General features: G+C 74.3%; 52 protein-coding genes, 1 pseudogene and 1 riboswitch (1 of these 54 running past the window's edge). Of the genes and pseudogenes, 27 read left to right on the top strand and 26 right to left on the bottom strand.

Going from position 1 to position 56,279, the window contains the following annotated elements; all coding sequences use genetic code 11:
- Window positions 1-1,121, bottom strand: the 5' portion of a protein-coding gene (locus QOZ88_RS18075; protein WP_306001109.1) for a flavin-containing monooxygenase. It extends 427 nt beyond the left edge of the window; only the first 1,121 of its 1,548 coding nucleotides appear in the window; its start codon is at window positions 1,119-1,121; its stop codon lies off the left edge, out of view.
- A gap of 102 nt (window positions 1,122-1,223) precedes the next feature.
- Between QOZ88_RS18075 and QOZ88_RS18070 the strand changes: the two genes are divergently transcribed.
- The 3 genes from QOZ88_RS18070 to QOZ88_RS18060 all read left to right on the top strand — a co-directional run bounded on the left by QOZ88_RS18070 (window position 1,224) and on the right by QOZ88_RS18060 (window position 4,062).
- Entirely contained in the window at window positions 1,224-2,138 is a 915-nt protein-coding gene (locus tag QOZ88_RS18070) for an SDR family oxidoreductase (RefSeq protein WP_306001108.1), read from the top strand.
- A gap of 95 nt (window positions 2,139-2,233) precedes the next feature.
- Window positions 2,234-3,520 (top strand): cation:proton antiporter domain-containing protein, encoded by a 1,287-nt coding sequence (locus tag QOZ88_RS18065; protein ID WP_306001107.1) that lies wholly within the window; start codon window positions 2,234-2,236, stop codon window positions 3,518-3,520.
- A gap of 56 nt (window positions 3,521-3,576) precedes the next feature.
- Window positions 3,577-4,062, top strand: coding sequence for a polyadenylate-specific 3'-exoribonuclease AS (locus QOZ88_RS18060; protein ID WP_306001106.1), 486 nt, complete (start codon window positions 3,577-3,579; stop codon window positions 4,060-4,062).
- Between the two features lie 64 nt (window positions 4,063-4,126).
- Here the strand turns inward: QOZ88_RS18060 and QOZ88_RS18055 are convergent, their stop codons facing one another.
- Entirely contained in the window at window positions 4,127-6,277 is a 2,151-nt protein-coding gene (locus QOZ88_RS18055; RefSeq protein WP_306001105.1) for a methyl-accepting chemotaxis protein, read from the bottom strand.
- 265 nt (window positions 6,278-6,542) lie between these two features.
- On the opposite strand from QOZ88_RS18055, the gene QOZ88_RS18050 reads away from it, so the two are divergent.
- The 4 genes from QOZ88_RS18050 to QOZ88_RS18035 all read left to right on the top strand — a co-directional run bounded on the left by QOZ88_RS18050 (window position 6,543) and on the right by QOZ88_RS18035 (window position 11,114).
- Complete coding sequence (locus tag QOZ88_RS18050; protein WP_306001104.1) at window positions 6,543-7,568, top strand: ATP-dependent 6-phosphofructokinase; 1,026 nt, start codon at window positions 6,543-6,545, stop codon at window positions 7,566-7,568.
- A gap of 143 nt (window positions 7,569-7,711) precedes the next feature.
- Window positions 7,712-9,049 carry a class II 3-deoxy-7-phosphoheptulonate synthase gene (locus tag QOZ88_RS18045; protein WP_306001103.1) on the top strand — a complete coding sequence of 446 codons (1,338 nt, stop codon included), beginning with the start codon at window positions 7,712-7,714 and terminating at the stop codon, window positions 9,047-9,049.
- Window positions 9,042-10,052, top strand: coding sequence for a threonine aldolase family protein (locus QOZ88_RS18040; protein WP_306001102.1), 1,011 nt, complete (start codon window positions 9,042-9,044; stop codon window positions 10,050-10,052). Before QOZ88_RS18045 ends, QOZ88_RS18040 begins: the two co-directional genes overlap by 8 nt.
- A 141-nt stretch (window positions 10,053-10,193) precedes the next feature.
- Window positions 10,194-11,114 carry a DUF559 domain-containing protein gene (locus tag QOZ88_RS18035; protein WP_306001101.1) on the top strand — a complete coding sequence of 307 codons (921 nt, stop codon included), beginning with the start codon at window positions 10,194-10,196 and terminating at the stop codon, window positions 11,112-11,114.
- Between the two features lie 60 nt (window positions 11,115-11,174).
- Here QOZ88_RS18035 and QOZ88_RS18030 read toward each other — a convergent pair whose 3' ends face one another.
- From QOZ88_RS18030 to QOZ88_RS18015, 4 genes are all read right to left on the bottom strand, one after another.
- On the bottom strand, window positions 11,175-12,083 hold the full coding sequence (locus QOZ88_RS18030; protein ID WP_306001100.1) for a deoxyribonuclease IV: 909 nt from the start codon (window positions 12,081-12,083) through the stop codon (window positions 11,175-11,177).
- Between the two features lie 4 nt (window positions 12,084-12,087).
- Window positions 12,088-14,070: a Stk1 family PASTA domain-containing Ser/Thr kinase gene (gene pknB / locus QOZ88_RS18025; protein WP_306001099.1), complete on the bottom strand. Its 1,983-nt coding sequence runs from the start codon at window positions 14,068-14,070 to the stop codon at window positions 12,088-12,090.
- A 156-nt stretch (window positions 14,071-14,226) separates the two neighbouring features.
- Window positions 14,227-15,690 carry a glycine hydroxymethyltransferase gene (locus tag QOZ88_RS18020; protein WP_306001098.1) on the bottom strand — a complete coding sequence of 488 codons (1,464 nt, stop codon included), beginning with the start codon at window positions 15,688-15,690 and terminating at the stop codon, window positions 14,227-14,229.
- 23 nt (window positions 15,691-15,713) lie between these two features.
- A riboswitch (ZMP/ZTP riboswitch) is annotated at window positions 15,714-15,798 on the bottom strand.
- A gap of 4 nt (window positions 15,799-15,802) precedes the next feature.
- Entirely contained in the window at window positions 15,803-16,939 is a 1,137-nt protein-coding gene (locus tag QOZ88_RS18015; RefSeq protein ID WP_306001097.1) for an alpha-hydroxy acid oxidase, read from the bottom strand.
- A gap of 13 nt (window positions 16,940-16,952) precedes the next feature.
- On the opposite strand from QOZ88_RS18015, the gene QOZ88_RS18010 reads away from it, so the two are divergent.
- The 3 genes and pseudogenes from QOZ88_RS18010 to QOZ88_RS23115 all read left to right on the top strand — a co-directional run.
- Window positions 16,953-17,276: an Rv2175c family DNA-binding protein gene (locus QOZ88_RS18010; RefSeq protein ID WP_306001096.1), complete on the top strand. Its 324-nt coding sequence runs from the start codon at window positions 16,953-16,955 to the stop codon at window positions 17,274-17,276.
- Window positions 17,277-17,319: 43 nt separating this feature from the next.
- Window positions 17,320-17,667 carry a lycopene cyclase domain-containing protein gene (locus tag QOZ88_RS18005; protein ID WP_306001095.1) on the top strand — a complete coding sequence of 116 codons (348 nt, stop codon included), beginning with the start codon at window positions 17,320-17,322 and terminating at the stop codon, window positions 17,665-17,667.
- Window positions 17,583-17,873, top strand: a pseudogene (locus tag QOZ88_RS23115) (hypothetical protein); the annotation flags it as partial. The gene QOZ88_RS18005 and the pseudogene QOZ88_RS23115, both read left to right, overlap by 85 nt.
- Here QOZ88_RS23115 and QOZ88_RS17995 read toward each other — a convergent pair.
- The 3 genes from QOZ88_RS17995 to QOZ88_RS17985 are packed head-to-tail and all read right to left on the bottom strand — an operon-like array spanning window position 17,870 to window position 21,527.
- Window positions 17,870-18,823 (bottom strand): phytoene/squalene synthase family protein, encoded by a 954-nt coding sequence (locus tag QOZ88_RS17995; protein WP_306001094.1) that lies wholly within the window; start codon window positions 18,821-18,823, stop codon window positions 17,870-17,872. The pseudogene QOZ88_RS23115 and the gene QOZ88_RS17995 sit on opposite strands and share 4 nt — an antisense overlap.
- The gene (gene crtI, locus QOZ88_RS17990; protein WP_306001093.1) at window positions 18,820-20,331 is read right to left on the bottom strand and encodes a phytoene desaturase family protein; all 1,512 of its coding nucleotides are present in this window, start codon (window positions 20,329-20,331) and stop codon (window positions 18,820-18,822) included. The genes QOZ88_RS17995 and crtI overlap by 4 nt, the downstream gene beginning before the upstream one ends.
- On the bottom strand, window positions 20,331-21,527 hold the full coding sequence (locus tag QOZ88_RS17985) for a polyprenyl synthetase family protein (protein WP_306001092.1): 1,197 nt from the start codon (window positions 21,525-21,527) through the stop codon (window positions 20,331-20,333). Before QOZ88_RS17985 ends, crtI begins: the two co-directional genes overlap by 1 nt.
- A gap of 131 nt (window positions 21,528-21,658) precedes the next feature.
- Here QOZ88_RS17985 and metF point away from each other — a divergent pair, with 131 nt between their 5' ends.
- Window positions 21,659-22,564, top strand: a complete 906-nt coding sequence (gene metF / locus QOZ88_RS17980; RefSeq protein ID WP_306001091.1) for a methylenetetrahydrofolate reductase [NAD(P)H] — start codon at window positions 21,659-21,661, stop codon at window positions 22,562-22,564.
- Window positions 22,565-22,568: 4 nt separating this feature from the next.
- Here the strand turns inward: metF and QOZ88_RS17975 are convergent, their stop codons facing one another.
- Window positions 22,569-23,207, bottom strand: a complete 639-nt coding sequence (locus QOZ88_RS17975; RefSeq protein WP_306001090.1) for a hypothetical protein — start codon at window positions 23,205-23,207, stop codon at window positions 22,569-22,571.
- A gap of 243 nt (window positions 23,208-23,450) precedes the next feature.
- Between QOZ88_RS17975 and QOZ88_RS17970 the strand changes: the two genes are divergently transcribed.
- Window positions 23,451-23,717 (top strand): type II toxin-antitoxin system VapB family antitoxin, encoded by a 267-nt coding sequence (locus QOZ88_RS17970; protein WP_306001089.1) that lies wholly within the window; start codon window positions 23,451-23,453, stop codon window positions 23,715-23,717.
- Window positions 23,714-24,118 carry a type II toxin-antitoxin system VapC family toxin gene (locus tag QOZ88_RS17965; RefSeq protein ID WP_306001088.1) on the top strand — a complete coding sequence of 135 codons (405 nt, stop codon included), beginning with the start codon at window positions 23,714-23,716 and terminating at the stop codon, window positions 24,116-24,118. Before QOZ88_RS17970 ends, QOZ88_RS17965 begins: the two co-directional genes overlap by 4 nt.
- Before the next feature lie 25 nt (window positions 24,119-24,143).
- Here QOZ88_RS17965 and QOZ88_RS17960 read toward each other — a convergent pair whose 3' ends face one another.
- The 4 genes from QOZ88_RS17960 to QOZ88_RS17945 are packed head-to-tail and all read right to left on the bottom strand — an operon-like array spanning window position 24,144 to window position 31,360.
- Window positions 24,144-25,067 carry a DUF5655 domain-containing protein gene (locus QOZ88_RS17960; protein WP_306001087.1) on the bottom strand — a complete coding sequence of 308 codons (924 nt, stop codon included), beginning with the start codon at window positions 25,065-25,067 and terminating at the stop codon, window positions 24,144-24,146.
- Window positions 25,068-25,095: 28 nt separating this feature from the next.
- Window positions 25,096-28,182 (bottom strand): type I restriction endonuclease subunit R, encoded by a 3,087-nt coding sequence (locus QOZ88_RS17955; RefSeq protein WP_306001086.1) that lies wholly within the window; start codon window positions 28,180-28,182, stop codon window positions 25,096-25,098.
- Window positions 28,182-29,384: a restriction endonuclease subunit S gene (locus tag QOZ88_RS17950; protein WP_306001085.1), complete on the bottom strand. Its 1,203-nt coding sequence runs from the start codon at window positions 29,382-29,384 to the stop codon at window positions 28,182-28,184. The genes QOZ88_RS17955 and QOZ88_RS17950 overlap by 1 nt, the downstream gene beginning before the upstream one ends.
- A complete protein-coding gene (locus QOZ88_RS17945) occupies window positions 29,381-31,360 on the bottom strand; it encodes a type I restriction-modification system subunit M (protein ID WP_306001084.1) in 1,980 nt (659 codons plus the stop codon). Before QOZ88_RS17945 ends, QOZ88_RS17950 begins: the two co-directional genes overlap by 4 nt.
- A 204-nt stretch (window positions 31,361-31,564) precedes the next feature.
- On the opposite strand from QOZ88_RS17945, the gene QOZ88_RS17940 reads away from it, so the two are divergent.
- Complete coding sequence (locus tag QOZ88_RS17940; protein ID WP_306001083.1) at window positions 31,565-31,783, top strand: ribbon-helix-helix domain-containing protein; 219 nt, start codon at window positions 31,565-31,567, stop codon at window positions 31,781-31,783.
- Entirely contained in the window at window positions 31,783-32,130 is a 348-nt protein-coding gene (locus tag QOZ88_RS17935; protein ID WP_306001082.1) for a type II toxin-antitoxin system PemK/MazF family toxin, read from the top strand. The genes QOZ88_RS17940 and QOZ88_RS17935 overlap by 1 nt, the downstream gene beginning before the upstream one ends.
- Before the next feature lie 27 nt (window positions 32,131-32,157).
- On the opposite strand, the gene QOZ88_RS17930 is transcribed toward QOZ88_RS17935, so the two are convergent.
- Complete coding sequence (locus QOZ88_RS17930; RefSeq protein ID WP_306001081.1) at window positions 32,158-33,918, bottom strand: SpoIIE family protein phosphatase; 1,761 nt, start codon at window positions 33,916-33,918, stop codon at window positions 32,158-32,160.
- A 108-nt stretch (window positions 33,919-34,026) separates the two neighbouring features.
- On the opposite strand from QOZ88_RS17930, the gene QOZ88_RS17925 reads away from it, so the two are divergent.
- From QOZ88_RS17925 to QOZ88_RS17910, 4 genes are all read left to right on the top strand, one after another.
- Window positions 34,027-34,404: a hypothetical protein gene (locus tag QOZ88_RS17925; RefSeq protein ID WP_306001080.1), complete on the top strand. Its 378-nt coding sequence runs from the start codon at window positions 34,027-34,029 to the stop codon at window positions 34,402-34,404.
- 87 nt (window positions 34,405-34,491) lie between these two features.
- Window positions 34,492-35,601, top strand: coding sequence for a sigma-E factor regulatory protein RseB domain-containing protein (locus QOZ88_RS17920; protein ID WP_306001079.1), 1,110 nt, complete (start codon window positions 34,492-34,494; stop codon window positions 35,599-35,601).
- The gene (locus QOZ88_RS17915) at window positions 35,598-36,518 is read left to right on the top strand and encodes an ABC transporter ATP-binding protein (protein WP_306001078.1); all 921 of its coding nucleotides are present in this window, start codon (window positions 35,598-35,600) and stop codon (window positions 36,516-36,518) included. The genes QOZ88_RS17920 and QOZ88_RS17915 overlap by 4 nt, the downstream gene beginning before the upstream one ends.
- Window positions 36,515-37,324, top strand: coding sequence for an ABC transporter permease (locus QOZ88_RS17910; RefSeq protein WP_306001077.1), 810 nt, complete (start codon window positions 36,515-36,517; stop codon window positions 37,322-37,324). Before QOZ88_RS17915 ends, QOZ88_RS17910 begins: the two co-directional genes overlap by 4 nt.
- 45 nt (window positions 37,325-37,369) lie before the next feature.
- Here QOZ88_RS17910 and QOZ88_RS17905 read toward each other — a convergent pair whose 3' ends face one another.
- A complete protein-coding gene (locus QOZ88_RS17905; protein ID WP_306001076.1) occupies window positions 37,370-38,170 on the bottom strand; it encodes a lipase family alpha/beta hydrolase in 801 nt (266 codons plus the stop codon).
- 65 nt (window positions 38,171-38,235) lie between these two features.
- Between QOZ88_RS17905 and QOZ88_RS17900 the strand changes: the two genes are divergently transcribed.
- Window positions 38,236-38,934: a CDP-alcohol phosphatidyltransferase family protein gene (locus QOZ88_RS17900; RefSeq protein WP_306001075.1), complete on the top strand. Its 699-nt coding sequence runs from the start codon at window positions 38,236-38,238 to the stop codon at window positions 38,932-38,934.
- A 140-nt stretch (window positions 38,935-39,074) separates the two neighbouring features.
- Window positions 39,075-40,052, top strand: a complete 978-nt coding sequence (locus QOZ88_RS17895; protein ID WP_306001074.1) for a carbohydrate kinase family protein — start codon at window positions 39,075-39,077, stop codon at window positions 40,050-40,052.
- Window positions 40,053-40,127: 75 nt separating this feature from the next.
- On the opposite strand, the gene QOZ88_RS17890 is transcribed toward QOZ88_RS17895, so the two are convergent.
- From QOZ88_RS17890 to QOZ88_RS17865, 6 genes are read right to left on the bottom strand one after another with little or no spacing between them, the layout of a single operon-like run.
- Window positions 40,128-40,802, bottom strand: coding sequence for a flavin reductase family protein (locus tag QOZ88_RS17890; RefSeq protein WP_306001073.1), 675 nt, complete (start codon window positions 40,800-40,802; stop codon window positions 40,128-40,130).
- Window positions 40,799-41,941 (bottom strand): glycosyltransferase, encoded by a 1,143-nt coding sequence (locus QOZ88_RS17885; RefSeq protein WP_306001072.1) that lies wholly within the window; start codon window positions 41,939-41,941, stop codon window positions 40,799-40,801. Before QOZ88_RS17885 ends, QOZ88_RS17890 begins: the two co-directional genes overlap by 4 nt.
- Window positions 41,938-42,747, bottom strand: a complete 810-nt coding sequence (locus QOZ88_RS17880; protein WP_306001071.1) for a carotenoid biosynthesis protein — start codon at window positions 42,745-42,747, stop codon at window positions 41,938-41,940. Before QOZ88_RS17880 ends, QOZ88_RS17885 begins: the two co-directional genes overlap by 4 nt.
- Complete coding sequence (locus QOZ88_RS17875; RefSeq protein ID WP_306001070.1) at window positions 42,744-44,411, bottom strand: phytoene desaturase family protein; 1,668 nt, start codon at window positions 44,409-44,411, stop codon at window positions 42,744-42,746. The genes QOZ88_RS17880 and QOZ88_RS17875 overlap by 4 nt, the downstream gene beginning before the upstream one ends.
- Window positions 44,408-45,001, bottom strand: coding sequence for a GNAT family N-acetyltransferase (locus tag QOZ88_RS17870; protein WP_306001069.1), 594 nt, complete (start codon window positions 44,999-45,001; stop codon window positions 44,408-44,410). The genes QOZ88_RS17875 and QOZ88_RS17870 overlap by 4 nt, the downstream gene beginning before the upstream one ends.
- Complete coding sequence (locus tag QOZ88_RS17865) at window positions 44,998-45,564, bottom strand: YbaK/EbsC family protein (RefSeq protein WP_306001068.1); 567 nt, start codon at window positions 45,562-45,564, stop codon at window positions 44,998-45,000. Before QOZ88_RS17865 ends, QOZ88_RS17870 begins: the two co-directional genes overlap by 4 nt.
- A gap of 336 nt (window positions 45,565-45,900) precedes the next feature.
- On the opposite strand from QOZ88_RS17865, the gene QOZ88_RS17860 reads away from it, so the two are divergent.
- From QOZ88_RS17860 to QOZ88_RS17850, 3 genes are read left to right on the top strand one after another with little or no spacing between them, the layout of a single operon-like run.
- Window positions 45,901-46,224 carry a DUF6504 family protein gene (locus QOZ88_RS17860; RefSeq protein WP_306001067.1) on the top strand — a complete coding sequence of 108 codons (324 nt, stop codon included), beginning with the start codon at window positions 45,901-45,903 and terminating at the stop codon, window positions 46,222-46,224.
- Window positions 46,224-46,736 (top strand): SAV_6107 family HEPN domain-containing protein, encoded by a 513-nt coding sequence (locus tag QOZ88_RS17855; protein WP_306001066.1) that lies wholly within the window; start codon window positions 46,224-46,226, stop codon window positions 46,734-46,736. The genes QOZ88_RS17860 and QOZ88_RS17855 overlap by 1 nt, the downstream gene beginning before the upstream one ends.
- The gene (locus tag QOZ88_RS17850; RefSeq protein ID WP_306001065.1) at window positions 46,733-50,536 is read left to right on the top strand and encodes a DNA polymerase III subunit alpha; all 3,804 of its coding nucleotides are present in this window, start codon (window positions 46,733-46,735) and stop codon (window positions 50,534-50,536) included. The genes QOZ88_RS17855 and QOZ88_RS17850 overlap by 4 nt, the downstream gene beginning before the upstream one ends.
- An 85-nt stretch (window positions 50,537-50,621) precedes the next feature.
- Here the strand turns inward: QOZ88_RS17850 and QOZ88_RS17845 are convergent, their stop codons facing one another.
- Both QOZ88_RS17845 and QOZ88_RS17840 read right to left on the bottom strand, forming a co-directional pair.
- A complete protein-coding gene (locus tag QOZ88_RS17845) occupies window positions 50,622-50,906 on the bottom strand; it encodes a hypothetical protein (protein ID WP_306001064.1) in 285 nt (94 codons plus the stop codon).
- A 68-nt stretch (window positions 50,907-50,974) separates the two neighbouring features.
- Window positions 50,975-51,169: a hypothetical protein gene (locus QOZ88_RS17840; RefSeq protein ID WP_306001063.1), complete on the bottom strand. Its 195-nt coding sequence runs from the start codon at window positions 51,167-51,169 to the stop codon at window positions 50,975-50,977.
- A gap of 201 nt (window positions 51,170-51,370) precedes the next feature.
- On the opposite strand from QOZ88_RS17840, the gene QOZ88_RS17835 reads away from it, so the two are divergent.
- The 3 genes from QOZ88_RS17835 to QOZ88_RS17825 all read left to right on the top strand — a co-directional run bounded on the left by QOZ88_RS17835 (window position 51,371) and on the right by QOZ88_RS17825 (window position 54,027).
- Entirely contained in the window at window positions 51,371-51,856 is a 486-nt protein-coding gene (locus tag QOZ88_RS17835; RefSeq protein ID WP_306001062.1) for a VOC family protein, read from the top strand.
- A gap of 255 nt (window positions 51,857-52,111) precedes the next feature.
- On the top strand, window positions 52,112-52,843 hold the full coding sequence (locus tag QOZ88_RS17830; protein ID WP_306001061.1) for a class I SAM-dependent methyltransferase: 732 nt from the start codon (window positions 52,112-52,114) through the stop codon (window positions 52,841-52,843).
- Entirely contained in the window at window positions 52,840-54,027 is a 1,188-nt protein-coding gene (locus tag QOZ88_RS17825; protein WP_306001060.1) for an alkaline phosphatase family protein, read from the top strand. Before QOZ88_RS17830 ends, QOZ88_RS17825 begins: the two co-directional genes overlap by 4 nt.
- 4 nt (window positions 54,028-54,031) lie before the next feature.
- On the opposite strand, the gene QOZ88_RS17820 is transcribed toward QOZ88_RS17825, so the two are convergent.
- Entirely contained in the window at window positions 54,032-54,994 is a 963-nt protein-coding gene (locus tag QOZ88_RS17820; RefSeq protein ID WP_306001059.1) for a sucrase ferredoxin, read from the bottom strand.
- Window positions 54,995-55,007: 13 nt separating this feature from the next.
- Window positions 55,008-56,249: a cupin domain-containing protein gene (locus tag QOZ88_RS17815; RefSeq protein ID WP_306001130.1), complete on the bottom strand. Its 1,242-nt coding sequence runs from the start codon at window positions 56,247-56,249 to the stop codon at window positions 55,008-55,010.
- Window positions 56,250-56,279 lie beyond the last annotated feature (30 nt).

Raw genomic sequence — 56,279 nt, 5'->3', positions numbered from 1 at the left:
AGGGACCGGCCGTCGCGGCCGCGGATCCGCTCGGCGATCGGCAGGTCGGTCACGTGGAAGCCGGTGGCCAGCACCAGGGTGTCGGTGGGCCGCTCGACGCCGTCCCGGGTGACGATCGAGCGCGGCCGGATCTCGGCGATGCCGGCGGTCACGAGTTCGGCGTTGGGGGCGGATACGGCGGGGAACCAGTCGTTGCTGATGAGGATCCGCTTGCAGCCGATGGTGTAGTCCGGTGTCAGCGCCGCGCGGAGCCTCGGGTCCCGGACCTGCCGGTGCAGGTGGGCCCGCGCCAGCCGGCCGACGGGCTTCAGGAACGCCCGCCGCTTGGCCAGGCCGATCACGAGGAACTCGCGGGATGCGTAGAGCACGCCGCGGAGGGCGCGCTGCAGGCCGGGGACCAGGCGGTAGAGCCGGCGGGCCCACGGCTTCACCGGGTGGTCGGTGCGGGGGACCACCCAGGCGGGGGTGCGCTGGTAGACCGCGATGCTCTCCACCTGCGGCTGGATGGCCGGCACGATCTGGACGGCCGAGGCGCCGGTGCCGATGACGGCGACCTTCTCGCCGCTGACGTCGTGCGAGGAGTCCCAGCGGGCCGAGTGCATGACGGTGCCCTCGAAGGTCTCCAGGCCCGGGATGTCGGGGTAGGCCGGGTCGGCGAGCGCGCCCGCGGCGGAGACGAGCACCTGGGCCCGGAACTCGCCGGCCGTCGTCCGCACCTGCCAGCGGCGCGCGTCGTCGTCCCACCGGGCGGCGGTCACCTCGGCCCCGAAGGCGCAGTGCGCCCGCACGCCGTACCGGTCCGCGGTGGCCTGCAGGTAGGCCTGGATCTCCGGCTGCTCGGAGTACGACCTCGGCCAGTCGGGGTTCGGCGCGAAGGAGTAGGAGTACAGGTGCGACTGCACGTCGCACGCGGCGCCCGGGTACGTGTTGTCGCGCCAGGTCCCCCCGACGTCGTCGGCCCGCTCCAGGAGGACGAAGTCGGTCTCGCCGCGCTGCCGCAGCGTGATCCCCATGGCCAGGCCGGCGAAGCCGGACCCGATGACGGCCACCCGCACCTCGCGCGGGGCGGCTGCGCCCGCGCCGGGGGAGGTGGTGACGTGCGTCCGCGTCGTGCTGGTCACCTCGGTCGGCTCCTTCCCTCGGCTTGCTGAGCAACGGTCAACACGCTACAACAGGCGTTGAGCAGTGCTCAACACGAGCGCGACGAGCCGAGGAGCAGCCCCATGGCGTCTGGACACCGCACGCGCACCCCCCTGGCCGGGAAGTCGGTCCTGATCACCGGCGCCGCGCGGGGCATCGGCGCCGCGCTGGCCCGCAAGGCGGCCGCGCGCGGCGCACGGGTCGCCCTCGTCGGCCTGGAGCCGGAGGAGCTGGCGCGGATCGCCGACGAACTGGGGCCCGAGCACCTGTGGGTCGAGGCCGACGTCACCGACGCCGACGCGCTGGCCGCGGCCGTGCGGCGGACGGTGGACACCTTCGGCGGGCTGGACGTCGTCGTCGCCAATGCCGGGATCGCGCCGCTCACCACGGTGATGACGAGCTCCGCCCACGCGCTGGCCCGCACCATCGAGGTCAACCTCATCGGGACGATGCTGACCGCGCACGCCGCCCTGCCGGAGATCGCGCAGCGGCGGGGGCACGTGCTGCTGGTCAGCTCCGCGGCCGCGTTCACCGTCCTCCCCGGCATGAGCGCCTACTGCGCGTCGAAGGCCGGGGTCGAGCGCTTCGGCGACGCGCTGCGGCTGGAGGTCGCGCACCGGGGCGTCACCGTGGCCAGCGCCCACCCGACGTGGATCGACACCGACCTGGTGCGCGACACCGAGGCCGCGCTGCCGACCTTCGCCGCCACCCGCCGGCAGCTGCCGGGGCCGCTGGGCGCGTACACGTCGGTGGAGGCCTGCGCCGAGGCGCTGGTGGAGAACCTGGAGTCCCGGCGCCGCCGGGTGTTCGTGCCGCGCTCGGTGGGCACCGTGGCCGCGCTGCGCCAGCTGGTCACCGGCGTCGTGGCCGAGAAGGTGGCGATGGCGGTCTCGGCGAAGCGGGTGCCGCAGCTGGAGCGGGACATCGCGGCCCTGGACGGCCGCGAGTTCGGCACCCACTCGCTCGGCGCGCGGCGCAGGGGCGGACCGGCCGCCTGACCGGGCCGCCGGGCTGCCGGTGCCGGTGCCGGTGCCGCTGCCGGTGCCGGGGAGGATGGAGCGGTGACCGCACGAGACCCCCGCCCCGCTGAGCCGTGCAGGTAGGGCTCCTCTACGCGGCCGCGGGCGTCGCGACCCTGCTGGCGGCGCTGCTGCCCCGGCTGCTCGACCGGGCGCCGGGGTCGATGCCGATGGTCTTCACCGGGGCCGGGATCGCGGCCTTCGCGTTGTTCGACGAGCTGCCCTCGCCGGATCCGATCCGGCACGGGACCACCGCCGTGCACCTGACCGAGCTGGTGGTCATCGTCTCGCTCATGGGCGCGGGGCTGGCGCTGGACCGGCGGATCGGGCTCCGGCGGTGGGGGTCGACCTGGCGGCTGCTCGCGGTCACGATGCCCCTCACCGTGGCGGCGGTCGCCCTCCTGGGCGGGTGGCTGCTGGGGCTGGGCGCCGCGGCGGCGGTCCTCCTGGGGGCGGCGCTGGCACCGACCGACCCGGTCCTGGCGACCGAGGTCCAGGTGGGCGAGCCCACCGACGACGACGAGAGCGAGGACGAGACCCGGTTCGCCCTCACCTCCGAGGCCGGGCTCAACGACGGTCTCGCCTTCCCGTTCACCTACGCCGCGATCGCGATCGCGGCCGCCGGGGCCGCGCCGGCCGGCTGGCTGGGCGAGTGGGTCGCCGTCGACCTGGTGTGGCGGATCACCGCCGGCGTCACCGCCGGCATCGCCGTCGGCTGGCTGCTGCGCGTCCTGTTCTTCTCCCGCGTCGCGGAGCGGGTCAACCTGGCCGAGCGCGCGGAGGCCTTCGTGGCCCTCACCGGCATCTTCCTGGCCTACGGCGTCGCCGAGCTGATCGAGGGCTACGGCTTCCTCGCCGTCTTCGCGTGCGCGTGCACCGTGCGCGCGGCCGAGCGGGCGCACGGCCGGCACCGGGTGCTGCACGCGCACGTCGAGCAGCTCGAGCGGCTGCTCACCGTCGTCGTCCTGCTGCTGGTGGGCGGGGCGGTGGCCCGGGGGGTGCTCGCGGAGGTCGGCTGGCAGCACGTCCTGCTCGCGGTGCTGCTCCTCCTCGTGATCCGGCCGGCCGCCGGCGCCCTGGCGTTGTGGGGCAGCCCCACCGGTCGCCGGGAGCGCTGGGTGATCGGCTTCTTCGGCGTCCGCGGGATCGGCTCGCTCTACTACATGGCCTACGGGCTCAGCGAGGCCGACATCCCCGGCGCCGAGCAGCTCTGGGCGACGACGGTGCTCGTCGTCGTCGGCTCGGTGGTCGTCCACGGCCTCGCCGCCGGCCCCGTCATGCAGTGGCTCGACTGGCGCCGGGCCGCGGTGGCGAAGCAGGCGTACGGCGACCGCGACCGGGCGCCGGCCACGCACCTCTGAACGGCGGGCCGGCCGTCGACCGGCCCTCCGGGGTGCCGCCGCCTACGGTGGACGCCGTGCGCCGCTTCTTCTACGACACCGAGTTCATCGAGGACGGCACCACCATCGACCTCGTCTCCATCGGCGTCGTGGACGAAACCGGCCGGGAGTTCTACGCGGTCAGCACGGAGTTCGACCCGGACCGGGCGATCCCGTGGGTGCGCCGGAACGTCCTCGACCAGCTGCCCCCGCCGGCGGACCGGGCCTGGCGGAGCCGGGAGCGGATCCGCGAGGACCTGCTCTCCTTCCTCACCGCGCCGGGGGAGGAAGTCGAGCTCTGGGCGTGGATCGCCGCCTACGACCACGTGGCGCTCTGCCAGCTGTGGGGCGCGATGCCGGCGCTCCCGCGCCCGATCCCGCGCTTCACCCGGGAGCTGCGCCAGCGCTGGGACGACCGCGGGCAGCCGCCGCTGCCGCCCAAGCCGCAGGGCACGCACGACGCGCTGGTCGACGCCCGCTTCAACCTGGCGCGCTGGAAGGCGATCGAGGCCGCCGGCAGCTGACCGGTGGGCACGAAAGCCCCCCTCCCGGAACGGGAGAGGGGCTTTCGTGTACCTACGGTGGTCGCTAGACCGTGAAGGCCCCCAGCAGCCGGTTCAGCTCGCGGGACAGCCCGTCGAGCTCCTGCGCCGCCGAGCGCGCCCGCTCGACGTCCGAGGCGCTGTCGTCGGCGTCCCGGCTCACCGAGGTGAGGGTGGTGGTGACGGCGCCGGCGCCCTCCGCGGCGGTGGCGACGCTGCGGCTGAGCTCGCGGGTGGTCGCCGTCTGCTCCTCGACGGCGCTGGCGATCGTCGTCTGGTGGTCGTTGATCGCCCGGACCACCTCGGCGATGCGCGAGATGGACCGGACCGCCTCCGTGGTCTCGGACTGGATGCCCTGGACCCGCTGGGCGATCTCCTCGCTGGCCTTCGCCGCCTCCTGGGCGAGGTCCTTGACCTCGTTGGCGACGACGGCGAAGCCCTTGCCCGCATCGCCGGCGCGGGCCGCCTCGATGGTGGCGTTGAGCGCGAGCAGGTTGGTCTGCTCGGCCACGCCGGAGATGACCTTCACGACGTCGCCGATCTCCGCGGAGCTCGCCCCGAGCGCGGCGATCGTCGTCTCGGTCGCCTCCGCGAGCGAGGCCGCCTGACGGCCGACCTCCGCCGCCTCGGCGGCGCTGCGGGCGATCTCGGTGATCGAGGCCCCCATCTCCTCGGCGCCGGCGGCGGCCGACGAGACGCTGCTGCTGATCTCCGACGCGACGCCGTGCGCCCCCTGGGCCTGGTCGCGGCTGCGGGAGGCGCGGTGCGCCAGCCCGTCGGCCACGGCCGACACCCCGGCGGCGGACGACGCGACCTCCTGGGCGCAGCGGTGGATGTCGCGCACCGTGCCGGCCACCTTGTCGACGAACCGGTTGAACGCGCCGGAGAGCTGCCCGACCTCGTCGTCGCGGGAGTCGTCCATCCGCTGGGTCAGGTCGCCCTCCCCGTCGGCGATCTCGGCCATGCGGTCGCGCAGGCGCGTCAGCGGCTGGGTGAGCCGGCGGCCGACCCACAGCGCGATCAGCCCGCCCACGACGGCGATCGCGAGCGCGGCGAGCACCATCGCCCAGACCATCGACGTGCGGCCCTCGGCCAGCGCGTCCGTGGCACCGGCGAAGTCGGCGTCGCGGGTGACGGCGGTGATCACCCAGTCCCACGGCGCGTAGTAGGAGACGCGGGCCGTCGTCGGGCCCTCCTCGGGGTCGACGTACCGCACCGTCGCCTGCTCCCCGTCCTGCAGCGGGAGGGCGGCGTCGACGATCTGCTGCACGTAGGGAGTGCCCTCGGCGTCCGTGGCGTCGATCAGCTGCTCGCCGTCCTGCGCCCCGTCCGGGCTCACCAGGACGGTGCCGGCGCGATCGCCCGTGCCGCCGTAGACCTCGATGTGGCCGTTCTCGCCGATGGTCGTGGACTCGAGGCCCTGGCGCAGAGCGGGCAGGTTCGTCTGCTTCACCCCGACGTAGAGGACGCCGACCACGTCACCGGCGGGGCCGAGGATCGGCTCGTAGGCCGAGACCAGCCACGAGTCGACGACGAACGCGTTGCCGCGGTAGGTCTGACCGCTGCTCACCGCGGCGGCGACCGGGTTGGGCTTCCCGTCGGGGTTGACGGCCGGGATGTAGGTGCCGATGGCGCGGGAACCGGAGGCGGCCTGCACGTTCGTCGCGACGCGCAGGAAGTTGCCCTCGGGCGTCTTCTGGAAGAGCGTCACGGTGGCGCCGACCATCGACATGATGTCGTCGACCACCGGGGTCCGGACGGCCATGTCGGTGTTCTGGCCCAGCCACTCGCCGCCGACCAGCACGCGGGGCAGGGCCACCGGGGTGACCTGGCCGTTCATCTGGTTCTTGGCGTCCCAGGTGACCGGGTTGCGGCCGGAGCCGTCGATGGCGAAGCTCCCGGACTGCTGCAGCACGTACCGCGCCGCGTTGAGGTCGTAGTCGACCTTCATCGCCGTCGACGCGCCCTGGGTGGCGACGAGGTCGTAGGCGCCCCGGGCGGCGCGGCTGATGTTCTCCTCGACGAGGGCGTCCATGTCCCGCGCGGCGTCGTCGGCGAAGCGGCTGCTCTGCCAGGCGCTGACACCGCCCATGGCCACGCCGGTGACGGCGACGCTGGCGACGGCCAGCGCTACCACCTTGGTGCGGATGCCCGTGTTCGAGGGAACCACCCACGAGGGCAGGTTCGTCCAGCGCATGTTCGGCCTTCCAGCTCGCTCGCGGTGGCAGGGTGCCGCCGTCCCCGACGCAATCGGCACTCCCGGGTCGATCCGGTACCGGAGCGGATGGTTCGTTCCCTCCGCGTGCTGCGGACGACCCCCGGGGTCATCGGCGCGACGGCCTCCAGCGCTCCGGTCGAGCCGGTGACGGCGGCCGTGCGCGAAGGGCTGGACGAGGCGGTGACCTGCGGCATCATGTTCGGCACAACCCGGGTGCCCCCCGGTCGCTCCCGCGGAGGAACGCATGCGCATCGGCATCCTGACCGGAGGCGGCGACTGCCCCGGCCTCAACGCGGTCATCCGCGCCGTGGTCCGCAAGGGCGTGGGGCACGACGGCGACGAGGTGATCGGCTTCCGCGACGGCTGGCGCGGTCTCCTGGACGGCGACGCCGTACCGCTGGACCTGGCGGCGGTGCGCGGGATCCTGCCCCGCGGGGGCACCGTCCTCGGCACCTCGCGCACCAACCCCTACGCGCTGGACGACGGCCCCGAGCGGGTGCTGTCCTGCCTCGACCGGTTCGGCATCGACGCGCTGGTCCCCATCGGCGGGGAGGACACCCTCGGCGTCGCCACCCGCCTGGCCGAGCGGGGGGTGCGCGTGGTCGGGGTGCCCAAGACCATCGACAACGACCTGGACGCCACCGACTACACGTTCGGTTTCGACACCGCGGTCGGCGTGGCGACGGAGGCGATCGACCGGCTCCACACCACCGGGGACAGCCACCACCGCACGCTGGTCGTCGAGGTCATGGGCCGCCACGCCGGGTGGATCGCGCTGCACGCGGGCATGGCCGGCGGGGCGAACGTCATCCTGATCCCCGAGCACCCGTTCGACGTCGACGCCGTCGTCGCGCACGTGCAGCACCGCTTCGACACCGGGTTCTCGCCGATCGTCGTCGTCTCCGAGGGCGCGCAGGCCAGGGACGGTGCGCTCACCGTGGCGGCCGGGCAGGCGGACGCGTTCGGGCACGTCCGGCTCGGCGGGATCGGCCCGGCGCTGGCCGCCCTGATCGAGGAGCGAACCGGCCGGGAGTCGCGCGCGGTCGTCCTGGGGCACGTGCAGCGCGGCGGCACGCCCTCGCCCTTCGACCGCGTGCTGGCCACCCGCTTCGGGCTGGCGGCCATCGAGGCGGTGCACGACGGGGAGACGGGCGTCATGGTCGCGCTGCGCGGCACCGACATCGTGCGGGTCCCGCTGGCCACCGCCACCGCACGGCTGAAGCTCGTGCCGGCGGAGCGCTACGCCGAGGCCGAGGTCTTCTTCGGCTGACGCACCGGCGTGCCCGGCCCGCTCCCGGGCCCGGCGGCGGGCGTGCGGGTCGTGAGGAGCAGCGCCGGATGCTCTCACCGATCGGGGACCGACCGCGGAGCATCGTTCCGGGACCGGCGGGGGCGCGCCGTAGGCTGGCACCCGTGAGCCTCCCCGAACCTGCCGAGCTGGTCCCCGGTCTGGACCGGTGGCGGGAGCTGCCCGCCGCCCAGCAGCCGCGGTGGCCCGACCGGGCCGCCCTCGACGCGGTGCTGGAGACGCTGTCCACGGTGCCGCCGATCGTCGCCCCCAGCGAGGTCGACACGCTGCGCGCGCAGCTGGCCGACGTCGCCCAGGGCAAGGCGTTCCTGCTCCAGGGCGGTGACTGCGCCGAGACCTTCGACCTCAACACCGAGCCGCACCTGCAGGCCACCACGCGCACCATGCTGCAGATGGCCGTCGTCCTCACCTACGGCGCGAGCGTGCCCGTGGTGAAGGTCGGCCGGGTGGCCGGCCAGTACGCCAAGCCGCGCTCGTCGGACACCGACGCCCTCGGCCTGCCGTCCTACCGCGGCGACATGGTCAACTCGCTGGAGCCGGTGCTCGAGAAGCGGATCCCCGACCCGAACCGGCTGGTGCGGGCCTACGCGAACTCCGCCGCCGCCATGAACATGATCCGGGCCTACGCCCGCGGCGGTCTGGCCGACCTGCACGCCGTGCACGACTGGAACCGCGACTTCGTCGCCAACTCCCCGGCCGGGGTGCGGTACGAGGTCATCGCCCGGGAGATCGACCGCGCGCTGGCGTTCATGCGCGCCTGCGGCATCGACTCCGACGCGCTGCGCGGGGTGGAGCTGTTCAACTCGCACGAGGCGCTGATCCTCGACTACGAGCGGGCGCTGCTGCGCATGCACGAGGGCCGCCCGTACGCGCTCTCCGCCCACTTCGTGTGGGTGGGGGAGCGCACCCGCCAGATGGACGGCGCGCACATCGAGTTCGTGTCGAGGCTCGCCAACCCCATCGGCGTGAAGATCGGGCCGACGACGACGCCGGAGCAGGCCACCGAGCTCGTCGAGCGGCTGGACCCCGACGGCGTCCCCGGCAAGCTGACGCTGATCAGCCGCATGGGCAACGGGAAGATCCGCGACGTGCTGCCGGGCATCGTGGAGAAGGTGACCGCGAGCGGCCACCAGGTCGTGTGGCAGTGCGACCCGATGCACGGCAACACCCACGAGTCCCCGACCGGCTACAAGACGCGCCACTTCGACCGCGTCGTCGACGAGGTGCTCGGCTTCTTCGACGTCCACCGGGCGCTGGGCACCTGGCCGGGCGGCATCCACGTCGAGCTCACCGGTGAGGACGTCACCGAGTGCCTCGGCGGCGCGATGGAGATCAGCGACGCGGACCTCGACAGCCGGTACGAGACCGCCTGCGACCCCCGGCTGAACACCGGCCAGTCGCTGGAGCTGGCGTTCCTCGTCGCGGAGATGCTGCGTGGCTGAGCTCGTGGACCTGCGGTCGGACACGGTGACCAGGCCGACCGCCGGGATGCGCCGGGCCATGGCCGAGGCCGAGGTGGGGGACGACGTCTACGTCGAGGACCCCACCGTCCGTGCCCTGGAGGAGCGGACCGCGGCGCTGTTCGGCCACGAGGCCGCGCTGTTCGTGCCGTCCGGGACCATGGGCAACCAGATCGGCATGCGCCTGGTCTGCGAGCCGGGACAGGAGGTCCTCTGCGACGCCGACGCGCACGTCGTCACCTACGAGATGGGTGCCGCAGCGGCGATCTTCGGGATCTCGACGCGCACCGTCGTCTCCTCCGGTGGCCGACTGGACGCCGGGCAGCTGATCGAGCAGGTGCGGCCGAAGGACAACTGGCACCTGACCGCGACGGCGGCGATCGCGGTGGAGAACTCGCACAACCGCGGCGGTGGCCTGGTGCAGCCGCTGGACCAGCTGCAGGCGCTGTGGGACTGGTCGCGGCAGGCCGACGTCGCCGTCCACCTCGACGGGGCCCGGATCTGGAACGCGCACGCCTCCTCGGGTGTCCCGCTGTCCACCTACGGCGGGCTGGCCGACACCGCGTCGGTGTGCTTCTCCAAGGGCCTCGGGACGCCGGTCGGTTCGGTGCTGGTGGCGTCGGCGGAGCGGATCGCGACCGCGCGGCTCTGGCGGAAGCGGCTCGGCGGCGGGATGCGCCAGGTCGGCGTGCTGGCCGCGGCCTGCCTGTACGCCCTCGACCACCACCTCCCGCGGCTGGGTGAGGACCACGAGCACGCGCGGCTGCTGGCCAAGCGGCTCGGCGTCGACCCGTCGACGGTGGAGACGAACATGGTGGTGCTCGAGGGCATCGAGGCGCCGCTGGTCGCCGAGGCCGCGAAGGCCCGGGGCGTGCTGGTGAGCCAGGTCAGCGCCTCCCGCATCCGGCTGGTCATGCACCTGGACGTCGACCGGGCCGCCGTCGAGCGCGCCGCCGACGTCCTCGCGGAGCTGCTCGACCGCTAGCGCCCGGTCGTCGTGCCCGACATCGGGCGCGGGTGCGCAGGAACCGGCGTCCTTCCTGCGCACCGGCGCACATCGTCGGCGCTGTCCACAGATTGCCGGGCGGTGCAGCCCCGGGGCCTTCGCCTCCCGCAGGCTCGCGGGGTGGCGCACGATCCCGAACGCGTGGTGGGCGAGCCCGGGTGGATCACCGGTCCCGAGCTGCTGAGCCGGGTCAGCCGGGGAACCGTGCGGAACTGGGTGGCGGCCGGGCGACTGGTCCGGCTGGCCCCTGGGCTGTTCGCGCTCCCGGCCGCTGCCGGCGACTGGCGGGTCCGGGTCGCCGCCGTCCTGCACGACCGGGAAGCCGTCGCCAGCCATGTCACCGGGCTGGCCCTCTGGGGGCTGACCGAGCACCCGCCCGGACCCGTCCACATCACCGTCGAGCCGGGCCGGAGCGGGCGCGGATCGCCCGGTGTGGTGGTCCACCGCAGGGCCGGCGCCCACTCCGAGCGCCGCCTGGTGGCGGGGACCGCGGTCGCGGCCGTCGAGCGGGCGGTCGTGGACAGCTGGGGGCTGGCGTCTCCGGGAGACCGGGCCGCGGTGCGAGCGGCCGCGATCACCGCGGTCCGCCAGAGGCTGTGCCGGCCGGAGGACCTCACCCGCGAACTGGTCCGCAGCACCCGGCTCCCCGGCCGCGCGGAGCTGGCGGGCCTGCTCCGGCTGCTGGAAGACGGCTGCCAGAGCGAGTTGGAGATCTGGGGCTGCCTGAACGTGCTGCGAGCGCCCGGGATGCCGGTGTTCGTGCAGCAACGGCGCGTGGCGGTGGGAGCGGAGACCTTCGTGCTGGATGCCGCCTGCGAGGAGTCGATGCTCGCCGTGGAGATGGACGGGGCCGCCTGGCACGGGTCCCGGGCACAGCGGGAACGCGACATCCGGCGCGACTCGTTGCTGGCCACCGTCGGCTGGCAGACCCTGCGCTACAGCTACACCCGGCTGACCCGTTTCCCCGAGGCCTGCCGACGCGACATCCGGGCGGTCCACGTCGCGCGCAGAAGGCTGCTCCGCGGCGACGTCGAGCGCTGATGTGCACGTCCAAGCCGCGGAACTGCACATCCGCGCACGCCAACGCGGTAGGGAGCCGGGTCAGGCGGCGGGCGGGTCGCCGATGAGCGAGTTGAGCAGCTTGATGTCCGCGGCGTGGCCGCCGCACGGGTCGCCGTCCCGCAGGCTGGGCGTCTCCACGACCATGGGCACCCCCGCGGTCGTGCGGTGCCGCACCAGCTCGGCGAACGGGCCGGTGCCGTAGGCGCCGCAGCCGATCAGGCCCTCCCCGATGGTCGTGTGCCGGTCGCGCCGGGACCCGCAGGTGTCGAGCGAGTCGTTCACGTGCACCAGGCCCAGCCGGCCGGGGCCGACGGTCGCCTCGAGCGCATCGAGGGTCGCCGACATGCCGCCGGGTGCGGCGAGGTCGTGCCCGGCGGCCCAGGCGTGGCAGGTGTCGAAGCAGACGCCGAGCAGCGGGTGGTGCTCCAGCGCCGCGAAGTACGGGCCCAAGTCCTCGACGGTGGCGGCCAGCGCCTTGCCGCCGCCGGCCGTCGGCTCGATCAGCAGCCGCGGCCCGTCGGGATCGGCGGCGTCGAGCACCGGCAGCAGCTGCTCGTGCAGCTGGCGGAGGGCGGCCTCGTAGCGGTCCTCGCCGACGGCCGACCCGGCGTGCACCACGACGCCCTGGCAGCCCAGCTGCGCGCCGCGCCGGAGGTTGTGCGCGATCGAGGCGATCGACTGGGTCACCGTGGCCTCGGTGGGCGAGCCGACGTTGACCAGGAACGGCGTGTGGATGAACGACGGCACCCCGCGCTCGGCGCAGCCGGCGGTGAACAGCGCGTCCTGCTTCGCGTCCCCGTCCGTCAGCTTCCAGCCGCGCGGGTTGCCGACGAACACCTGCACGGCCCGGGCGCCGACGGCGTCGGTGTAGGGCAGGCCACCCTTGGCCAGGCCGCCCTTGATCTGGATGTGCGCGCCGATCGGCGGCACGGCGGAGGTGTTCGGCACGGACCTACCCGAAGCTGAGCAGGATGGTGACGGAGGTGCCGCGCTCGACCGTCTCGCCGGCGGCGGGGCTCTGCCGCAGCACCCGGTTGCCGAAGAAGCGGGTGGCCTCCACCTCGAGGCCCGCCTGCTGCAGGATCGACGCGGCCTCGTCGCCGCCCAGGCCCACGACGTCGGGGACGGTGACCAGCGGGACGCCGGCGGAGACCTGGATCCGCACGGTGCTGCCGTAGGCGACCGGACCGGCCGCGGGGCCCGGCTCGACGGCCATGACCTCGCCCTGGTCGACCTGGTCGCTGCGCCCGTCCTCGATGCGCTCGACGACGAAGCCGAGCGCCTCCAGGTTCGACGTCGCCTGCTCGGGGGTCTGCCCGGTCACGTCGGGGACGGCGACCGGCGCCCGGCCCTGGCTGACCACGACGGTCACCACCTGGTCGCGCTTGAGCGCGGTGCCGGCGGCCGGGTCGAAGGCGACCACGTGGCCCGGGGGCACCTGGTCGTCGAAGGCCTCGCCGCGGGTGATCTGGATCGGCAGGTCCGCCTGCAGGCGCGCCTCCACCTCGTCGACGGGCAGGCCGACGAGCTCCGGTGGCACCGTGTAGCGCTCGGGGCCCTTCGAGACGACGACGCGGACGTCGGTGCCCCGGATGACCTCGCCCGTCGCGGGGTCGGTGGAGATCACGACGCCCGCGGGCACCTCCTCGCTCCACTCCTGGACCACCGGGTCGGGGTCGAGGCCGGCGTCCTGCAGCAGGTCGATGGCCGCGCTCTCCTGCTTGCCGGTCAGCGCGGGGACGTCGGTCCAGCGGCCGGAGCCCAGCCACCAGCCGACGGCACCCACCGTCACGGCCATGAGCAGGATGACGGCGATCAGCAGCCGGGTGCGGCGCCGGCGGACGTGGTCGGGGACGCCGGGGCGCGGCCGGCCGGGAGCGGGCCGGCGGCCGTGCACGTCGGTGGTGGGCCCGGCCCCCATCCCCGGCAGCGTGCTGGTGCGACCCGAACGCGCACCGCGGTCGGCGAGCACCGCGGTGCCGGGGTTGCTCGGGTGGCCGGGGCGGGGGCGGGTCGGCCGGTTGGTGGGCCGCAGCGTGCCGGGCCCGGCGCTCTGCCCGGTCGGCACGGGGACCGGCTCGATGCCGAGGTCGGTGCGGACGTCGTTCAGCTCGGCGAGGAACGCCCCGGCGTCCAGGGGCCGGCCGGCGGGGTCTCGCCGGGTGGTGCGGGCCACCAGCTCGTCGACCTGCCACGGCAGGCCGGGGACCTCGGCGGACGGCGCGGGGACGTCGTGGTGCACGTGCTGGTAGGCGACCGCCAGCGGGGTGTCGCCGCCGAAGGGCGGGTGCCCGGTGAGCATCTCGTAGAGCACGATGCCCGCGGCGTAGATGTCGCTGCGGGCATCGGCGCGGCCGCGCTCGAGCTGCTCGGGGGAGAGGTAGGCGACGGTGCCGATCAGCACCCCGCCGGTCTGGCTGGTCTGCCCGGTGCCGACGACGGCGCGCGCGAGGCCGAAGTCGGCCACCTTCACCACGCCGTCGACGCCGATCAGCACGTTCTCCGGCTTGATGTCGCGGTGCACGATCCCGGCGCGGTGCGCGGCGGTCAGCCCGGCGAGCACCGGCTCCAGGACGGCGAACGACTCGGCGACGGTGAGCCGGCCGCGGGCGCTGAGCAGGTCGCGCAGCGTGCGGCCGCGCACCAGCTCCATGACCAGGAAGACCAGCCCCTGGTCGCTGCCCTGGTCGCTGACGCCGACGACGTTCGGGTGGCTGAGCATCGCCGCCGCGCGCGCCTCGCGGGTGAACCGGTCGACGAACGTCGGGTCGTGCGCCAGGTGCTCGGCCATCACCTTGACGGCGACGGTCTTGTGCAGCCGGAGGTCGGTGGCCGCGTAGACGGTGGACATGCCGCCCCGCGCCACCCGCTCCTCGAGGCGGTAGCGCCCCTCGAGTACGAGGCCGACCACGGGGTCGGTCACGGCGGTGTCCACACGGCCGAGTGTAGGAGCGACGAGGGCGCTGGTCGCTCCACGACGCGGCGAGGGGGATCACCGGGGCGCCTGTGACGGGTGGTCGGGGTGCGGCACGTCACCCCGACCACCCTCGCGTGGTCCGCCGCGGACCTGCGCCCCACGGGAGGTGCGGCTTCAGGCGAGGTCGAGGCCCGGGTACAGCGGGTGCGCCGCCAGCAGTTCGGCGGCGGCCGCGCGGGTGCGCTCGGCGACCCCCTCGGCGACGACGTACTTCGCCTGCGACGCGCCGCCGTCGCGTGTGGCGGCCGGCGTGGTGGCGGACAGCACGTCGACGATCAGCTCCGCCGTCCGGTCGAACTCGCCCGAGCCGAAACCGCGGCTGGTCAGCGCCGGGGTGCCCAGCCGGATGCCGGAGGTGTACCAGGCCCCGTTCGCGTCGGCAGGGACGGCGTTGCGGTTGGTGACGATGCCGGCGTCCAGCAGCGCGGACTCCGCCTGGCGGCCGGTGAGCCCGAACCCGGTGACGTCGACGAGCACCAGGTGGTTGTCGGTGCCCCCGGTGACCAGCCGGGCGCCGCGTCTGGTCAGCCCCTCGGCCAGGCCCTGCGCGTTGTCGGCCACCGCCTGCGCGTAGCCGGCGAACTCGGGGCGCCGGGCCTCGGCGAACGCCACCGCCTTGGCGGCCATGACGTGGGGGAGGGGGCCGCCGAGCACCATCGGGCACCCGCGATCGACGGCGTCGGCGAACTCCGGCTGCGCGAGCACGAACCCGCCGCGCGGGCCGCGCAGGGACTTGTGGCTGGTGCTGGTGACGATGTGCGCGTGCGGCACCGGGTCGAAGTCGCCGGTCAGCACCTTGCCGGCGACCAGGCCGGCGAAGTGCGCCATGTCGACGACGAGCGTGGCGCCCACCTCGTCGGCGATCTCGCGCATCGCCGCAAAATCCACCCGCCGCGGGTAGGCCGAGTAGCCGGCCACGAGGACCAGCGGCCGGAACTCGCGCGCCCGGGCGCGGACCGCGGCGTAGTCGAGCAGCCCCGTGGCGGGGTCGGTGCCGTAGGAGGACTGCTCGAACATCTTGCCGCTGATGTTGGGGCGGAAGCCGTGGGTGAGGTGGCCACCGGCGTCCAGGGACATGCCGAGCATCCGCTGGTCGCCCAGTGCGCGGCGCAGCGTCGCCCAGTCGGCGTCGGTGAGGTCGTTGACGTGACGGGCGCCGGCCTGCTGCAGGGCGGGCAGCTCCACCCGCTGCGCGAGCACCGCCCAGAAGGCGACGAGGTTGGCGTCGATGCCCGAGTGCGGCTGGACGTAGGCGTAGGGCGCGCCGAACAGCTCGCGGGCGTGCTCGGCGGCGAGCGCCTCGACGGTGTCGACGTTCTGGCAGCCGGCGTAGAAGCGGTGCCCGGCGGTGCCCTCGGCGTACTTGTCGCTGAACCAGTTGCCCATGGTGAGCAGCACGGCGGGGCTGGCGTAGTTCTCGCTGGCGATCAGCTTCAGCGAGCCGCGCTGGTCGGTGAGCTCCTGGCCGATCGCGTCGGCGACCCGGGGCTCGACGGCCCCGATGACCTCCAGGGCGCTGCGGTAGGCGGCCGAGGCGGCGGCGCCGTCGAAGGAGTGGGTGGTGCGGGCTGCGGTCATGGGGGCTCCTGCGCTGAACGACGGTGAGGTGCCCAGGCGCACGGCGACGGTGGTGCGGGCCGCTCCCCGGTGGTGGTCCACCTCGACGCGCCAGTCACGGCCCTCGGAGAGGTTATCGCGCCGCCACCACGGTGTCGGCGGGCACCGACCGGACGTTGTCCAGCCCGCACAGCACCATCGTGTGCTCGAGCTCCTCGGTGAGCCCGGCGAGGACCCGGGTCACGCCCGCCTCGCCGCCGGTGGTGAGCCCCCACACGACCGGCCGGCCGAGGAAGACCGCCGACGCGCCGAGGGCGAGCGCGGTCAGCGCGTCCGAGCCCGACCGGATGCCGCCGTCGGCGTAGACCTCGACCTCCTCGCCCACGGCCTCGACCACCTCGGGGAGCGCCTGCGCGCTGCTGATCGCCGGGTCCACCTGCCGGCCCCCGTGCGTGGTGACCCAGACGGCGGCGGCGCCGGCCTGCACGCAGCGGATCGCGTCGTCGCCCCGGAGCACCCCCTTCACCACCACGGGTAACCCGGACAGCTCGCCGAAGCGGGCGATCTCGTCGAAGGTCCAGGTGCCGGTGGCCAGGCCGTCCAGCGTCGGCTCCTCGCCCTCCGGCGGCCGGTTCGCCATCCGCACGCCGGCGCGGTGCACGAAGTCGTGCCGCAGGTCGCGGCGGCGGCGCCCGAGCAGCGGGACGTCGACGGTCAGGACCAGCGCCCGGTAGCCGGCGTCCCCGGCGCGGCGGGCGAGGTCGTCGGTGTGCCGCTCGGAGTGCAGCCGGTAGAGCTGGAACCACTTCGGGCTCGCGGGCGCGACGGCGGCGACCTCCTCCAAGCTGTGGTTCGCGCTGGTGGACACGGTCATCAGGGCGCCGGTGGCGGCGGCGGCCCGGGCGGTGGCGAGCTCGCCGTCGGGGTGCGCCATGGCCTGGTAGGCCCACGGGGCGATGCCGATCGGGGTGCGCACCGGGCTGCCCAGCAGCTCGGTGCCGAGCGCGGCGGTCGTGGTGCCGCGCAACACCCGCGGCCGCAGCCGCCACGCCCGCCAGGCGGCCGTGGCCTCGCGCATCGTCGTCTCGGTCTCGGCGCCGCCGGCGTAGTAGTCGTACACCGGCTCGGCCAGCAGCTGCCGCGAGCGGGCCTCCAGCTCCGCGAAGTCCACGAAGGGCGGTTCCGCGCGGGGCTCCTCGGCGACCTCGGCCGCCTCGTCCCGCCCGCTGGACCCCGGTACCGGGCTGCTCGCTGGTCCGCCGCTCGCCATAGGCTGACACTCTATGGACACGCTCACCCCCGCGGAGGTCGCCCAGCTGCTGGGCACCTCGCCCAACCGGGTCCGGCAGCTGCTGCGCGACCGGAAGCTGATGGCCGTCCCCGGAAGCGGGAACGGCAGGATCCCCGCCGCGTTCGTGCAGGACGGCGCGGTCCTCAAGCACCTGCCCGGGCTGCTGACCGTCCTGCGCGACGGCGGGTTCAGCGACGAGGACGCCTTCGACTGGCTCTTCCGCGAGGACGAGTCGCTGCCCGGCACCCCGGTGCAGGCGCTGCGCGACGACCGGCACACCGAGGTCACCCGCCGGGCCCAGGCGCTGGCGTTCTGAGCCGGGTGCATCCGGGAGCGGCGCGGGAACGGAAGGCCGACCCGTGGAGCAGCTGACGTACCTGGGCCTGCTGGCCGGCTGCCTGGTGGTGACCGCGCCGTTGGAGCTGGTGCTGGGCGTGCGCGTGTACGCCCGCTGGCGGCGGCTGCTGCTCGCCGTCCTGCCGGAGTTCGCCGTCTTCGTCAGCTGGGTGCTCTACGCCATCGCGCAGGGCCACTGGGACTACTCGGCCGAGCGCACCGTCGGCGTCCGGCTGCCCGGCGGGATCCCGGTGGAGGAGATCCTGTTCTTCCTCGTCGTCCCGCTGTGCTCGGTGCTGGCCCTGGAGGCGGTGCGGAAGGTGACCGGCTGGGACGCGGGCTATCCCGCCGAGGAGGCGGAGGCGAGGTGAGCTACTCCGCACTGGCCGTGAGCGCCGTCGTCGGCGTCCTGGTGGTGGACCTGGCGGTCTACCGCACCCGGATGGTCACCCGGCCGGTGTTCTGGGTGGCCTACGCGATCATCGTGACCTTCCAGCTGCTGATGAACGGCGTGCTCACCGGGCTGGACGTGGTGACCTACGACCCGGCCACCGTCTGGGGGCCGCGCATCGCCTACGCGCCGGTGGAGGACCTGCTCTTCGGGTTCGCCATGGTCACCCTCACCCTGGCCAGCTGGGCAGCGGTCAACCGGCGGGCGAACACCGCCAGGCGCCGCGGCCTGGACACCGACACCCGCCGGTCGAGCACCCGGTAGCCGGCGCGCTCGATCTCGGTGAGGATGCCGCCGTAGAGGTCGGTGGCGGCGCGCACGCAGTCGCGCGACTCGGGGGCGAGCATCGGGGTGCCGGGCGCGGCGTCGTCGTAGCGGCGGCGGACGATCGCCACCATCTCCCGCATGAGCGCCGCGAACCGCGCGTCATGGTGCTTGGCCGCCAGCTGCTCGAGGGTCACCCCGTGGGCGGCCATGAGGTCGGCGGGCAGGTAGACCCGGCCGCGGTCGACGTCCTCGCCGACGTCGCGCAGGAAGTTGGTCAGCTGGAACGCCTCCCCGAGGGCGATGGCGTGCGGCGCCGCCTCCTCCCGGGTCACCCCCGGAGCGGTGCCGAGCACCGGCAGCACCTGCAGCCCGATCACCGACGCCGAGCCCCACATGTAGCGGTCCAGCGCGTCGAGGTCGGCGTAACCGGTGACGTCGAGGTCGCTGGTCATGGCGGCCAGGAAGTCGACCAGGTGCTCGACGGGGATCCCGTAGCGGCGGTAGGTGTGGACCAGGGCCAGCCGCACCGGGTCGTCCGACCAGCCCGTCCCGAGCTCGGTGAGCAGCGCATCGGACCAGGTCATCAGGTCACCGGCCGGGTCGGCGCCGGGGTGGTCGACGAAGTCGTCGGCGACCCGCGCCGCGGCGTAGAGGGCGTGCACCGCCGGCCGCCGCTCGGGCGTGAGCAGCCGTGTGGCCAGGTGGTAGCTCTTGCCGTGCTCGGCGGCGATGGCGGCGCAGTGCCGGTAGGCGGCGGCCAGCTGCGCCTGCCGGGCGGCCTGGGTGCCCGGAGGCCGGAGGGGACTCACCGCGCCACCGGTCCGGTGATCCGCTCGGCGGCCAGCCGGCCGCTGATCAGCACCATCGGGACGCCGACTCCCGGCTGCACCGACGACCCGGCCAGCACCACGTTCTCCGGGCCGCGGCGCGGCAGCGTGGCGGGGCGGAACGGACCGGTCTGGCCGAAGGTGTGCGCCAGCGCGAAGGGGGTGCCGGCGGCCATGCCCTGCGCCGCCCAGGTGGCCGGGGTGTCCATGTGCTCCACCTCGATCGCGCCGGAGACGCCGGTGACACCGCGGGTCTCCAGCACGGCCAGCAGCTCCTCCCGGTAGCGCGGCCCGAGGGTCGCCCAGTCGAGATCCGGGTTGCCGCCGCTGCGCCGGTCCAGGTTCGGGGTGGGGGCGACGACGCTCAGCACCTGGCAGTGCTTCCCGTCCGCGGAGTCCGGGGCCAGCGACCGGTCGGTGCGCGAGGGCATGCTGATCAGCAGGCTGGGGTCGCTCATGGGGCGGCCGTCCCGGGTCAGCTCGTCGAACACCTGCCGCCAGGAGTGCCCGAAGCTGATCGTGTGGTGCGCCTGGTCGGGCAGCTCCGCCCGCACGCCGAGGTGCAGCGCGACGCAGGAGGGCGAGTAGACCGGGCGGCGGGGTCCGCGGAGCCCCGGCACCAGCGCGTGCGGGGCGTCGGTGGTGACGACGACGGCGTCCGCGGGCAGCCGCTCGCCGCCGTCCAGGACCACCCCGCTGACGCGGTCGCCGCGGAGCTCGAGCTCGTCGACGGCGGTGTCGTACCGGAAGGTGACGCCCGCGTCGGCCGCGGCGGCGGCCAGCGCCCGCGGCACCGCCCCGATGCCGCCCACCGGGTGCCACACGCCGGCGCCGATGTCGAGCTGGGCGATCACCGCGTAGGCGGCGATGGCGCGGAAGGGGGAGACCCCGGCGTAGAGCGCCTGGAAGCTGAACAGCCGGCGCAGCCGGTCGTCGGCGAAGTACCTGCCCACGTGCGTCGACAGCCGGCCGAACCCGCCGCGCCGGGCCAGCGTCAGCAGCTCGGGCCCGAGCAGGTCCAGCGGCGAGTCCAGGTTGCGATCGATGAAGGTGGTGAGCTGCAGGCGGTAGAGGTCGGCGAGGTCGGCGAGGTAGCGCCGCAGCGCCTCGGCCTCGCCCGGCCCGCACAGCGCGGCCACCTCGGCGGCGAACGCCTCCGGGTCGGCGTGCACGTCCAGGTGCGTGCCGTCGGCGAACTGCGCCCGGTAGCCGGTCTCCAGCCGGCGCAGCTCCAGCCGGTCCTCCAGCCGCTCACCGACGGCGGCGAGGGTCTCGGCGACGACCTCCGGCGCGGTGAAGACCGACGGCCCGGTGTCCAGCGCGTAGCCGTCGCGCTCGATGCGCCCGGCCCGCCCGCCGGGGCCGCCGGCGCGCTCGACGACGGTGACCTCGCGGCCGGCCCCGCGCAGCCGCAGCGCGGTGGCCAGGCCGGCGAGCCCCGCGCCGACGACGACGACGCGGTCGGTGCGCCCGGGGACGGTGCGGACCATCAGGCGGTGCGTGACGTCGCGGCGACCGCGAGCGCGTCCAGCGCCTTGCGGGCGTCGTCGGCCAGCGGCGCCTCGGCGATCGCCTCGCGGGCCCGTGCGGTGCCGAGGGCGATGCGCTCCTCGACCCGGTCGCGGGCGCCGGTGCTCACCAGCAGCGCGCGCAGCGCCTCGAACTCCTCGTGCCCGGCCTCGGGGTTGCCCAGCAGCTCGTCGAGCAGCGTGCGCCCCGCGCCGTCGGCCGCCTCCGCGGCCAGGGCGACCAGCAGGGTCTGCTTGCCCTCGCGCAGGTCGTCGTCGACGGACTTCCCGGTGACCTCCGGGTCGCCGAAGACGCCGAGGAGGTCGTCGCGCAGCTGGAACGCCTCGCCCAGGGGCAACCCGATGGCGGTGCAGGCCTCGACGACCCGCGGCCCGGCTCCGGCGATCGCCACGCCCAGCTGCAGCGGCCGCTGGACGGTGTACCCCGCGCTCTTGTAGCGGGCGACGGTGAGGGCGCCGTCGGGGCCCGGCAAGCCACCGGCGGCCCGCAGCAGGTCCAGGTACTGGCCGGCGGTGACCTCGGTGCGCATGGTGTCCCAGACGGCGCGGGCGCGGCCCAGCGCCGCCTCGGAGATGCCCGAGCAGCGCAGCAGCTCGTCGGACCAGACCAGCGCCAGGTCGCCGACGAGGATCGCCGCGCCGACGCCGAAGAGCTCCTGGTCGCCGGAGAACCCGGAGCCGGTGTGCCGGTCGGCGAACCCGACGTGCGTGCTGGGTCGGCCGCGCCTGGTGCCGGCGGCGTCCATCACGTCGTCGTGCACCAGCGCGCTGGCGTGCACGAACTCCAGGGCGGCGACCGCGCGGAGCACGGCCTCCTCGTCCTCCCCGGCGCCCGGGCCCTGGCCGCGCGCCCCGCGCCAGCCCCAGTAGGCGAAGGAGGGGCGCAGCTTCTTGCCGCCCTCGGCGACGGCGCGCACCTCGTCGACGACCGGCACGAGGCTGGCGTCCATCGCGGCGAGCGTGGCGCGCTGCTGGTCCAGGAAATCGGTGAGCGCCTCGGCGACCGCGGCCCGCACCCGGTCGAGGTCGGCGACCGACAGCGGGGGAGCGAGGCGGGCGGTCTCGCGCTGCTGCGCCCCGGCGATCATGTGGTCAGTATCGCCCAACCCGGCGGGGTGCCGCCCCGCCAGCAGGGCGGCCGAGGTGGTCGGCTGCATCGTTCCTCCGTCGCTCCGTCGTCCGGGACACGGCCTCTTCCTCGCCGCGGCCCGGTCTGGATGCACCTGCGCGACCCTTCCCGGGGGACGGCTGCGGGCGCGGGGCCGCCCCGCCCGTACCCTCGGGTGCCGTGACACCCACCGTCCGCGAGCTCCTGGCCACCGGGCACCCGACGTGGTCGTTCGAGTTCTTCCCGCCGAAGACGCCGGCGGGGGAGGAGCAGCTCTGGACGGCGCTGCGCGAGCTGGAGCGCCTGCACCCCTCGTTCGTCTCGGTGACCTACGGGGCCGGTGGCTCCACCCGCGAGGGCACGGTGGCGATGACCGAGCGGATCGCGGCGGACACCACGATGACGCCGCTGGCGCACCTGACCGCGGTCGACCACAGCATCGCGGAGCTGCGGCACGTGATCAGCAGGCTGGCCGCGGCCGGGGTCCGCAACATCATGGCGCTGCGGGGCGACCCGCCGGGCGCCGATCCGCAGGCGGAGTGGGTCGCCCACCCCGAGGGGCTGGACTACGCCGCCGAGCTGGTGGAGCTGATCCGCTCGATCGGCGACTTCTCGGTCGGGGTGGCCGCCTTCCCCGAGCGGCACCCGCGCTCGCCGGACTTCGACACCGACGTCGAGATGTTCGTGGCGAAGTGCCGGGCCGGCGCCGACTTCGCCATCACCCAGATGTTCTTCCGGGCCGAGGACTACCTGCGCATGCGGGACCGGGTGGTCGCGCGCGGCTGCGAGGTGCCGGTCATCGCCGGGGTCATGCCGGTCACGAACGTCCGGCAGATCACCCGGATCGTCCAGCTGTCCGGTCAGGCGTTCCCCGCCGAGCTGGCCGAGCGGTTCGAGGCGCTGGACGGTGACCGGCCGGAGGAGAAGGCGGCGGTCCGCGCCCTCGGCGTCGAGGTGGCCACGGACCTGTGCCGCCGGCTGCTCGACGAGGGTGTGCCGGGCATCCACTTCATCACCATGAACCGCTCCACGGCGACCCGCGAGGTGTTCGCCAACCTGGCCGGACGCGCACCCGCCGTCCGCTGAGCGGTCACCGGGCCGGCCCCGCTCCTTCCAGCAGGTCGGCGGCGCGGGCGGCCGCGCGGCGCAGGCCCTCGCGCTCGGACGCGTACCCGCCGGCGACCCCGACGACCGGCAGGTTCGACACCGCGCGGGCGAACAGCTTCCCCTTCGGCCGGGCGTCGAGCGCGTCGTCGATGCGGCTCAGGAGACGGGCCGCGCGCCACAGCGTCCGCACCGCGCCCGCGGCCCCGCGGCGCTCGTCCCGCGGGCCGAGCGCGCCCTCCACGTAGGTGCCCCTGGTGCGGGTGAGCAGCGGCTCGACCTGCGCAGCGCCCAGCTCGCGGCGCAGCAGCACCCGGGCGAGCAGCGACACCCGCTCGGCGGGCGCCTCGACCCCGTGCTCGCCCGCGACGCCGAGGACGACGAGCGACTGCACCGCGGCGCCGACCGTGTTCTGCAGCGGAAGCAGGTCGGCGAGCTTTCCCGCCAAGCGGGGCGCCGCCGACACCCCGGCGGCCACCTTGGACACCCGGTCGGCCCACCACTCGTCGCGCTCCGCGCGCGGCAGCTCCGGGGGCCGGCCCAGCCGGGTGGCCAGGGGGGTGAGCAGCCGGTCGAGCCGGCGCAGGACGTCGACGACGACGGCGTCGCTGATCGGGGCAGCCATGGAGCGGCTCTACCCGGCCGGACGCGCGGCCCATGCGCCGGTGACCGTTCCGCCGGCCACTGCGGACCCAGGATGGCGATCCTCACCGTGCCGCCGCCGCCCTCGTGCTGCAGAGCGAGGACGGCGACAACACCACGAGCACGGCAACCTGCCGCGCCGCGAGCGGAGGGAAGTCCCCGCCCGTCCGCTGCGGCCCCTCGCACGATCTGGTGGAAGGGTGGACGCGAGTTGTAGATTTCCACCATGAGTCTCAACATCAAGAATGCCGAGGTGGAGGATCTGGCACGTGAGGTCGCCGCCGTCACCGGGACCTCGATAACCGCTGCCGTGGCCCAGGCCCTACGGGAGAAGCTGGCCCGCCTCCAGGTCGACTCGCCGGTGGACACGGCCGCGCACCGCGCGGCCCGCATCAGAGCTCTGGCCAAGGAGATCGCGCCCCGATTCCGGGGAGACCTGGCGACCGTCGAGCACGGCGACCTCCTGTACGACGACGCCGGCATGCCCGCGTGATCGTCGATGCATCGGCGTTGATCGCCATCATCCGGGGCGAGCCCGACGCCGAGGCGTTCATCGACGCGCTCGCCGCGGATGCCGCTCCTCAGATGTCAGCCGCCAACTACCTCGAGGCGGCCATCGTCGTCGATGCGACGCGGGACCCGGTCGCCCGGCGACGCTTCGACGAGTTGGTGCGGGTCATGCACCTGGAGATCGCTCCTGTCACGGTCGGTCAGGCGCTCGTGGCCCGATCGGCCTACCGGGACTTCGGGAAAGGCAGTGGACACGCGGCGCGGCTGAACTTCGGGGACTGCTTCGCCTATGCGCTCGCCGTGGAGAGCGGGAAGCCGCTTCTGTTCAAGGGTGACGATTTCGGTCACACGGACGTGGTGCCGGCTCTTCCGCCGGTCGGGTGATCACCGTCCGACCGGCGCCGGTGGTTCAGCTGGCCTCGTAGCTCTTGGCTATCAGTTCGTAGGCGTTGGCGAGAGCTTCCGCATCCCCGATGGTGATCTCCAGGTCGCCGGTCCCGAAATGCCCCAGCTCTCGCACGTCACGGGTGAAGCCCTCTTCCAGCGCGACCTCGTCCGGGTTCACCTTGACGTACACCAGTAGCTTCTTCGTCTGAGGATGTACCTCGACGCGGGCGAAGTTCTTCAGCCGCCGGAACGCGAAGTAGTTTCTGTTGATGATCTTCGTGACGTCGTCCCCGAGGGCGACGAGGTACTGCTCCAGGGAGTCGTACAGGTCCTTCAACGCCTGCGGCGCCTTCTCGTAGTACTGGGAGACCGTCGTGGACGTGCCCCCGCTCGAGGAGCCGTTCCCGGTCGTCGCACCGCTCGGCTGACCGGCTGCCGTCGCCGTCGCGGTGGTGGATGCGACGAGTTCCAGAGCGAGCAGTCCCTGGTTATAGCTCCGGTACCGGACCAATTCGATGCTGCGGTTCATCTGCGCGATGGCGTGCTGGTCGTACTTCGTGAAGTCGCCGGCCACGCAGACCAGGCGCGGGTTGGACCAGTCGACGGGCACCTTGGCCCCGAGTCGCTCCTGCACGAGCAACTGGAAGTCCCCGCGGTGGTCCATGAGCCAGTCCAGGTAGAACAGCCCCTGGGTGATCACGTTCTCGTTGACCGCGCGCTTGTACTCGAAGATGACGGGATTGCCGTTCTCGTCGATGCCGAGTGAATCCATCCGGCCACCGTGTTTGATTCCCGTGGAGTACTCGCTGGCCAGGAAACGGACACCGAACAGCGTCTCCATGTTCTGCTCGATGAGAGTCTGCAGGGACTTCTCCAGCGCCATCGCCGCACCGACGAGTTCGGTCGCCTTGCCGACATCGAGCCTGAACAGCTTCAAATCCCCCACGATGGCTCCTCCGTCGAACCGGCCTCTGTCACGCCGCCTTCTCGTCGTGCTTGCGGCGGGCGGCCTTCCAGGTCTCGGTGCTGATGATCTTCTGCACGGCGTCGGCGAACGTCTCGTTCTCCAGCAGCGCCTTCAGCAACTTGTTGGAGCTCTCCTGGTTCTGGAAGAGCGCGCCGGCGATGTCGTCCTTTCGGATCGTCAAGGAGAACTGCTCCTCGGTGTTGTCCGCGGCACGCTGCTGGACGTCCTCGTCATCGGAGAGGTGGCTGGGCACGCCGACGTAGATGAGCAGGCTCTCGGCCTGGCTGAGGTCGATGCCGTGCGCGGCGTTGAAGGTGTCGATGAGCTCGGAGAGCTTGATCATGAGCGCTTCCTCGACGGTGCCGCCGCGGCCCTCGCCGGTGAAGCTCTCGATCTCGCCGCTGCTCTCGCCCGGGGTGTTGCTGCCGCTCGTCGCGATCCCGGCCTGGTGGCCGATGAACTCGAGGGCGGTGTCGCCGAGGTCGATCGAGCCTCCGCCGCCCGTGGGTTCCTTCAGTTTGGCCAGCAGCAGCTTGCCGTAGAGGTAGAGGCTCTCGAGCTCCTCGTCGGTGAACTTCATGACCTGGCCGAGGAAGGCGTAGGCGCGGACGAACGCCTTGAGCGCGTCGCGCAGGTCGGTCAGCTCGTGCTCGGGGAGATTGCCGGCACGGAGGACGGCAGGGTCGACGTTGGCCGACACGGTCGCGTGCGTGGCGGAGTTGCCGAGGAGGAACGCCGTCACCGCCTTCTGCTGCTCCTCCGGGTCGATGACGTGGTGGTTCTCGATCCGCGTCTGCAGGTTGTAGAGCAGGTTCGGGTCGGTCTCCTCGGTCCAGCTCGTCTCGTAGAAGGGGGCGAACTGCTCGCGCATCTCCTCGGCGGTGTTGCGGAAGTCGAGGACGAAGGTGTCTTCCTTGCCGGCGTGGATGCGGTTGAGCCGGGAGAGCGTCTGTACCGCCTTGACGCCTTCGAGCTTCTTGTCCACGTACATGGTGTGCAACAGCGGCTCGTCGAAGCCGGTCTGGTACTTCTCCGCGACGATCAGCAGCTGCCCCTCGTCGTGGAAGCGCTGCTTGGTCTGCGTCTCGGGGAAGCCGTTGAGCCCGCTCTCGGTCACGGCGTCACCGGGGAAGTCAGGATCGACGAGGCTGCCGGAGAAGGCGACCATCGCCCGGATGCCGGTGAGCTGCTTCTTCGCCAGGTACCGCTGGACGGCGGCGAGGTACCGGACGGCGTGCAGCCGGCTGCCCGTCACGACCATCGCCTTGGCCTTGCCGCCGATCTTGCCGGCGGTGACGGTGCGGAAGTGCTCGATGATGATCTCGGCGCGCTGGTCGAGGTTCGAGGGGTGCAGGTCGACGAACCGAGCCAGTGCGACGGCGGCCTTGCCCTTCTCCACCTCGGGGTCGTCGCTGGTGAGCCCGTTGGCCAGCCGGTAGTAGCGCTTGTAGGTCACGTAGTTGGCGAGGACGTCGAGGATGAAGCCCTCCTCGATCGCCTGCCGCATCGAGTAGAGGTGGAACGGCTCGTAGACCGTCGTCCCGGCCTCGTCGCGTGCCGTGCCGAACAGTTGCAGCGTCTTGCCCTTGGGCGTGGCGGTGAACGCGAAGAACGAAAGGTTCTTGCTGCGACCGCGTGACTCTGCGGACTCCGCGACCGGGTTCGTGGAGTTCACGGCCGCGGTGATGGCTGAGACCAGCAGGTCCTGGTCGTCGGCCTGCGTCGCCTCGGCACCGGCGGCCTCGGCCTCGGCAGCGGCCAGCGGGTCGGCGCCGCCGAGCACCTTCTTCAAGCCCTGTGCGGCGTCACCGGACTGGGAGGAGTGCGCCTCGTCGACGATCACCGCGACCCGCTTGCCGACGACGGTGGCGTCCCTGGCGATCACCGGGAACTTCTGCAGCGTGGTGATGATGATCTTCGTCTTGGCGTCGGCGAGGGCGGCCTTCAGCTGCTGGGAGTCCTGGTCGATCCGCTGCAGCAGCCCCTGGACGTGCTCGAAGCCGGAGATGGTCGCCTGCAGCTGGGCGTCGAGCACCCGCCGGTCGGTGATGACGACGACCTTGTCGAACACCAGCTCGTCGCTGCCGATGCCCGCGTCCGGGGCCAGCGCGGCCGGGTCGCTGGGGGAGTGCAGGTCGGCCAGCCGGTGGGCCAGCCAGGCGATCGAGTTCGACTTCCCCGAGCCGGCGGAGTGCTGGAGCAGGTAGTTCTGCCCGGCACCGTGGACGGCGGCGTGCGCGGTGAGCCGCTCGACGACGTCCCACTGGTGGTAGCGGGGGAAGAGGACCTTCCGGCCGCCCTGCTTCGGGACCGTCTCCTGGACGTAGCGGTGCAGCAGGTCCAGCCAGGTGTCCGGCGCCCAGACCTGCTCCCAGAGGTAGGCGGTCCGGTGCCCCTGTGGGTTGACCGGGTTGCCCTTGCCGCCCTTGCGCCCGGGGCCGTCGGAGCCCTGGTTGAACGGCAGGAAGACGGTCTTGGGGCCGTCGAGCTTGGTGGTCATGAACACGACGTCGGGGTCGATGGCGAAGTGCGCCAGGGCACGGCCGGCGAAGATGCGGTCGGCGGGATTGCGCTGCTTCGGGTCCCGGTATTGGGCTTTCGCGTGCTCGACGGTCTGGCCGGTGAAGTGGTTCTTGAGCTCCGCGGTCGCCACGGGGATGCCGTTGACGGCGAGCATCAGGTCCAGCGACTGGTGCGGCGACGATTCGCTGTGGTGCAGCTGCCGGTAGACCAGCAGCCGGTTCTTCGCGTAGTTCTCCACCAGCTCCGGCGTGAGCCCGTGCGTGGGCCGGAAGAAGGCGAGCTGGATGCGCTGGCCGGAGTCCTTCACTCCGCGGCGGAGCACCTGGACGACGCCGTGGCTGTCGATCTCCTCGGCGATCCGCTTGACCACCTTGGTGACGACGGCGCCACCGTGGCGTTCGGTGAGCTTCGCCCAAGTCTTCGGCTGGGTCTCCTGGATGAACTCGATCAACTGGACCGGGTCGAGCCCGAGGGTGACGTCGTAGTCGGTGGGTGAACCGTGCCGCCAGCCGTGCTGCAACAGGTGGGCCTCGATCGCGGCCTCGAAATCCGACTCGGTGTGCCCCGCCATCACGCAACCGCCCGAGCCGTCGTGACGTCGAACTGCCCGGTGACGGCCGCGGTGATCAGTGTCTGCTTGCGTTCCATCAGTAGGGCTTGTGAACGAGCTAGGGCGGCGCGAGCGGACGCCGTGGCAGAGGCCAGATCATCCAACTCGGTGGCCACCCTCTCCTGCGTAGGCATGTCCGGAATCGGCAGCCGGTACGCCGAAATCTGCTCTCCGCTCAGATGTGGCACAGAAAGCCCAGTCAGCTGCCCCTCCACTTCTGTGCGGAAGCGTCGTGCCTGAAAGGCCCAGCACATGTACGCCGCATCGACTCGAGGCCCGGGGATTAGGTGCGCTACTCGCTGCAAAAGTAAGGCCGGGAGATCCTCCTCGGTCAAGCGCGTAATCCGTAGTCCAGCACCAATCCATGGGCGGTCCATGCCCATCACGACGCTGCCGACTTGTAAGGAGAAGCGGCGTTCGACGTCGGGGTCATGCCCGGTCCAGTACACCACTTCGTTCCAGGAGGTGCTCCGGACACCAACGTTGATGCCCCTGAGCAGTCGCTGGCCTGTTGTGGTCGAGAAGTCAGAACTCGGGAAGGCGTATCCGGGCAACACCCGGATAAGGTGCCCAGCCTTGATGCGAGGTGCGCCGACCAGCGACCTGTGAATCCCCGCGCCCAGCGAATCGATGGTTGACTGCAATCGCGCCTCAAGCATGTCGACCTGTTGTTGCCGAAGGGCGAGGGCCCTATCAAGCCTTAGCGTCTGATCATCGAGAAAGGCCGCGATGCGACATTGTTCCTCTCCGCTCGGCACAGGAAAACGGAGATCAGAGAACGGCTCGTAGGGGATCGTGCGTCCTTGGCGGATGCCTTGCGACAGGTTGTCCAAGGCGGCGATAAGCGGTGCGCTTCTGAAGTAGAAGGCGAAATAGCCCGGGACGACATCCTTCGTTCTCGCGCGGAGAACCGTGTACGCGGGACTTACGAGGCCGCGTACTTGAGAGCGGGCGAGCCCATGCTGGAACGAGCGCAAGCCGATGACGAAGTCATCGGGTTCGACGAGCTTATACAGGCTCACATCGTCGCCAGGATTCCACACCGCGTTCTCTGCATCGCTCCGGAGGCTGACCCCGTCCTTCGTCGCGGAAGCGAGAGGCGCATTCACGCCTCGGACCTCACGCCGATCGAACAGGAACCGAGCGCGAACGGTGCGGGTCATCGCTTGAGCCCATCGAGAACTTGCTGGATCTCCGCTTCCACCCGCTCCAACTCGGCGTCGATCTCGGCCAGCGGCCTCGGAGGGACGTACTTGTAGAAAAACCGGGTGAAGGGGATCTCGTAGCCGATCTTGGTCTTTGTGTGGTCGACCCAGGCGTCGGGAACGTGGGGGAGCACCTCACGCTCGACGTACTCGTCGACGTCATCGGTGAGCGGGACGTTCTCGTTGTCGCGCAGGTCCGGATCGGGGAGCGACTCGCCCTTCCTGTCGACCACGACCGGCGCGTCCGGGTCCGCCACAGCGGCCGCCGTCAGCACAGCCTTCTTGATCGCCGGCGGCAGGCCGATCTGCGCCCGCGCAGTGCAGGCGTTGAGCAGCAGCTTGGTGAACGCTGCCTCGGTGCCCTCCGACGTCCCGACGAGATCGCCCAGCGCGCCGAGCACGGCGTCGTGGGTCTTCCGCGCGTCGTCGTCCCCAAGGGAGAGGGCGACCACGGGCTTGGCCGCGCGGACGGCCTCGACGGTCTCCTCGGTCACCGTCCAGCGGCGGCGGAGCGGCCGCTCGACGGTGATCCGGCGGAAGCCGAAGGTGTCGTCGTCGAAGACCTTCACCCGCTCGTCGGCGTCGGCCAGCTCCAGCGCATCCGAGTACAGCCGGGTGACCGCCTCGATGTGCGCGTCGTCCAGGTACTTGCGCTTGTCGCCCAGCGACTTGCGCATCTTCGACCACTCGCCGCGGGCGTCGACCAGCGCCACCTTGCCCTCGCGCTCCGGGCGCTTGCGGTTGGTGACGATCCAGACGTACGTGCTGATCCCGGTGTTGTAGAAGAGCTGGTCGGGCAGGGCGACGATGCCCTCGAGCCAGTCGTTCTCGATGATCCAGCGGCGGATGTTGCTCTCGCCCGACTCGGCGGCACCGGCGAACAGCGGGCTGCCGGAGAAGACGATGGCGACGCGGCTGCCGCCGTCCTCGGCCGGCTTCATCCGCGCGATCATCTGCTGCAGGAACAGCAGGGATCCGTCGGAGACGCGGGGGAGTCCGGCGCTGAACCGGCCGCCGGGCTGCGCCGCCTCGGCCTTGATCGCGGCGGCCGACTTGTTCCAGTCGACCCCGAACGGCGGGTTGGCCAGCAGGTAGTCGAAGCGCTTGTCGGCGTGCCCGTCGGCGGTGAGCGTGTTGCCCAGCACGATCCGCTCCGGGTCCTGGCCCTGGATCAGCAGGTCCGACCGCGCGATCGCCCAGGTCTCGGGGTTGAGCTCCTGGCCGAACATCTCCAGCCGGGCCTTCGGGTTGAGCCGCGTCAGGTACTGGTCGGCGATGTTGAGCATGCCGCCGGTGCCACAGGCTGGGTCGTAGATCGACCGCACCGGGGCGGTGCCGGTGAGCACGTCGGAATCCTCGCCGAAGAGCAGGTTCACGATCAGCCGGATGACCTCGCGCGGGGTGAAGTGCTCACCCGCCGTCTCGTTCGAGAGCTCGGAGAATCTCCGCAGCAGCTCCTCGAAGATATAGCCCATCGCGTGGTTGGGCACGACCTCCGGCCGAAGGTCCAGGTCGGCGAACTTGCCCAGCACCAGGTAGAGCAGGCCGGCGTCGTCGAGCCGGCTGATCTGCTCGTCGAACCGGTATTTCTCCAGCACCTGCGCGGCGCCGGGGGAGAAGGCCCCGATGTAGGCGCGCAGTTGCTGCGCCAGGTTGTTGGGGGAATCGAGCAGCTTGGTGAACGTCAGCGGGCTGACGTTGTAGAACGGCACTCCGGCCGCGTCCCGGAGCAGGACGTCGGGGTTGTCGGTCACGCCCTTGAGCTGCTCGGCCCGCGCCAGGACCTTGGGCTTGGTTTCCTCCAGGACGGCGTCAAGCCGGCGCAGCACGAGCAGCGGGAGGATCACGCCGCGGTACTCGGCCGGCTTGTAGTCACCGCGCAACAGGTCGGCGACCTGCCACACGAACTGGACCTTGCCCTCGAAACCATCCACGCGATCTGCCCCGTTCCGTTACTCGCCGCCGAGCCTGCCTGTTCGCACACCGACCGTGAAGGGTCTACCTGACGACGTGGCCCCTGGGGGGCACCGACCCGATCGCCGCGCACGCCCGCGGCTGGTGGGGCTGGAGGCGATTCCGCAATGCCGTGTGGGAGCAATCGATGCGACCGGCGGTGCTACCGAAGTAGCATCGGCGCGGTGAAGCTCAGCATCAGCCTGTCCGACGACGACCTGGCCGTCGTCGACGAGCACGTCAGCAAGGCCGGGTTGCAATCCCGCTCGGCCGCTATCCAGTACGCGATCAACCTCCTGCGGCGAGCGGACCTCGACAGGGCCTACGCCGAGGCGTGGGAGGACTGGGAGGGTTCAGACGACCAAGCGGCGTGGGAAGGCGTCGACGCCGACGGGATCGGTTGATGCGCCGCGGCGAAGTCCGGCTCGTCGAGCTCGATCCCGGTCGTGGCAGTGAGGCCCGCAAGCGCCGTCCGGGAATTGTCGTGAGCAACGACCACGCCAACGCGGCGGCGGCACGGCTCGGAAGGGGAGTGGTGACGATCATCCCGGTCACCAGGAACGTGTCTCGCGTCCTTCCCTTCCAGGTCCTGCTCCCCGAAGGGTCGGCCGGCTTGCGCGTCGCATCCAAGGCGCAGGCCGAGCAGGTCCGGTCCGTGGCGGTCGAGCGCATCGGACCGGCGCTCGGTCGCCTGCCGGCATCGTTGATGACTGCTCTGGACCAGGCGTTGCGCCTCCACCTCGACCTGTGAGCGCGCGAGTGGTGCCGAGCGCGCCACCTAATCCGCGAGCGGCCGGACGGCGATCAGCGCGACGTCGTCCTCGGCGACGGCCGGCTGCAGCCGCCGCAGCAGGGTGTCGGCCAGGTCCTCGAGCGGCAGCTCGTGCAGGCCGGCCAGCGCCTGCAGCAGCGCGGCGATGCCCTGGTCGTAGTCCGCTCCGCGGCGCTCGATCAGCCCGTCGGTGAACAGCAGCAGCGTCTGGCCCTCGGTGAGCAGTGCGGTGTGCTCGTCGCGCCGCACCGCCGGCTCCACGCCCAGCATCCGGTTCGGCTTCGTGTCCAGCAGCCGCACCCGCCCGTCGGTGTCGAGCAGCGCGGGAGCCGGATGGCCGGCGTTGGACCACCGCAGCACCCGGCCACCGGAACCGGGGTCCGGCCGGTCGATCCGGGCCACCAGGGCGGTCGCGGTCGTCTCCATCACCAGCCCGGCCGCGGCGATGTCACTACGCACCAGCACCTCGGCCGGGGCGGCGTCGGTGTCGTAGGCGATGGCCCGGATGAGTCCTCGCAGCTGCCCCATCGCGACCGCGGCGGTCCGGTCGTGCCCGGTGACGTCGCCGATGACGAGCGCCGTGGCGCCGTCGGGCAGCAGGAAGGCGTCGTACCAGTCGCCGCCCACCGCCGCCCGGCGCTCCGCCGGTGAGTAGCGCACGGCCATCGCCAGGTGCTCGGGCTGGGGCGGGGGCGTCAGCAGCGCCTCCTGCAGGCGCAGCGAGAAGTCCCGTTCCTGGCCGAAGCGCCGGGCGTTGTCGAGCACCAGCGCGGCCCGGCCCGCGATCACCTCGGCCAGCTCGACGTCGCCGGCGTCGTGGGGTGGGGAGCCGTCGGTGCGCACGACGGTGAGGACGCCGAGCACGTCGGCGCCGGGCGGCCGCAGGGGGACGCTCACCGAGCTGACCGCACCCAGCGCCTCAGCGGCGCGGCGCACCGGCTCGTCGAGCGGCGCCAACGTCGCCGGGATGTCGGTGACGAGTTCGCTGTGGCCGGTCGCCGCCACCCACCCGGGGCCCTGCGCATCGCCGGTGCCGATGCGCACGGCTGCCCGTCTCGTCGGCCGGGGCGTTCCGTTCCTGGAACGCGCCGCGGCCAGGCGCAGCACCCCGCCCGGCTGCACGGTGTGCACGGCCGCGTGGTCGCCCAGCGCGTCCACCGCCAGCTTCCCGACGGCGTCCAGCACGTCGTCGATCTCGAGCCCGGCCGTGAGCAGCGTGGCCGAGCGGTCCAGCAGCTCCGCGCGCTGTCGTTGCCGCTGGGCGTCGGCGAGGGCGATCCGCAGGGCGACCTGGTCGGAAGCCACCGCGGCCAGGTGGGCGAGCATCGCGACGTCGGTGTCGCTCCACTCGTGCACCTGGGTGTCGACCACGCAGAAGGTGCCGAGCACCTCCCCGTCGGGAGTGCGCACGGGGAAACCGGCCCACGCGACGACCCCCATCGACTCGATCGAGGGGTTGTCGCGGGTCAGCGCGATCTCCCGGACGTCGGCCAGCACCAGCGGCTCGCCGCTGCTGACGACGTACTGGCAGAACGACTCCTCGACGGTGTTCTGCGGCGGGACGCCGGGCGGGAGGTCCACCCCGAGGCAGCTCTTCCAGTAGGAACGCCGGTCGTCGACGACGGTCACGAAGGCGAACGGTGCGGACAGCAGGGCGCGGGCCAGTTCGGTGAGCCGGTCGAACTCGGCCTCCGGCGGGGTGTCGAGCAGGCGGGTCCGTGCCACGGCGGCCAGACGCTGCGGCGAACGGATCGGGTCCGAGCTCATGACGACGATCATCCCTGGTGTCCCCGACGGGCGGGGAGGCACCGATCCGTCAAGGCCGTCAGCGCGCCGTGATCATGGCGTTTGATCGCCGCCGATAGCGTCGTGCCCGTGATCACCGGAGCCGCCGTGCTGGCCTGCGTCGTGCTGGGCGGCCTCGCCGTCCTCCAGGTCGCGCTCGCCGCCGGGCGGCCGTGGGGCCGGTTCGCGTGGGGTGGGCAGCACGACGTGCTGCCGCGACGGCTGCGCGTCGGCAGCGCGGTCTCCGTCGTCCTCTACGCGGTCTTCGCCGTGGTCGTCCTGCAGGCCGCGGATCTGCTGGCGGGGCTCCCCGCTGCCGTGGCGGACGTCGGCATCTGGGTGCTGACCGGCTACTTCTCCCTCGGCATCGTGATGAACGGGATCTCCCGGAGCCGGCCGGAGCGGTTCGTCATGACGCCGCTGGTGCTGGTGCTGGCCGGGTGCTGCCTGGTCATCGCGCTCGCGTAGACCCGCCGGGGCTGCCTCGCTGTGAGCTTCCTGTGGAGGTCCCCGGAGATCCGGCCGGGCCGGTGGCCGCGGGCTACGGTGGCCGCCATGGCGTCCGGATTCCGGGCGGCGGCCCCGCGGTGGGCCGTCGTGGGGGTGGTCGTCGCCGTCCTGGCCGCGCTGCCCGCGCTGGTGGGCGCGCTCCCGGTCGCCGACCCGTCCGTGCCCGCGGCCGAGCTGCGCGCGGCGGTGCTGGCCTCGGCCGACGTGCAGTACTCCGGGTACGCCGAGTCGGCCGGGGGGCTGGCCCTGCCGGTGACCGACCAGCTCGACTCCGTCGCCGACCTGTTCAGCGACCGCACCGAGATGCGCGTGTGGTGGCGGGGGCCCGACGACCACCGGGTCGACGTGATCACCACGGCCGGTGAGACGGGCATCCACCGCGACGCGCGGGGCACCTGGACGTGGGAGTACGAGCGCGCGACCGCGACGCGTGCGGCCACCACGCCGCTCGCCCTCCCCGCGCCGCCGGACCTGCTGCCCGCCACCCTGGGCCGCCGGCTGCTCTCCGAGGCCGCCGACGCGGAGCTGACCCGCATCGGTGCCCGGCGGATCGCCGGACGCGACGCCCTCGGGCTGCGCACCACCCCCGCGGAGCCCGCCTCGGCGGTGCGGCGGGTCGACGTGTGGGTGGACCGGGCCAGCGGACTGCCGCTGCAGGTGGTGATCCTCGACGAGACCTCGGAGGTGCCGGCGCTGGACACCCGGTTCCTCGACCTGGAGCTGGGGGTCCCGGACGCCGCGACGACGTCCTTCGTCCCGCCCCCGGACGCGCGCCTGCGCACCGCGGACCAGGCCGAGATCGTGCTGGAGGCCGGCCGGCGGCTGGCCCCGGTGCGCCTCCCCGCCACGCTGGCCGGGCTGCCGCGCCGGATGATCGAGGGTGCACCGCCCGGCATCGGGCTCTACGGGCGCGGGGTCACCCTGCTCGCCGTCGCCCCCGTGCCGCGCCGGCTGGCCGACGGCCTGCGCCGCACGCTGGGGCAGAGCCCGGACGCCGTCACCGACGAGGCGGGCACCCGCATCGCGGCCGGCCCCGTGGGGCTGATGCTGCTGGACCCGCCGGACGCGGGGCCGTACGTGCTGACCGGGACGGTCACCCTCGACGCGCTGGTCGAGGCCGCCGCGCAGTTGCCGGCCCTGGGCGGGTCTCCGTGAGCACGGTCATCGCGACCCGCGGCCTGGCCAAGCAGTACGGGCGGGTGCACGCCGTCGACGGCATCGACCTGGACGTGCGCGCCGGCGACGTCTACGGGTTCCTCGGCGCCAACGGGTCCGGGAAGACGACCACCGTCCGGATGCTGCTCGGCCTCGTGCTGCCCACCCGCGGGGAGATCGACCTGCTCGGCGAGCGGATGCCGCGCGCCGGCCGCCGCGTGCTGCCCCGGGTGGGCGCGCTGATCGAGTCACCGGCCGCCTACGGCCACCTGTCCGGCCGGGAGAACCTCGCGCTGCTGGACGCGGCCGGCCCCGGTGGGGTGCGCCGCGACCGGCGCCGGCGCGTCGCCGAGGTGCTCGACCAGGTCGGCCTCGGTGGCGTGGGACGCCGGCCGGTGAAGGCCTACTCGCTCGGCATGCGCCAGCGCCTGGGCCTGGCCGGCGCGCTGCTGCGCCGTCCCGAGCTCCTGGTGCTCGACGAGCCGACCAACGGGCTGGACCCGCAGGGCATCTCCGAGATCCGCGAGCTGCTGCTGGAGCTGCACCGCGGCGGGACGACGGTGTTCCTCTCCAGCCACCTGCTGGCCGAGGTCGAGCAGCTCTGCACCCGCGTGGGCGTGCTGGACCGCGGCCGCCTGGTGCTGCAGGACGGCCTGGCCACCCTCACCGCGCCCACCGGCGCCACCGTCGTGCGCACGCCGACGCCCGAGCAGGTGCGCGCGGTGCTCGACGGCCGCGTCGCCGCGGTGGACGGCGAGCGGGTGGTGGTGCGCGGCGGCGACCCCGCGGAGGTCAACGCGCTCCTCGTGCGCGCCGGCGTCCCGGTCACCGGCCTCGCGGCCGACCGCCCGACCCTCGAGGAGGTGGTGCTGGCGGCCGCGGCCACCAGCGCCGACCGGGTGGAGCGCGCGCGGTGATCGCCGTCGAGCTGCGCAAGCTGTTCCGGCGGCCCCGCACCTGGGCGACGATCGCCGTCCTCAATGCGCTCCCGGTGCTCGTGGCGGTGCTGCTCGTGCTCACCGACCTGGCGCCCCGGCCGGGGGAGGGCCCGCCGTTCCTCTCCGCCGTCCTCACCAACGGCGCGCTGTACCCGCTGGCCGCGCTGGCGATCGTGCTGCCGCTGTTCCTGCCCATCGCGGTCGCGGTGGTCGCCGGTGACTCGGTCGCCGGCGAGGCGCAGGCCGGCACGTTGCGCTACCTGCTGGCCCGGCCGGCGGGGCGGACCCGGCTGCTGGTGGCCAAGCTCGTGGCCGTGCTGGCCTTCGTGCTGGTCACCGTGGTCGTGGTGGCGGCCGTCGGCTACCTGGTGGGCACGACGCTGTTCGAGGCGGTACCGGGGGCGGGGACGTCGGTCTCCGGGACGTCCCTCACCGCGGAGGAGCTGGCCGTCCGCACCGTGCTGGCGGTCGGCTACGTCGGGGTGTCGATGCTCGGCGTCGCGGCCTTCGCGCTGTTCTTCTCGACGCTCACCGACTCACCGCTCGGGGCGACGATGGGTGCGCTGGCCGTGCTGGTCACGTCCTCGCTGCTGTTCACCCTGGACGCCGCCTCGCCGATCGCGCCCTACCTGCCGACGCGCTACTGGCTGGCGTTCGTCGACCTGTTCCGCGACCCGGTCCTCTGGCGGGACATCACCCGCGGGCTCGCGCTGCAGGCCGTCTACGTGGGGGTGCTGCTCGCCGCGGCGTGGGCGAACTTCACGACCAAGGACGTCACCAGCTGAGCAAGCCCCTCCTGCGGGCTCGCGGCGGGACCCTGCGGGGGGCCGTCAGCCGCCGAGGCGGGCGCAGTCGGCGGTGTCCAGCGCCATCGGCTCCCCGGCGGTGAGCTGCTCGAGCACGATCGCCTGCACCAGCGGGTCGCCGGGCAGCTGCCCGTGCCCGACCCGGCTGTCCGCGCAGACCTCCTGCACGGTCAGGTTGAGCGCCCCCTCGAGCCGGGCCGAGTCCGGCGGGGTCACCGTGCGGTCGAGCGTCGTCCACACCGACACCCAGCCCACGCCGTCCGGCGTCTCGTCGCCCGCGTTGAGCCGGGCGAGGACGGGGCTGTCGCTCGCGAGCTGCCGGCACCCTTCCGGGCACGAGGCCGGGGCGATCTGGCCGGCGAGGTCGGCGAGGCCGGTGCCGTGGTGCGGCGAGCCCAGCGTCACCACCCGGCGGGCCACCTCCGCGCCGCCGTCGGCCACCCAGAGGCGGGCGATCACCCCGCCGGCCGAGTACCCGACGACGTCCACGCTCTCCTCGCCCGTGCGCTCCAGGGCTGCGCGGGCGGCCTCGTCGAGCGCCGCGGCCGCGTCGCCCAGGTCCCCGGTGCCGTCCCCGGGCAGCGGCACCACGGTGGCGTCGCGGCCGGCCTGCTCCAGCCGATCGGCCAGCGTCCGCAGCGACGTCGTCCCCCCGCCATACCCGGGCACCAGCAGCACCGGCCCCGGACGCGCCTGCGGGCCGGGGCCCTCGACGTCGGCGCCCCGGGTGACCAGCAGCACGCCGAGGGCGACGACGGCGGCGGTGACGAGGGCCAGCACCGCGACGACCAGACGGCGGCGGGCGGGGGAGAGACCGGCGAGCACTCACCTACTGTCCCTGGTGGAGGCGCCGGCGTCACCGGACGGCGCCGGTCGCGGGAGGGGGCACCGTGCTGAGCCGGGAGGAGTACCTCGAGGCCTGGTCGCGCTGGCACGGCGGCGCCGACACGTCCGCACCTCTCGTGCGGGGCTGGCTGACCCTCGCGCATGCGCTCGCCCGGCCACTGGCCGCGCTGCCCCCGGTCGTCGCCACCGCCGCCGGCGTGGTCGTCGCGGCCGCGGCCGTGCCGCCGGCGGCCGCGGGCGGCGCCTGGCTGGTCCTGGCCGGGGTGCTGGTGGGGCTCTCCGGGCTGCTGGACAGCCTCGACGGCGCGCTGGCGATCGGCACCGGGCGCGCCTCGCAGCGCGGGTTCGTCCTCGACTCCGTCGTCGACCGGCTCACCGAGGTCGCCTACGCGGCGGCGCTGTGGGTGGCCGGGGCGCCGGGCTGGCTGGCCGTCGCGTTCGGCGCGCTGTGCTGGCTGCCCGACTACCTGCGCGCCCGGGCCGGGCAGGCCGGGGTGCACCGGACCGGCCCCATCTCGCTCTGGGAGCGGCCGACCCGGGTGGCCATGGCGGGTCTCACGCTGGGCGGAGCCGGGGTGGTCAGCGGCCTGGAGATTGCCGGCGTCGACGGCGCCACCCTGACCGCCACCGCGGGCGCGGCCACCGGGCTCCTGCTCGGCGTCGTCGGCACGGTGCAGCTGGGCCGGTGGCTGGGGGCCGAGCTCGCCGGTCCGGGCCAGGGCGACCTCCCGCCGTCGGGCTGACCCGTCTCTCCGACGGCGGCGCCGGCACAGGGCCCCTAGGGTGTGCGGTGCCCGATCCCCACTGTTCGTCTCCCGTTCCCCGCCCGCTTCCCCCGGCGGCGCAGCGGCCCGAGGCAGCCCGACCCGGAGGAGCGCCTCCCGTGCCCATCGTCGTCACCGGCTCCATCGCCACCGACCACCTGATGACCTTCCCCGGCCGGTTCACCGAGCAGTTCGTCGAGGGGCAGATGGAGAACGTCTCCCTCTCCTTCCTGGTCGACGACCTCGTCCAGCACCGCGGGGGCGCGGGGGCGAACATGGCCTACGGGATGGGCCTGCTCGGGCTGACCCCGGTGCTGGTGGGGGCGGTCGGCAACGACTTCGCCGACTACGAGGCCTGGCTGTCGCGCCACGGGGTCGACACCGGCAGCGTGCACTGGTCGGAGCTGAAGCACACCGCCCGCTTCGTGTGCACGACCGACGAGGCGAACAACCAGATCGCGTCGTTCTACTCGGGAGCGATGGCCGAGGCTGCGCAGATCGAGCTCGCGCCGGTCGTCGAGCGGGTCGGCAGCGCCGACCTCGTCGTCGTCGGGCCGAACGACCCGACCGCCATGGTCCGGCACACGCAGGAGTGCCGGCAGCGGGGCTACGCCTTCGCCGCCGACCCCAGCCAGCAGCTGGCCTGGGCCGACGGCGAGATGATCCGTGAGCTGGTCCACGGCGCGGAGGTGCTGTTCACCAACGAGTACGAGGCGGCGCTGCTGCTGCAGAAGACCGGCTGGACCGCCGACGAGGTGCTCGCCCGGGTCGGCACCTGGGTGACCACGCGCGCCGCCGACGGTGTCCTGGTGCGGCGGGAGGGCGAGGAGCCGCTCTCGGTGATCGCGGTGCCCGAGACCAAGCCGGTGGAGCCCACCGGTGGCGGCGATGCGCTGCGCGCCGGGTTCATCGCGGGCCGCGCCTGGGGTCTGGGGCTGGAGCGGGCCACGCAGCTGGGCTCCGCCGTCGCCACCGCATCGGTCGAGGTGATCGGCACCCAGGAGTACGACCTCCCGCGGCAGAGCTTCCTGGAGCGGTTCACCGAGGCGTTCGGCGCCGAGGCCGCCGATGAGGTCGCCGCGCACCTCCCGGGCTGACCGCCGCCGGGATCAGGGAACCTGATCATCGAGCGTCCTCCCTCGTGGTCTGCGGTGAGGGAGGACGCTGCACGATCAGGTTCCCTGATCGTCGCGGCGGCGGAGGGCCTCCCCGATCGACGGGTCCGCGGTCCACGCCCGGTGCGGGATGCGGGCGATCTCGCGCACCTCGCCGATCGTCGTCCACTCGTTGCCGCCGAGCCGCGCCAGCGGCTTGAGGTGCTCGATCCGGGGCCGCCCGTCCCGCACGGCGTCGGCCCACACGCTGATGTGCTGCACCCGGCCAAGGACGACGGTGCTGTCGCCGAGGCGCAGGGTGGAGTGCAGGACGCACTCGATCGAGACGGGCGACTCCGCCACCCGCATGGCCTCCACCGTGTCCGCCGGCTCCAGCCGCACGCCGGCCTGCTCGGCCTCGCTGGTGTGCGGCGGGAAGTCGGTGGCCGTGGCGTTGACCTGCTCGAACAGCGGCTCCGGGGTGAGGTTCACGGTGAACTCGCCGGTGGCCTCCACGTTGCGCAGCGAGTCCTTCCGCCCCACGGAGGTGAACTGCACGATAGGCGGGTCGACGCAGGCGACGGTGTAGAAGGAGTGCGGCGCCAGGTTGTGCACCCCCTCGGCGGAGCGGCTGCACACCCACGCGATCGGGCGGGGGACGACGACGCTGTTGAGCACCCGGTAGAAGGCACCGGTGTCCATCGCGGCGGGGTCGAAGGTGGTGCGCGGGCGCTGCTGCTCGGCGGAGGTCACCGGCCCATCGTCGCCGACGCCGTCGGCCCGGTCGCGTCGACGGGTCGGCCGCGCCATCGCAGCGTGCCGCGCCGCCGCCCCCGCACCGAGTGGAGCATCAGGACGTCCAGGGCCAGCACCGACAGTGGGTGGGCGAGCGCATCGGGCCAGGCGCGGCCGCCGCTCACCCGAGCGCTGGCCACCCGGCCGGCCACCCCGGCCAGGTAGCCCACCAGCCCGGCGCGGGAACCGCCGAGGGCGGCCAGCGGCGGGACGACGTAGACGGCGGTGAGGGCGGCCACGGCGGCGAGCCCGCCCGCCGGCGTCCCGCCCACCGACGCCCACAGCGACTTGGCGTAGCCCTCGCGGACGGCGGCCCAGCCCTCGTACATCCGGCAGGCGGCGAGGCACGAGCCGTCGATGGGCACGCCTCGGCCGCCCGCGCGCTTGACCGCCCGCAGCAGGGCGATGTCCTCGAGCACCTGGCCGCGCACCGCACCATGACCGCCGGCGCGCGCGTATGCGTCACGGCGCACCAGGAGGAACTGGCCGTTGGCGGCGGCCAGCGAGGGCCGGGGCGAGCGCTCGGCCAGCCGCAGCGGCAGGGTCGTGGTCCACAGCCAGGGCGCCAGCGGCTGCACGAGGCGCTCGGCGGCGCTCACCGCGAGCGGCCGGGGCCACGGCGAGACCAGGTCCAGGCGGTGCTCGTCGAGCACCGCGACCGCGGCGGCGATCGCGTCGGGGAAGAGCCGGACGTCGGCGTCGACGAACACCAGCACCTCGTCGTCCCCGCCCTCGACCGCGGCGGCACCCACGGCGCAGGCGTGCGGCTTGCCCAGCCACCCGGCCGGCAGCGGCGGCGCGGCCACCAGCACCACCCGGGGGTCGGGGACCGCCCGCACGACGTCGGCGGTGCCGTCGGTGGAGCCGTCGTCCACGACGACGACGCGGAGCCGGGCCACCCCGCGCTGGTCGAGCAGGGCCTCCAGGCAGCCGGCGACCTGGTCGGCCTCGTCGCGCACCGGCAGCACCACCGTGACCGGGCGGGCCACCGGCGGCGGGTCGGCCGGGGGGCGGCGCAGCAGCGCGCCGTTCACCGCGGCGTGCACGGCTCCGGCGACCGAGACGCCCGCCAGCACGCGGAGCAGACGTCCGCTCACGGTCGTCCCGCGCGCCGGTGCTGCACCGCGAGGACGACCAGCACGGCCGCCCCGAGACCGGCACCCCAGGCCGCCGACCCCGGCAGGTCCAGCCAGCCGACGTGCGCGAGCGCGCCGCCGAGCGTCATCCACGCCAGCGCGAACAGCGGGGCGCCCGGGCCGGTGCGCGGCGCCCGGGCGGTGCGCTCGACCAGCAGGTCCAGCAGCGTCATCAGCACCAGCCCGGCCAGCAGCCAGCCGGCCAGGTTGGTCAGCGGCACGGTGTCGATGCCCGGCAGCCCGGGGGTCGGGTCGGCCCACGTCCAGTAGCCGGCCTGCACCAGTTGCGGGTCGAGGACGACGTCCCACGCCGCGAACACCGCCGCGGCCCAGACGATGCGCGCCGGCCGGCGGCGGGATGCGCGCACCGGCCGGGCCAGCACCTCGCCGAGCAGCCAGCTGGGCCAGGCCATCATCAGCCACGCCAGCGGCACCAGGAACGGGACGCCGAGCAGGGTGGGGCCGAGGACGTCGCTGTAGGAGTAGCTGCCGTAGGGGAACCCGGTGGCCACCCCCACGGACTCGAAGGCGATCGAGACGAGCGCGACCAGCACCAGCACGCCCACGCCGGTGCGGGCGCCGCGGCTGAGGCCCGCGTGCGCGACCGAGAGCGCCGACCCCAGCAGCACGATGCCCCAGGAGACGGTGTCCCGGAACGAGCCCGAGGCGAGCGGGTAGGCGATCGCCGTGGCGACCAGCGCCGCGGTCAGGGCCCAGGGGACCACGCGCACGGCGGCGGGCGCGGGGGCCGGTGCGGTGGTCGTCACGCCTGCCGCGCCCCGCCGCGCACCCGGTGCAGCACCCGGCCGGCGACGGCCCGCGCCCGGGGCAGTGCCCCGCGGTCGGCGAGCACCGTGCGCGCCGCCGTCCGCCCGGAGTTGCCCGAGACGCCCCCGCCGGGATGGGTCGAGGCGCCGGCCAGGTAGAGGCCGGTCAGCCCCGGCACGCGGTAGCCCGACAGCCCCGGGGTGGGGCGGAGGGCGAACATGCTGGCCAGACCCATCTCCACGTGCATGACGTTGCCACGGGGGAGTGACAGCTCCCGCTCCAGGGCCAGCGGGGTCTGCACGTAGGTCTCCCGCACCGAGTCCGCGAAGCCGGGGGCGTAGCGGTCGACGGCGGCCACCAGGCGGCGGGCCTCGGCGTCGGCCAGCTCATCCCAGTCGCCGCCGTCGGCCAGCGCGTACGGGTACCACTGACCCCAGATGGTGACGACGTGCTGCCCGGGCGGGGCCAGCGTCCCGTCGCTGACGGAGAACGACATCGCCAGCGGCACCGGCTCGCGGGGCAGCCGCCCGGCACCCCAGTCGCCGTGCGCGGCGGCCAGCTGGGCGCGGTCGGTGCACAGCAGCTGCAGCCCCTGCAGCGCCTCCGGGCCGGCACCGGGGTAGGACGGCGGGGCGTCGGTCAGCGCCCGCACGACCAGCCCGAATCCGTTGCCGACGGGCGGCGCGGCGTCGGCGAGCACGGGGGGCGCGGCGTCCCCGGCCAGCTCGCGGGTGACGCCGATGTGGCAGGCGGCCACCACCGACGGCGCCCGCACGACGCGGCCGGACCGCATCTCGACGCCGGCGACCCGGCCGTCCTCCACGAGCAGCCGCGCGGCGCCGTCGCCGAGCACCACCCGGCCGCCGTCGGACTCCAGCCGCCGGCGCAGCGCCTGCGTCAGGCCACCGGAGCCGCCGACCGGGTGGCCGGGCGGGACGTCGTGCAGCAGCGCCACCCAGCCGACCATCGCGGCGGTGCCGGGCTCGGACATCGGCGGGCCGGACTGCGCGCCGAACCAGGCCAGCGCCGCCTTGAGCCGCTCGCTGGTGAACCACTTGTCCAGCAGCGCGTCGCCGGAGCCCAGGAAGTCGACGGCGAGCTCGCCGCCCGGGGTGCGCGGCCGCCCCTCGGCGGGCGCGCCCAGCGGCCAGAACGAGCGGAGCAGCCCGCCGGCCGACGGCGCCCGGCCGAACGACGCGACGACGGCGCGGCTGCGTGGCCCCCACACCTCGACGAAGCGGCGGTAGGCGGCGGCGTCGTCGGGCCCGCAGGCGGTCTCGATCGAGGCGCAGGTGGCGTCCAGGTCGACGGAGAGCACCAGCGGCCGGCCGTCCGGGCCCGGGGCGCCGGGGGAGGGCGCGGGCGCGAAGCCCCACGGGTCGCAGTCGATGTAGCGGAGGCCGTGCTCGGCGAGCCCGAGCTCCTCGACGATGCCGCTGTGCCGGACGATCACGTGCGCGCTGGACCCGCGGTCCACGTGCACGCCGGGCCAGCGCTCCACGGTCGAGACCGCCCCGCCCAGGACGTCGTCGGCCTCGACGACCTCCACGGACAGGCCCTCCCGGGCGAGGTAGCAGGCGGCCACGAGGCCGTTGTGCCCGGCGCCGACGACGACGACGTCCACGGGGCCGGGGGGAACGGTGCCGGAGGGGGAGGTGGTCACGACCGGGGGTTCGCCGCGGACGGGTCGTGCGGATGCAGCGGCAGCCGGGCGCCGAGGATCGCGAAGGGCCGGGAGTCGCCCGGGAAGTGGTAGCCGCGGGCCAGGTCGACGAAGCCGTCGGCGCGGTACAGCCGGAAGGCCTTGGTGTCGGCGTCCGGCGTGGAGAGCAGCGCGACCGGGTGCGGCAGCCCCTCGACCAGGGCGTGCAGCAGCTGCCGGCCGAGCCCCTGGCTCTGGGTGTCGGGGTGCACGTGCAGCTCGCACACCTCGAAGGCGCCGGGCAGCCACTTCTTCGCCGTCCGCCGGTCGAGCGCGGCCCGCACCTGGTCGTGCCACCACTGCCCCGGGGCGATGAGGTAGCCGTAGCCGAAACCGACCAGCCGCTCGCCCTCGGGGGTGCGGGCGAAGGCGCCCACGGCGCGGAACCCGGGGCGCTCGGTGTGCTGGACGGCGTAGCCGTACCGTCCGGCGACGATGCCCGAGTCGTAGCCCATGGCCAATCCGTAGATCGCCAGCACCTCGTGCATGTGCTCGCGCATCCACGGGACGGGCAGTTCGAGGATGCGGGTGGCGGGGCGGGTGCCCGTCACGGGGCGACCGCCCCGGCGGGATCCGGCGGGGACGCGTCGGGCACGGGGTCCCCGCCGACGGTGGTGGCGGTGCCGTCGAGGAGGCCCCCGCCCACCTCGGCCGCGGTGCCGGCGGTGATGCGGAGCAGCTCGTCGTAGCTGGTGGGGAAGACCGCGGCCGGGTGCCCCGCCGCGGCCCACAGCCGGTCGTAGCGGGCGAGCTCCACGTCGACCAGCGTGCCCAGGGGGGCGGGATGCCCCACCGGGGCCACCCCGCCGATGGGCTGGCCGGTCTCCTCGCGGACGATGTCCGGCGGCGCCGGGACCAGGGAGCCGACGCCGAGCAGCGCCGCGACCTGGAGGACGTCGACCCGGTGCGCGCCGCTGGTCAGCACGAGCAGCGGCGCACCGTCGGCGAGGAACACCAGGCTGTTGACGATCGCGCCGACCGGGACGCCCAGCGCGTCGGCGGCGGCGGCCGCGGTGCGGACCTCCGCGGGGAGGGTGCGCACCTCACCCTCGGCGCCGGCCGCGGCGAGGGCACGGGCGACGGCGGCCACCCGGGGGTGCGGGGGTGGGCTCATGCGTAGATCCTGCCACCGCCCAGGGGTGCGCGCGCCCGGCGGTGCGGGGCGCCGGGGCACGTCCGCCGACCCGGCCGATCCTGCACCCCTCGCGAGGTGAGAGGCCGGGGCGGCGCGGGGTCGGCCAGCGCAGTCCTCCCTCCGCGGCGCCGCTCCCGCGCGGCGTCGGTGCGGGTGGGCGGACACGCCGCGACCCGACTTGACGCGGGGGGAGCGCTCCGGTCTACTGGACCTCGTTCGAACGCTTGTTCGAACGACTGATCGGCCCGCCCTTCCCGGCTCTCTTCCCCGCCGGTGGGGTGGCGGGCGTGCGGGGCGAGGCGAGGGGAGGCTGTCATGGGCCGGGTGCTCGGTGAGGTCGTCGGTCGGGCCGGCGAAGAGGTGCAGGTCGAACGCGGCCCGCTGGGTCCGGTGCAGTTCTGGCGCGGGCAGTCCCGGTACGTCGTGGGCGAGCTGCTCGACTCCTGGGTGGAGACGGCGCCGTGGTGGCTGAGGGACGCCGAGGCGGGCGGCGCGTCGGACGACCTGGTCGCGCCCCGCGAGGTGTGGCGGGTGGAGGCGGTGCGGGCCGGGCGGTCGCGCATGAGCTTCGCCGGCGTCTACGACCTGACGTGGGACACCTCCGGCAACCGCTGGTGGCTCGTCCGGGTGCACGACTGATGGGCGCCGCGCGCGCCGTGCCGGCCGGCCAGCTGCCGCTGCCCCCCGCGCTGCCCGCCGCGGCCATCGGGCTGCTCGGCCAGGCCCACCGCGGCCTGGCGGAGGCGGCCGCGGCCACCGATCCGCGGGAGCGGTACGCCACCGCGCACCTGGCGGCCCTCCGCGCCGCCGCCGCGGTGCTCGCCGCGCGCACCCGCCCCGAGGGTGGCCGCCGGCGCCCGCGCAGCGCATGGGTCCTGCTCGGTGAGGTCGCCCCCGAGCTGGGGGAGTGGGCCACCTTCTTCGCCGCCGGCGCGGCCAAGCGCGCCGCGGCGGAGGCGGGGCTCTCCCGGGCGGTCACCGAGCGGGAGGCCGACGACCTGGTCCGCGACGTGCGGGGTTTCCTCACCGTGGTCGAGGCCGGGCTGGGCGCCGATGCGCTGCCCGAGCCGCCCCGCTACCCGCGGCCGCACGTGGTCGGCGGGGCCGCGCCCCGGTCCACGATGTCCCGGTCCACCGGTCCCCGCAGGTGAGTGACCCCTTCGTCCACCTGCACGTCGCTTCCGGCTACTCCATGCGGTACGGGGCCAACCACCCGGCCGACCTGGTGGCGCGGGCGGCCGAGCACGGCATGCCGGCCCTGGCCCTGACCGACCGGGACGGGCTCTACGGCGCGGTGAAGTTCGCGCAGGCCTGCCGGTCGGCCGGGGTGCGGCCGATCTTCGGTGTCGACCTGGCGGTGGCGCCGGCACTGGGCACCAGCGTGCCGCCGGCGCTCGCGCACGTGCTGGGGGAGGACCCCGCCGCGGCCCGGGCCCCCCGGCCGCGGAGCGCGACGGCCCCGCGCCGGTCGCCGGCCCGCGGTGGGGTGAGCGTCGACCCGCGGCTGCCCCGGGTCACCTTCCTCGCGCGCGACGGCGCCGGCTGGCGCTCGCTGTGCCGGCTCGCCAGCGCCACCCACCTGCGCGGCACTCGCGGTGAGCCGGTGAGCTCGCTGGCGATCGCCGCCGAGCACGCCACCGGGCTGGTCCCGCTGCTCGGTCTCGGCTCCCCGGTGGGCCGGGCCCTGCTCGCCGGCCGGGCCGACCTGGCCGCCGAGCAGCTGGACGCCTGGCGTGCGGTCTTCGGCCCGGGGCTGGCGCTGGAGGTGGTGCACCACCGCGGCCGGGGCGACCGGCAGCGCGCGCAGGCGCTGCTCCGGTTCGCCGCCGAGCAGCAGGTGTCGGTGGTCCTGAGCAACGCGGTCCGGTACGTCGACGCCCTCGACGCCCCGACCGCCGACGTGCTGGACGCCGCCCGGCGGCTGGTCCCGCTGGGCGCCCGGCACGTCGACCGGACCACGGCCGAGGGGTACCTGAAGTCGGGCAAGGAGATGGCCGAGGTCGCCGAGGACCTGACCGGCCCCGACCGGGACGCCGCCCTGCGGCTGCTCGAACGCACCGCCCGGCTGGCCGAGCAGTGCGCCGTCGACCCCGCCGGCGACCTGGGTATCGGCAGCGTCCGGCACCCCGAGCTGGACGTCGTCACCACGCCGGCCGAGCGGGGGATGGGTCCGGCGCAGGTGCTGCGCACCCGGTGCGAGGCGGGGCTGGGGCGACGGGGCATAGCGCCCACGGCCCGGGTGCGGCAGCGGCTCGAGGAGGAGCTCGGGGTCATCGACTCCCTCGGGTACCCGTCCTACTTCCTGACCGTCGCGGACGTGGTCGACCTCATCAAGAGCTTGAGGGTTCGGGCGGCGGCGCGCGGATCGGGCGCCGGCAGCCTGGTCACCTACCTGCTGGGCATCTCCGACGTCGACCCGCTGCGCTACGGGCTGCTGATGGAGCGGTTCCTCTCGCCGCTGCGCCACCAGCTGCCCGACATCGACATCGACGTGGAGTCCGCGCGGCGGATGGAGGTCTACGACGCGGTCATCGCCCGCTTCGGCGCCGACCGGGTCAGCTGCATCTCGATGATGGACACCTACCGGGTGCGCCACGCCATCCGCGACGTCGGGGCGGCGCTGGGCCTGCCGCCGGCGGAGATCGACGCCGTCGCCAAGGCGTTCCCGCACATCCGGGCCAACCAGGTGCACGCCGCGCTGCGCGACCTGCCCGAGCTGCGGGCCAGCCGGTACGGCTCGCGTCGCGCCGGCGGCACCGGCGACCTCGACCTGCTGTTCGACCTCGTGTCCCGGCTCGACGGGCTGCCCCGGCACATCGCGCTGCACCCGTGCGGGGTGCTGCTCTCCGACGCCACGCTGCTGGACCGCACGCCGGTGGAGAGCAGCTACCTCGGCTACCCGATGAGCCAGTTCGACAAGGACGACGTCGAAGAGCTGGGACTGCTCAAGCTGGACCTGCTCGGCATCCGGATGCAGTCGGCGATCGCGCACGCCCTCGACGAGATCGAGCGGACCGACGACGAGGTCGTCGACATCGACGCGATCCCGCGGGACGACCCGACGACGTTCGAGCTGATCCGCAGCACCCGCACGCTCGGCATGTTCCAGATCGAGTCGCCGGGGCAGCGGGAGCTGGTCGGCAAGTTCGGGCCGCGGACGTTCGAGGACATCATCATCGACATCTCGCTGTTCCGGCCCGGGCCGGTGAAGAGCGACATGGTCACCCCGTTCCTCATGGCCCGGAACGGCTGGCGCGACGCCGAGTACCCCCACCCCGACCTGGAGTTCGCCCTCGCCGAGACCGCCGGGGTGGTGGTCTTCCACGAGCAGGTGCTGCAGGTGGTGGCCCGGATGGCCGGCTGCACGCTGGCCGAGGCCGACGAGGTGCGCCGGGCGCTGGGGGAGAAGGACGCCCACCCGGAGGTGCGGGCGTGGTTCGTGCCGCGGGCGCTGGCCGCCGGCTATCCGGTGGAGGTGGCCGAGCGGGTGTGGGAGGTGCTGGCCGCCTTCGGCTCATTCGGCTTCTGCAAGGCGCACGCGGCGGCGTTCGCGCTGCCCACCTACCAGTCGGCGTGGCTGAAGACCCACCACCCGGCGGCGTTCCTGGCCGGGGTGCTCACCCACGACCCCGGCATGTACCCGAAGCGGCTGATCCTCGACGACGCCCGCAACTTCGGCGTCCGGGTGCTCGGCCTCGACGTCAACGCCTCGAGCGGCAGCTACCGGGTCGAGCGGCTCGAGGCCGACGCCGACGCCGAGGACGCCGGGGTCGACCCCGCCGACGACACCTGCGAGGGTCCTGAAGCTGAGGTGGAGGTCGAGGGTCGGGGCTGGCGTCGCCCGGAGTGGATGCCCGCCGCGATGCCCGATCCCACCCGGTACGGCATCCGGCTGTCGCTGGCGGACGTGAAGGGCATCTCCGACGACGAGGTGGCGCGGGTGGTCGCCGGGCAGCCCTACCGGTCGCTGACGGACTTCTGGGCGCGGGCGTCGGTGTCCCGCCCGGTGGTCGAGCGCCTGGTGCTGGCCGGCGGGTTCGACTCGCTCTACGGGTTCGGGATGCGTGACCGGGAGGCCGGCCGGCCCACCCGCCGGCGCCGCCAGGTGACCCGGCGCGACCTGCTGCTGCAGATCAGCGAGCTCGACCGGTGGAGCCGCAGCGGCGCACGGGCGACCTCCGACGGGCAGCTGAGCCTGGACCTCATGGGGGTGGAGCTGCCCGAGGAGTCCGCCGGGGAGCCAGCCGGCCCGGAGTGGGCCGAGGGCAGCGGGTTGCCCGAGTTCACCGACGCCGAGCTGGTGCGGGCGGAGCTGGAGGTGCTCGGGCTGGACGCCAGCCGGCACGTCGTCGACTTCTACCGGCCGTTCCTGTCCGCTCTCGGCGCGGTGCCGGCCGGGGAGCTCCTCGGCTGCCGCAGCGGCAGCGAGGTGCTGGTCGCCGGGGTCAAGGTGGCCACCCAGACCCCGCCGATCCGATCCGGGCGCCGGGTGGTGTTCGTGACCCTCGACGACGGCACCGGCTGCACCGACTCGACCTTCTTCGAGGACGCGCAGGGCCCCTACGCGGCGACGGTCTTCCACTCGTGGCTGCTGGTCATCCGCGGGGTGCTGCGCCGGACCGGGCCACGCGGTGTGTCGCTGCGGGCCACCGGGGCGTGGGAGCTGCCGGCGCTGCACGAGGCGTGGGAGGCCGACGGGCTCGACGGGGTGCGCGACCTGATGGCGACGCCGGGGGAGTTCACCGAGCAGGCGATCGCCGGGGCGGCCGCCTCGCACGGCTCCCGGCCGGTGGTCGTGCGGCCGGTCCTGGTCCACCCGACCGGCTTCCGGATGTCGCCCTACGCCGACATCAAGCCGGCCGGCGACGAGACCAAGGTCGCGGCCCGCCGCGCCGCCGCCGGGCCGCCGCGGAAGCTCTGGCACTCCAGCCCCGGCAGCTCCGGCCACTGAGCAGGAGCCCCGCCGCCCCCACCGCGACGCACGTCCGCGGTGGGGGCGGCGCGGGGCCGCCGGCTCAGCGGGAGGCGCGCTCGGGCTAAGCCCGCACCGCGATCGCCTGAGCAGCAGCGGCGAAGGCACCGGCGCCGACGATCGCCACGTAGAAGACCCACGCCGGCCGGCCGAGCTCGATGGCGAAGGCCCCGGCGAGCAGGAGGGCCGCGATGGCGACGTCGGAGCCGTGCCGCTGCCAGCGCGGCAGCGCCTCCGACACGTGCCACACGCGGATCGGCCGTCCGGTGCCCGCCGCCGCGGCGACCCGCACCTGCAGCACGGCCACCACCGCCCCGAGGAGCACCAGACCCGCACCGACGACGGTCACGGCCCGGAGGCTAGCGGCAGCTCGTCCTCACCGGAACCGGGCGTTCCGGTGCGCGCCGGCGCCCGGGCTCAGCCGTTGCCGCCCTCGGGCTCGGTGGCGTCGTCGACCTCCTGCTCGACCTCGTCGACGCCCTCCTGGATGTTCTGCTCGACGCTGTCGTCGACGACGTCCTCCCCGCAGGCGACCGTCGTGAGGGAGGCAGCGGTGATGGCGAACGCGGCAGCGGTCCTGCGGAGCAAGTGCGGACGGGTGGCGCGGGTCATGGCAACTCCTCGGTCATCGGTGCACTGACCAGCCAGGAGTGCCCTCGGGTCGCCGACCGGTAAACGGACGCGGCGGCCGACCGGCCCGGCGGGGCTCGGCCCACATCGGTGGGAGCGCCCGCGGACCGATGAGTCCGGCCGGCGGCGGGGGTCTGACCACCGACACCGGCGCCCGGCCGGCGTGTGGAGGAGGAACCGACCATGCCCAAGCAGATCCCGTGCCTGTGGTTCGACGGCCAGGCCGAGGAGGCGGCGACGCTGTACACCTCGGTCTTCCCGAACTCCCGCATCGGCGCGATCACCCGCTACGGCCCCGACATGCCGCCGCCCATGGAGGAGGGCGACGTCCTGACCGTCGACTTCACCCTCGACGGCCAGGAGTACACCGCCCTCAACGGCGGGCCGCAGTTCCCGTTCAACGAGGCCGTCTCCTTCCAGATCATGTGCGCCGATCAGGAGGAGGCCGACCGCTACTGGGACCGGCTCACCGACGGCGGCGAGGAGAGCATGTGCGGCTGGCTCAAGGACCGCTTCGGCGTCTCGTGGCAGGTGATCCCGGTGGAGCTGATGACCCTGCTCCACGACCCCGATCCGGCCCGTGCCCAGCGGGCGACCCAGGCGATGCTGCAGATGCGCCGCATCGATCTCGCCGAGATCCGCCGGGCCGCCGACACGGTCGATGCCTAGTACTGCGGCCGTCAACGTTCGCCTGCCTGGCGGCTGCCTTCCCGAGACCGCCGCTGATGGCGACGGAGTGCGCAGATGGTCAGTTTTCGGCACGAGAATGGCGCGTCTGCGCACATTGTCCTGACGCGAAGCACTAGCCGGCCCAGCTTGGACCAGTCGAAGGTTGCGTGACGCGGTACTAGTAGGGGCAGCAGTCCGCGGCGCCTCCCGGCGGGGAAGCGGTGGGCGCCGCGGTCCGCCGCTAGGCTCCGGTGGGTGCCGACCGTTCCCGCCTCGCCGACCGCGGAGCAGCTGCCCGTCCGGACCGCTGCCGTGTGGGCCGCGCTCGATCCGCTGGTCAGCGCCGGGAACGCGCTCCGCGTGCTGGACGTCGGCGGCGGCAGCGGCATGTTCGCCGTGCCCCTGGCGCGCCTGGGCCACAGCGTCACCGTCGTCGACCCCAGCGCCGACGCGCTCGCGACCCTGCGCCGGCGCGCCGAGACCGCCGGTGTGGGCGGGCGGGTGAGCGGCGTCCAGGGCGACGGCGACCTGCTGCACGAGGTCCTCGCCGACGACGGCGGCTACGACCTGGCCCTCTGCCACTCCGTGCTCGAGGTCGTGGACGACCCCGCCGTCACCCTGGCCGAGATCGCCGGCGCCCTGCGCCCCGGGGGCCGGGTGAGCCTCGCCGTCGCCAACCGGGCGGGCGCGGTGCTCGCCCGCGCCGTCGCCGGCCACCCTGCCGAGGCCCTCGCGCACCTGCGCGACCAGGGCGCCCCCGGCCGCCCGGCCCGCCGCCGGTTCGCGCCCGACGACCTCCTGGCGCTCGTCGGCGGTGCGGGTCTGACCCCGGGCGCCTGGCGCGGGGTCTCCGTCGTCGCCGACCTGCTGGACACGGCGTCGGGCGCCGACCCGGCCGCCGTCCGGGACCTCGAGCTCGCGCTCGCCGACACCTCGCCCTACCGCGAGGTCGCCGCGGGCCTCCACCTGCTGGCGACCCGCGCGTGACCCCGGCGGTCGACGGCGCGCTGCCGCCCGACCTGCACCGGCCGGCCTACGGCGTCGCGACCCTCGCCGACGTGCTGCCCGGCGTGGCGGCGGCCCTGGGCGCCCCCGTGCCGCGGGGCGACCTGCCCGGCGACCCGCTGGGCCTGGCCGACGCGCTGCACGGCGCCCGTCGCGTGGCGGTCCTGCTCGTGGACGGCCTCGGCGCCGACCTGCTCCGGGCGCACGCCGACGTCGCCCCCACGCTGGCCGCCCTGGCCGCGCCGGTGGGCACCCTGCAGGCGCCCTGCCCGAGCACCACCCCGGTCAGCCTCGCCACCATCGGCACCGGCCTCCCCCCGGGCAGCCACGGCATCCTGGGTTTCGTCACCGACGTGCCGGGGGAGGGTCGCACCCTCAACCACACCCAGTGGGGCGACGACCCCGACCCCGCCGACTGGCAGGCCCAGCCCACGGTGTTCGAGCGGCTCGCCGCCGGCGGCGCCGCGGTCACCGCCGTCGGCCCGTGGGCGTACGCGGGCTCGGGCCTCACCGTGGCCGCCTACCGGGGCGCCGGCTACACCGGGGCGGTCGGCCCGGGTGACCTCACCGCGCTGATGCGCTCGGCGCTGGACGCCGGCCCCCGGGCGCTGGTGTACGGGTACATGGCCGAGCTCGACCTCACCGGGCACGTCCGGGGTGTGGACTCGCCGAGCTGGCGGGCGCAGCTCGCGCTGGTCGACCGGGTCGTCGAGCAACTCGTCGACGGCCTGCCCGACGACGCCGCGCTGCTGGTCACGGCCGACCACGGGATGCTCGACGTGCCCGCGGCCACCCGGCTGGACCTGGACGACGAACCCGACCTCGCCGACGGGGTGCGGCTGCTCACCGGCGAACCCCGCGCCCGCTACGTGCACACCGAACCCGGCGCGGAGGCCGACGTGCTCGCGCGCTGGCGCGGCGTCCTCGGCGACCGGGCGTGGGTGGTGGGGCGCGGGGAGGCCATCGCCAGCGGCGTCTTCGGGCCGGTGGAGGAGTCGCTGGCTGCCCGCATCGGCGACGTGGTGGCGCTCGCCCGCGGCAGCTGGGCCCTGGTCAGCCCCCGCCTCGAACCCGGGCCCAGCCGGCTGGCCGCCTACCACGGGTCGCTGACCGCGACGGAGCTGGCGATCCCGCTGCTCGTCGCCCGCGGTCGCGCCCTGTCCTGACCGCTCAGCCCCGCGACAGCGACAGCCGGTGCCAGGTGCGCGCCCGGCCGGGGGTGGTGGCCTGGCAGGTGAGGTGCACCGCCTCCGGTGACGGCCGGCTCTCCACGGTGACGACGACGGTGCCCGCCGCGTGGGCGAGCGCGACCGCCCACCGCTCCACGCCCGGCCCGCCCGCGTCCTGCGGGTCGACGCGGACCGGGGGCAGGTCGTCGACCCCGAGGGCGCCGAACTCCTCCCGCGCGTAGTGCTGGGCGGCCTGCACCGGTGCGGCCAGCCCGGCCCGCCCGCGCAGCCACGGCAGGGCCACCTCGTCGCGGTCGTGGGCGGCGACGACCAGCCCGCCGTCCCCCGAGACCTGGCCGTAGTAGAAGCCGTGGGGGAGCACCAGCATGTTCGCCGCGAAGCGGTCACCGCCCAGGTGGCTGCACTCCCACACGTCGGTCGGGCCGGGCGCGGGCAGGGCCCGGGCCAGCGGCCGGCCGCGCAGCGCGCAGCAGGCGTCGTGGCCGCCGTGCGTGCAGACCAGGTAGGTGGGCCCGCGAGCCGGCTCGCCCACCGATCCGTCCCACGGGGCGGTGAGCAGGTCGGAGTCGGCCGACCGCACCGACCACCAGAGGCCTTCGCGGCCGAGCCGGCCGTCGGCGTAGGCCCAGCGCCGGCCGGAGTCGGCCAGCCGGTCACCGGGCCGGCGGACCAGCAGCACCCGCACGCCCTCCCGCTGTGCGCGCTCGGTGAGCAGCCGCGCCACCCGCGCGTCGAACCGCGACTGCAGCAGCGCCTGCCGCCCCCACGGGCCCGCCTGCTCGATCAGCAGCCACCGCGACACCGGGGCCGCCGTCGCCACCGCGGAGTCGCCGCGCTCGAGCGCCTGCACCGAGCAGCGGGTCGAGTCCAGCCGGCCCAGCGGGCGGGCGGGGACGTCGGTGCGGCAGAAGTCGTCCTCGCCCGCGGGGCCGGTCGCGGTCACGCCCCCCACCGGGTCACCGGGACACCCCGGCGGCCGGCAGCTCGGCGTCGGGCACGGTGGCGACCGACTCGGTGACCAGCCGGCGGGCCAGCGTCAGCCGGTCCTCCGGGTCGAGGCCGGGCAGGTCGCCGACCTTCAGCTCGCCGGCGTCCAGCAGCGCGGTCAGCGCCGCCCGCACCTCGCCCGGGAAGGAGTGCGTGCGCCGCCCGCCCACGAGCGTCACCCGGCCGTCGGCGTCGTTCCGCAGCGAGCACCGCAACCGCCGGCGCAGGCGCAGGACGGACCCGGGTCCGAGGGCCGCGGCCGCGGACGCCTGGGCGAGCGGCGCGACCGGTTCGGGACGGACCTGCGCCCACGTGCGCTCGCGCAGCCGGTCGGCGACCTCGGTGGGGTCGACGCGGCCCAGCCACTCCTGCAGGCCGGCGATCACTGCGGCGACGTCGTCGCGCACGGAATCGGGGCGGCTCAGGTCCAGGCCGAGCGGCAGGGAGCCGCGCAGCGCCCGGTCCTCGGCCGCCAGGGTGCGCACCAGGTCCAGCGCGGACTCGGCGGCCGCCCAGCGGGTCACCGACTGGATGCCGACGGTCAGGTGCGCGCTGATCTCGCCCAGCGCCTTCGCCGAGTGCAGGAACCCCCGCGGCAGGTAGAGCGCGTCACCGGGGCGCAGCACCGCGTCGATCACGGGCGCGCGCCCGGCGGCGGCGGCCACCTCGGCCGCGCGGTCGTTCCACGGCTGGGTGCGCAGTGGGTCGGGCAGCACCGGCTCGTGGATGGTCCAGTGCTTCTCGCCGGCCACCTGCAGCACGAAGACGTCGTGCACGTCGTAGTGGGGGCTGAACCCCTGCGAGGACGGCGGGGTGATGTAGGCGTTGACCTGCGTGGGGTGGCCCAGGTCGGCGGCCAGCTGGTCGGCGAACTCGATCAGCGGCGGCCAGAGCCGGTGCAGCCCCTGCAGGACGACGGTGCTCCCGTCGGCGAACAGCCGGAGCACCGCGTCGGAGGAGACCTGGTCGGCGATCTCGGCACCCGCCCCGCCCGAGGTGGTGAACCGCTTGGGATCGACGACCGCGCCGTCCTTGGCGATCCGCAGGAACGGTGTGCGCAGACCGCGCCGGGAGAGCAGCTCGTCGACCGCCGGCAGGTCCAGCAGGTCGGTGAAGGAGTTGCCGGTGTCCTCGGCCCGGGTCAGCAGCGGGTGCTGCGCCCAGTGCTCCCGGGCGAACCGCTCGGGGGCCATGTCCGTGCACCGCCGCAGGGCCGGGCGGAGCTCCTGCTCCGCCCGGCC

The organism is Blastococcus carthaginiensis (genome assembly GCF_030731085.1).
Taxonomy (GTDB): Bacteria; Actinomycetota; Actinomycetes; order Mycobacteriales; family Geodermatophilaceae; genus Blastococcus; species Blastococcus carthaginiensis.
The sequence above is the reverse complement of the archived record's forward strand: the minus strand, read 5'-3'. Positions and strand labels throughout refer to the sequence as shown.

What these genes read in the sequence shown, in the direction of transcription:
- QOZ88_RS18070 (WP_306001108.1), top strand. Translation starts at nt 1,224, where the DNA reads ATGGCGTCTGGACACCGCACGCGCACCCCCCTGGCCGGGAAGTCGGTC.
- QOZ88_RS18055 (WP_306001105.1), bottom strand. Translation starts at nt 6,277, where the DNA reads ATGCGCTGGACGAACCTGCCCTCGTGGGTGGTTCCCTCGAACACGGGC.
- QOZ88_RS18050 (WP_306001104.1), top strand. Translation starts at nt 6,543, where the DNA reads ATGCGCATCGGCATCCTGACCGGAGGCGGCGACTGCCCCGGCCTCAAC.
- QOZ88_RS18020 (WP_306001098.1), bottom strand. Translation starts at nt 15,690, where the DNA reads ATGACCGCAGCCCGCACCACCCACTCCTTCGACGGCGCCGCCGCCTCG.
- QOZ88_RS18015 (WP_306001097.1), bottom strand. Translation starts at nt 16,939, where the DNA reads ATGGCGAGCGGCGGACCAGCGAGCAGCCCGGTACCGGGGTCCAGCGGG.
- QOZ88_RS18010 (WP_306001096.1), top strand. Translation starts at nt 16,953, where the DNA reads ATGGACACGCTCACCCCCGCGGAGGTCGCCCAGCTGCTGGGCACCTCG.
- crtI (WP_306001093.1), bottom strand. Translation starts at nt 20,331, where the DNA reads ATGGTCCGCACCGTCCCCGGGCGCACCGACCGCGTCGTCGTCGTCGGC.
- QOZ88_RS17985 (WP_306001092.1), bottom strand. Translation starts at nt 21,527, where the DNA reads ATGCAGCCGACCACCTCGGCCGCCCTGCTGGCGGGGCGGCACCCCGCC.
- QOZ88_RS17975 (WP_306001090.1), bottom strand. Translation starts at nt 23,207, where the DNA reads ATGGCTGCCCCGATCAGCGACGCCGTCGTCGTCGACGTCCTGCGCCGG.
- QOZ88_RS17970 (WP_306001089.1), top strand. Translation starts at nt 23,451, where the DNA reads ATGAGTCTCAACATCAAGAATGCCGAGGTGGAGGATCTGGCACGTGAG.
- QOZ88_RS17955 (WP_306001086.1), bottom strand. Translation starts at nt 28,182, where the DNA reads ATGGCGGGGCACACCGAGTCGGATTTCGAGGCCGCGATCGAGGCCCAC.
- QOZ88_RS17950 (WP_306001085.1), bottom strand. Translation starts at nt 29,384, where the DNA reads ATGACCCGCACCGTTCGCGCTCGGTTCCTGTTCGATCGGCGTGAGGTC.
- QOZ88_RS17935 (WP_306001082.1), top strand. Translation starts at nt 31,783, where the DNA reads ATGCGCCGCGGCGAAGTCCGGCTCGTCGAGCTCGATCCCGGTCGTGGC.
- QOZ88_RS17930 (WP_306001081.1), bottom strand. Translation starts at nt 33,918, where the DNA reads ATGAGCTCGGACCCGATCCGTTCGCCGCAGCGTCTGGCCGCCGTGGCA.
- QOZ88_RS17920 (WP_306001079.1), top strand. Translation starts at nt 34,492, where the DNA reads ATGGCGTCCGGATTCCGGGCGGCGGCCCCGCGGTGGGCCGTCGTGGGG.
- QOZ88_RS17865 (WP_306001068.1), bottom strand. Translation starts at nt 45,564, where the DNA reads ATGAGCCCACCCCCGCACCCCCGGGTGGCCGCCGTCGCCCGTGCCCTC.
- QOZ88_RS17860 (WP_306001067.1), top strand. Translation starts at nt 45,901, where the DNA reads ATGGGCCGGGTGCTCGGTGAGGTCGTCGGTCGGGCCGGCGAAGAGGTG.
- QOZ88_RS17855 (WP_306001066.1), top strand. Translation starts at nt 46,224, where the DNA reads ATGGGCGCCGCGCGCGCCGTGCCGGCCGGCCAGCTGCCGCTGCCCCCC.
- QOZ88_RS17840 (WP_306001063.1), bottom strand. Translation starts at nt 51,169, where the DNA reads ATGACCCGCGCCACCCGTCCGCACTTGCTCCGCAGGACCGCTGCCGCG.
- QOZ88_RS17835 (WP_306001062.1), top strand. Translation starts at nt 51,371, where the DNA reads ATGCCCAAGCAGATCCCGTGCCTGTGGTTCGACGGCCAGGCCGAGGAG.